The sequence below is a fragment of the Saccharothrix australiensis genome (assembly GCF_003634935.1).
Taxonomy (GTDB): Bacteria; Actinomycetota; Actinomycetes; order Mycobacteriales; family Pseudonocardiaceae; genus Actinosynnema; species Actinosynnema australiense.
The window spans coordinates 7,705,415-7,761,217 of sequence record NZ_RBXO01000001.1; the positions used below are offsets into that span (position 1 = coordinate 7,705,415).

Below are 55,803 nucleotides of genomic sequence, written 5' to 3' on the forward strand. Positions count from 1 at the left end.
CGTGGACCGGCTCGAACTACATAGGTAGGATAAGCCGCGTGGAACCGCTGGAACGCATCGGGAAGGCCACCGTCGACGTGCTCGCGGCGCTGCTCGACGGCGACCGGCCCCGCTGGGGCCTGGAGATCATCAAGCTGACCGGCCGCCCGTCCGGCAGCGTCTACCCGCTGCTCGACCGCCTGGAACGCGCCGGGTGGGTCACCTCGACCTGGGACGACGACGCCGACCGGCGCGGACCGCGCCGCCGGATGTACGTGCTCACCCCCGAGGGCGCTCGGGAAGCGGTCAAGGTGTGCTCGGCCAGGGCCGGCGGCCACCGGGCGGGCGACCGGAACCGCGGGACCGCCACCGCCCGGCGTGCGCAGGTGTCCCGATGAGCCGCCTCGCGCTGGTCCTCGTGACGGTCGCGGCGGCGTTCCTGCCGGTCGACCGACGCGCCCGCTACCTGGAGCAGTGGCGCGCCGACGTGCTCGGCGCGGCGGAACCGGGCCTGTCACCGCTGGGCGTCGCGTTCGGCGCGCTGCGCGTGGCACGGGCCCGACGAGGCGCCGCCACGCTCCCCGTCGGCGTCCTCGCGCTCGCCCTCAGGCTGCGCGAGAGCAGGCACGTCCTCGCCGTCCTCGCGGTGCTGCTCATCGCGAACCTGGGCGGCGGCATCCTGCTGGTCTTCTGACAGCGCCCCCCGAGGGCGGACAGCCGGTCCCACCGACCAGCGGCGGCCCGACCGCCACCTACCCGGCCTCGCCCCGCAACTGGGCGCGCAGCTTCTCCCGCTCGGCCCGGCGCGCGGCCTGGCGCTCGTCCAACCCGCGGGCGACCCGCACCCGCAGGCCCCGGAACACGAACATCGAGATCGGCAGCGCGACCACCACGCCGACCGCGACGGCGACCAGCAACGGCACGTTGGCCAGCACGAGCGCCGCGGTGACCACGGCGACCATGCCCAACCGCGCGCCGACGTACAGCGTCACATCACGACCAAGGTGCACGGTTACCCAGGTTACGCGCTGCCCTCGGGAGCACCCGCCGCGGTGTTGGGACGCCCCTCGAAGCGCGTCGACAGCACGACCGTCGTCCGGGTGCGGGCCACGCCGGCGATCCGCCGCAGCCGGCTCAGGGAGCGCTCCAGGTCGTCGACGGTCGCGACGCGCACCTTCACGATGAACGACTCGTCGCCCGCCACCCGGTAGCAGGACTCCACCTCGATCAGCTCGCCCAGCGACACGGCCAGCTCGTCGTCGTCCGCGGTGTCCGTGGGGTGGATGCTGACCAGCGCCGTCACCCCCAGGCCGACGGCGCTCGGGTCGACCACCGCGTGGTAGCCGACGATGACCCCGGTCGCCTCCAGCTTGCCCACCCGCTCGTGCACGGCGGAGGCGGACAGCCCCACCTTGCGGCCCAGGTCCGCGTAGGTGGCCCGGCCGTTCTCCCGGAGTGCGGCGATGATCTGTCGATCAAGTGCGTCCACCGGCCCAGCCTAGGGCCACGGGCGGCGATGTCCGAACCGCGAACTTCGTCCCTTACTACCTCTTTACCATCACCCAAGCGTTCGAGTACCCGAAGGTCGGGATGCCACGATGCGTCCGGTACGTCTGTTCGCCACCGGGGAGGAAGACCGTGACCGTGACGCAGGGACACCAGGGGGAACGGCTGCTCACACCGGGCGAGGTGGCCAGCCTGTTCCGCGTCGACCCGAAGACGGTGACCCGCTGGGCCACCGCGGGCCGGATCGGCTCCATCCGGACGCCCGGCGGGCACCGCCGCTTCCGGGAGTCCGAGGTCCAGGCCCTGCTCTCCCAGCTGACCACCGAGGCGACCGAACCGGTCCGCCAGTGACTCCGTCCGGCGCGACCCGGATGCCGCCGTCCGGCGCGACCGGCACGCCGTCGTTCGGCCCGGAAGCCCCCGTCGGCACCGCGCCGACGCCGTCCGCCACCGCGCCCGACCCGTCCGTCGGGGAACCGGTGCGACCGTGACCCCGTTTACCTCCCGGACACGAGTAATCTCGTGGCAAAGGAGGTGGCGGCCATGCTCTACGTGTTCGCGCTGATCGGCGCGCTCACCATCGCCGTGCTGCTGTGGCGCGCGTTCGGGCCGGACCGGATCGACACCGCCGCCGGTCGCCGCGTCATCGCGCCCGACGACGACCCGGAGTTCCTGCGCAAGCTGGGTGAGCAGAGCAAGAAGCGCCCGGAAGAGGAGTGACGCGAACGGGGCCTCGCCCGAGGCCCCGGCCGCCCCGGCGGGTCAGCCGACCTTGCTCGGGAAGTCGTCCGCCACCGTCGCGGCCAGCTCAAGCAGCGCCAGCCTGGTCTCCGGCCCGAGCTTGTCCAGCTCGATCTCCGCGCCCTCCTCCAGGTGCGCGTCGAACGGGATGCGCACCACCGCGCGGCACCGCTGGGCGAAGTGCGCGGCGAGCTTGTCCAGGTCGACCTTGCCCGAGCCGGGCCGCACCGAGTTGATCACGGCGACCGACTTGGCGACCAGGTCGCGGTAGCCGTGCGCCTCCAGCCAGTCCAGCGTCGCGGCCGACGTCTGCGCGCCGTCCACCGAGCCCGACGACACGAGCACCAGCGAGTCGGCCTGGTCGAGCACGCCCTTCATCGCCGAGTGCATCAGACCGGTGCCGCAGTCGGTGAGCACGATGTTGTAGAACAGCTCCAGCAGCGACACCGTGCGCAGGTAGTCCTGGTCGCTGAACGCCTCGGACACCGCCGGGTCCTGCTCGGAGGCCAGGATCTCCAGCCGGCTCGGCGACTGCGACGTGTACGCGCGCACGTCGCTGTACTTTGTGATCCGCGAGGCGTCGCGCAGCAGGTGCCGCACGGTCGCCGTGGTCTCGCGCGGCACCTTCAGCGCCAGCGTGCCGCGGTCGGGGTTGGCGTCCACCGCGATCACGCGGTCGCCGCGCAGCGAGGAGAACGTCGAGCCGAGCGTGGTCGTGGTCGTGGTCTTGCCGACGCCGCCCTTGAGGCTCAGCATCGCGATCTTGTAGCAGCCGCGCAGCGGCTGGTTGATGCGGCCGATCAGCTCCCGCCGCCGCACGTCCGCCGGGCTCTCGCCGAGGTTGACCAGGCCGCCGGTCACGGCGTGGAGGGTCTTCCGCCAGCCCGACTGCGGCGGGCGCTTGGCGCGCTTGATCAGCTGCTGCGACGAGACGTCGTGCGCGGTGGCCTGCTGGGGCTGGGGCGACTGCTGCGGCTGGACGCTCTGCGGGAAGTTGTTCGGGAACGGACCCTGGAACCGGTGGGGCCCGGACTGGCCCGCCACCTGGTAGGCGCCCGACTGGCCGCCCACCTGGTACGGACCCGACTGGTGCCCGCCGACCTGGTGCGGCCCGGACTGGTTGCCCACCTGGTACGCGCCGGACTGGTTGCCCACCTGGTACGGCCCCGACTGGTTGCCCACCTGGTAGGAGCCGGACTGCCCGGCCACGGGGTACGACCCGGACGGCGTGCCCTGCGCCGGGAAGCCGCCGCTGGACGGACCCGTCACCGGGTAGGAACCCGACGGCGTGCCCTGCGCCGGGAAGCCGCCGCTCGACGGACCCGTCACGGGGTACGAACCCGACTGCGTCCCCTGGACGGGGAACCCGCCGCTCGACGGACCCGTCGCGGGCCCGGCCGCGGACGGGTCGAGGTACACCGTCGCCGGGTCGACGTAGTGGGCGCCCGACCCCGGCTCCACCGGGTAACCGCCCGACTGGCTCGGGTTCGGCTGCCCCTCCGCGCCCGACGGCGGCTGCCACGACGACTCAGGACTCTCGTAGCGACCGGTCACCGCTGGGGACCTCCCTGAGCAAAGCGGATCGAGCCCTCCCCGACCACACGATTGCGACGGTAGTCGGCGGGCAGCGGTTCCACGACATTGGGTGGGTGTCTATTCGACGCCCGCGTAAGAGTGCAATCCCGTCGTGACCAGGTTGATGAAGAACAGGTTGAACACGGTGAGCGCGAAACCCAGCGTGTTCACCCAGGCGGCGGGACGCCCGCGCCACCCGGCGGTCGCCCGCGCGTGCAGGTACGCCGCGTACACGACCCACGCCACGAAGGACACCGTCTCCTTCGGGTCCCAGCCCCAGAACCGGCCCCACGCCGCCTCGGCCCAGATCGCGCCGCAGATGATCCCCAGCGTGAACAACGGGAACGCGAACACGGTGCCGCGGTAGGCCACGCGGTCCAGCACGTCGGTGTCCGGCAGCTTCGCGAACCGCGCCCGGCCCGAGGACTTCAGCAGGTACAGCACGCTGGCGACGCCGGGCAGCAGGAACAGCCCGCTGGACACCGAGATCACCGACACGTGCACCACGAGCCAGTACGACTGGAGGGCCGGCTGCACGGGCGCGGCCTCGGCGTACAGCACGGTGCCGCCGAGGAACATCAGGATGCCGATCGGCACCAGCACGAACCCGCCGAGCCTGCGCACGGGGAACAGGCGCGTCAGCACCAGCCACCCGACCACGGCGGCGAACGTCAGCAGCGCCGTGTACTCGTACATGTTGCCCCACGGCGCGCGTCCGGTCGCGACACCGCGCAGCACCAGGGAAGCGCCGTGCAGGACCACGCCGAGCAGCGTCATCGCCACGCCCATGCGGCCCAGCCGCTCGGCCCGCGACGGGCGCTCGCGCACCACCAGGCCGGGCCGCCACGTGCCGTCCTCCGCGGTGCCCGCGACCTGCGGACCCGACGCGACCAGCTCGCGCTCCCTGGCCTTGTGCTTGGTGAACGCCTGCTCGCACAGGTAGAGGACGGCGGCGATCACGTACACGGCGACGGCCGCGCCGTAGGTCCAGTCGCTGTACGTCGCCAGCGTCGTGTCGACCGGCATCAGCTCTCCTCCTTGAGCAGGTCGCGGGACAGTGCGGTGAACTCCTCGCCGTACCCGGCCTGGTCGGTGCGCGCGAGGCCGCCGACCTCGACAACCGTACGCCCGTCCTCCTGCGGCGTCGCCCGCACCCACACCCGCCGGCGCTTGACCGACAGCGACACGCCCAGGCCGAGCACCACCAGCACGGAGAACCCGAGCACCCACCCCTGGGTCGGGTCGTGCGACACCTGGAGCGACACCCAGTCGCGCACGCCGTCGAACCTGATGACGGTGCCGTCGTCGAGCGTGACGGACTCGTCCTTCCGCAGGTTCTTGCGGGCGACCTTGGCGAGCTTGCCCTCCTGCACCATCTTCCGGTCGATGGAGAAGATCGACTGGCCGCGCCCGGAGTCGGTGCCCAGGTCGCCGCGGTAGACGTCGATCGCCACCGCCGGGTCGCGGGCCTCGGGGAACGCCGAGTCGAGCAGCTCGCCCCGGAACACGGCGGTGGGCGCGAGCAGGCCGGTGATGGCGAGCTGGCTCGTGCGGCGCTGCTCGGGGTCGGTGACGCCCGGCGGGTCGAACTTGGTCGCGCCCTCGGAGGCCAGCGTCACCTCGTTCACCGGCCGCCACTGGATCGCGCCGGTGCGCGTGAGGCCGTTCGGGAAGGTCACGGTGAACAGCGGCGTGTAGCCGTGGCCGAGCAGGTAGACGCGGTCGCCGACGGTGCGCAGCGGGCTGTTGACCTCCAGCGGGTACGGCCGCCACGTGCCGCTCGCCAGGTCCGCGCCGGACTGGTGGCCGATGTCGGCCCGGAACGACTCCGCCTGGCCGTTGTGCAGGTAGGTGGCGTGGAAGTCGTCCACCTTCACGCAGAACTGGTTCAGGTCCGTGCCGTCGACGCGCAGGCCGGGGCGGAAGGAGTCGTAGTTGAACACCCCGGAGTTGCAGAACTGGCCGCCCTGCGACTGCACGATGACCTGGCCCTCGTAGCCGAACATCTTGCCCAGCGCGAACGCCACCAGCAGGCCGAGCAGCGAGAAGTGGAACACCAGGTTCCCGGTCTCGCGCAGGAAGCCGCGCTCGGCGCTGACCGTCCGCGCGCCGTCCGCCTCCGCGCGCTCGACCAGCCGCCAGCCCTTGAGGCGTCGACCGGCCCGCGCGACGACGGCCTCCGGCGTGAGCGCGAGTTCCGCCGCGGCGTGGTGCGGCATCCGGGCCAGGTTGCGCGGGGTGAGCACGGGCTTGGCCCGCATCTGCTTGAAGTACTCCCACGAGCGCGGCAGCAGGCAGCCCACCAGCGACACGAACAGCAGCACGTAGACCGCGGAGAACCAGTAGCTGGCGTAGACGTCGTAGAACTGGAGCCGGTCGAGGAAGCGACCCCACCAGCCGTTCTCGGCGATGAACTCGGTGACCTTCTGCGCGTTCAGCGACCGCTGCGGCAGCAGCGCGCCGGGCAGCGCGCCCAGGGCGAGCAGGAACAGCAGGGTCAACGCCGTGCGCATGGCCGTGAGGCCGCGCCACGTGTTGCGCAGGAACGCCAGGGCCGCGCGCACTAGAGCGGCAGTTCCACGTCGGTGACCACGGCGTCGCGCAGCCAGAACACGAACTCGCCCCACAGGCCGGTCACCAGCGCCACGCCGACCGCGATCAGCAGCACGCCGCCGAACACCTGCACCCGGCGGACGTGGGACCGCAGCCACCCGGTGACCCGCACCGCCCACCGCGCGCCCAGCGCCATCAGCACGAACGGCACGCCGAGGCCCAGGCAGTAGGCCAGCACCAGGACCGCGCCGCGCGCGGTGGCCGAACCGACCTCCGTGCTGCGCGCCAGGGCCAGCACGCCGCCGAGCGTCGGCCCGACGCACGGCGTCCAACCCAGCGCGAACACCCCGCCCAGCAGGGGCGCGCCGATCAGGCCGCCGCGCGGCGTGCGGTGCAGGCGGACGTCCTTCTGGAGCGCCGGGACGAGGCCGATGAACACGAGGCCGAGCGCGATGGTGATCACGCCGCCGATGCGCTGGAACACGTCGGCCTCGAAGTAGAGGGTCGTGGACAGGCCCAGGACGACGAACGACGTCAGGACGAACACGATCGTGAAGCCCAGCACGAACAGCAACGCCGCGCCGGCGACCCGCCACCGCCCGGCCCTGCGGTCCTCGCCCGCCTCGACGGCAGGCGCCTCCGCGCCGACGAGGCCCGCCAGGTAGGCGAGGTAGCCGGGCACCAGGGGCACCACGCACGGGGAGGCGAACGAGAGCGCACCGGCGAGCACGGCCACGCCGGCGGCCAGCACGAGCGGGCCGGACAAGGCAAGCTCGGTGGTCGCGTTCACGACGAACAGCGTAGGTACGGCGTCCTGAGAGCCGCCCACCGGACTCCCTTAGGGGCGACCTGCGTCACTGCCGCGGATCGCGGCGTGACGGGCGGTTCCGGCGTAACCCGGTCCGGCGGTCGGCGGAACCCGACCTTCCACCCTTGCGGGTGAGTGACGCACTTCATAGCGTCACACCATGCGCGCACGCCGTCTGACGCTGCCGGTCCTGGTCGCCGCCCTCGTCGCCGCCACCGCGCCCGCGCCCGGCGGCGCGGCCGAGCCGCCCGTCGAGTGGCGGGAGGTGTTCTCGCCCGACGGCACCATCACCCGCACCGCCGTCCCGGTCGCGGCGGGCACCGCGGCGGTGCCGTCCGAGGTGGTCGCCGACGTCGTCCCGATCCAGCGGACCGGCCCTTCGGACCAGCGCTTCGACCTGGTGTTCGTCGGCGACGGCTACACCGCGTCCGAACTGGGCGCGTACCACGAGCACGCGGTGGGCAAGTGGAACGAGCTGGCCGCCGTCGAGCCCTTCAAGTCCTACCGGCAGTACTTCAACGTGTGGCGGGTCGACGTCGTGTCGAGGGAGTCCGGTGTGGACCACGACCCGGTCCTGGGCACCGCCAAGGACACCGCCCTCGACATGGGCTTCTGGTGCCAGGGCCGCGACCCGAGCACCGAGCGGCTGCTGTGCGTGGACCAGACCAAGGCGGGTCGATTCGGCGCGCTCGCGCCGGGGGCGGACCAGGTCGTCGCCCTGGGCAACACCGCCAAGTACGGCGGGGCGGGCGGCGGGGTCGCCACGGCGTCCGGGGCCAACGAGCAGGCGGGCCAGATCGTCGTGCACGAGCTCGGCCACTCCATCGGCGGGCTGGCCGACGAGTACGACTACCCGTACGACCGGTACACCGGCGCCGAGCCGTCGGAACCGAACGCGACGGCCGACCCGACCGGCGGGAAGTGGTCGGCCTACCTGGGCCGGGTCTCACCGGACGGCGGCACGGTCGGCGCTTACGAGGGCAGCCGGTATTACAAGCGCGGCCTGTACCGGCCAACGGAGAACTCGATCATGCGCACCCTGGGCCGCGAGTTCAACCTCATCGGCCGGGACGCCATGATCGCCGCCTTCAAGGAGGAAATCCCCGAACTCCGCTAAAACGCCCCATCTTCGAAGCTCTTCCATCCCCGCGGCTCGGAAGCCCTTCAAGTCTTTCTACGCAACGCCACCACAGCAGGGTGAGCACGCACCCAACGCGCCCGGAAGCCCAGCAAGTCTTGGACGGTCGTCGGGAACACCACGCACAACGACCACCCCATCGATCGGGTACAAATCCGCCGAACCGACAGGGGGTCGCGGCCACGCACCGGGTCACAACGATGGGGTGGTCCTGCTGCTTGGCGTCCCCGACGACCATCGAAGACCTGCGTACCCTCCGGTCACCCCGCCGCCGTGCTCACCCTGCTGTGGTCCCGCTGCTCCAAAGCACAGAAGGCAAGTCCCACTTCAGGGAGATCAAGAACCTACGCCTCGGCCTCTGCCTCAGTGGTCAGGCTCAGGTCTCGGCCGCGAGTTCCTTGACCAGCGGTTCCAGGTCCGACGCGATCACGCCGACCAGGAACGCCGCCGCCACCCGGTGCTGCTTGTCCAGCACGAAGGTCGAAGGCACGGTGTTCGGCGGCAGGCCCTTGAACACCAGCAGCGAACGACCCGACTCGTCATAGATCGACGGGTAGCCCAGCTTCCGGTTGCTCATGAAGTCGCGCGGCGCGTCGGCCGACGACTCCTTCACGCTCACGCCCAGCACCTGCACGCCCAGCGGGCCTGCCTCGTCCTGCACCTTCTGGAGTTCCGGCGCCTCGGTGCGGCACGGCGGGCACCAGGAGCCCCACAGGTTGACCACCACGACCTTGCCCGCGTAGTCGTCCAAGCTGATGGTCCTGCCCTCGTCCATCACCGAGGGACCGGTGAGGCCCTTCACGACCTTGCGCTGGTCGCCGTCGTAGCGGATGCGGACCTGGCCGGCGGGCGCGACGAGCTGGAACTCCGAGCCGGCCACCACCGCGTCGCCCCCGGTCGAGCAGCCCGCGACCACCAGCAGCAGCACGAGCAGGAGCCGCTTCATGCGCCGGTCACCCGTGGGCTGGTCGCGCCCGCCGGCTCGGTGTAGACGAGGCGCACCAGCTCCTCGCCCTCGAACACCAGGCTCGTCAGCGAGGCCAGCGAGCACTCCCGGCGGCGCGGGTCGTGCCACATGCGCTTGCCCTCCAGGAAGCGGCGCAGCGTCCAGATCGGCAGCTGGTGCGACACGCACACCGCCTCGTGGCCCTCGGCCGCCGCGCGGGCCCGCTGCACCGCGCCCAGCATCCGGTGCGCGATCTCCAGGTACGGCTCGCCCCAGGACGGCTGGAACGGGTTGACCAGCTTCGGCCAGTGCCTGGGCGAGCGCAGCGCCCCGTCGCCGACCGCGACCTTCAGGCCCTCGAACCGGTTGTCCGCCTCGATCAGCCGGTGGTCGGTGGCCAGCTCCAGCCGGTGCGAGTCGGCGATCGGCGCGGCCGTCTGCTGCGCCCGGTCCAGCGGTGACGCGACGACGTGCGCGATGTCGTGGTCGTTCAGGTGCTCGGCGACGATCAGCGCCTGCTTCTGGCCGCGCTCGGAGAGCTTGAAGCCGGGCAGCCGGCCGTACAGGATGCCGGTCGGGTTGTGCACCTCGCCGTGGCGGAGCAGGTGCACCACGGTCCGGCTGCCGCCGCCACCAGCGGAGATCCTCGTCACCTCGTCGCCTCCGCGGCCGCGCGGGCGGCGTGGGGCAGGGCGTCCGCGAGCACCGCGAAGTCCTCCTCGGTCATGGCGGCGTTGACGAACCACGCCTCGAACGCGCTCGGCGGCGGGTAGACGCCGCGCTCCAGCAGCGCGTGGAAGAACGGCGGGAAGCGCCAGGTCTGCGCGGCCTGCGCGCCCGCGTAGTCGGTGACCTCGTCCTCGGCGAAGAAGACGCTGACCAGGTTGCCCGCGTACTGCACGCGGTGCGGCACGCCCGCGTCGGTCAGGGCCGTGGTGAACAGCGCGCCGAGCCGGGACGCGTTGGCGTCCAGGGCGAGGTAGACGTCGTCGGTGGCGGCGCGCAGCGTCGCCAGGCCGGCCGCGACGGCGACGGGGTTCCCGGACAGCGTGCCCGCCTGGTAGACGGGGCCGGCGGGGGCCAGCCTGGCCATCACGTCGGCGCGCCCGCCGAACGCGGCGGCGGGCAGGCCGCCGGACATGACCTTGCCGAACGTGTAGAGGTCGCCCGGCACGTTCTCCAGGCCGAACCAGCCCGACCGGGACACGCGGAACCCGGTCATCACCTCGTCCATGATCAGCAGCGCGCCGTGGGCGTGGCACAGCTCGCGCAGCTCGGCGTTGTGCTTCGGGGCGACCGCGCCCATGTTGCCCGCCGCCGCCTCGGTGATCACGCACGCGATCTCGTCGGGGTGCTCGGCGAACGCGGCCCGCACGGCGTCGAGGTCGTTGTAGGGCAGCACGAGGGTGTCGGCGGCCTGCGCGCCGGTGACACCGGGCGAGGTGGGCAGGCCGAGGGTGGCGACGCCGGAGCCCGCCTGGGCGAGCAGCGCGTCCACGTGGCCGTGGTAGCAGCCCGCGAACTTGACCACCCTGCGCCGGCCGGTGAACCCGCGGGCGAGGCGGATCGCGCTCATCGTGGCCTCGGTGCCGGAGTTGACCAGCCGCACCTGCTCGACCGGCGCGACGCGGCCGATGATCTCCTCGGCCAGCTCGACCTCGCCCTCGGTCGGCGTGCCGAACGACAGCCCGTGGACGGCGGCCCGGCGGACGGCCTCCACGACCTCCGGGTGGGCGTGGCCGAGGATCATCGGCCCCCACGAGGACACCAGGTCCACGTACCGGTTGCCGTCGGCGTCCCACAGGTGCGGGCCCTCGCCGCGCACCATGAACCGGGGCGTGCCGCCGACCGAGTGGAAGGCGCGCACGGGCGAGTTGACGCCACCGGGGATCACCGCCGCCGCGCGCTCGAACAGTGCCTGGGATCGCGTGGAAGTCACGAGGTCCAGTCTCACACGTCCGGTTCGGCGCCCTGCTCCCGACCACGGGTCCCGACCGCGAGCAGGGTCTGCCGGGCGGCGTCGAGCAGCAGCGCGCCGGCCGCCGTGCCCAGCCCCACGGCGCCGCCGATCCAGTTGCCGAGGTACCGGGTGGACTCCAGCGGGGCGCGGCCGTCGACGGGGTAGCTGTACCGCAGCACGCCCCGGTGCCAGCACCAGACCGCGAGGGCGACCAGCGCCGCGGCGGCCAGCACCTCGCCGACCGCGACGAGGGCGCGGGCGGGCTGGTGCAACCGGGGCGCCGGTGTGGCGGGGGTGTCGACGGCGGGTGCAGCGCTCACGTGGTCAGCCTCTCACGGTCGCGCCGGTCACGACGCCTCGGGCGCGAGCAGCCGGTCGAGGGCCGCGCGCAGGGCGTCGGCGTCCCGCGCCCAGCCGAGGACCACCGTGCCGTCCACCAGCCGGATCGGCACGGGGTCGGCGCCGCGCGGCAGCGCCCAGCCGCCGCCGAGCACCCGCGCGCCCGCGCGCGGCTCCACACCGGACACCTCGGCGATGTCGCGCAGCGGCAGCTCCTCGCGGCCCTGGTGCAGCGCGACCGGCGTCAGGCGCACCCCGTGGACCCGCCGCCTGCCCTGCACCCACAGGGCGCTCGGCACGAACAGCGCCACGGCCACGAGCAGCCACAACGTGGGCCACGCGGCGCCGGTCAGCGCCTCCACGCCGAACCCGAGCAGCGCGAACAGCGGTCCCCACAGCAGCGGCCACCAGGACGCGCCGGGTTCGGCGTACAGGACTGGTTGGTCCACTAGCCGGGGCTCCCCGCGAAGTGGTGCCGCGTGCCCGGCAGGAAGCTCAGCACGGCCGCCGCCGCGGGCAGCACCAGGCGCAGCACGATGACCGCCCAGGACGCGGGCTCGGCGGTGCCGTCCCGCGCCGCGAGGACCACCGCCGCCACCGCCAGGATGCCGACCACCAGGTGCCCGCCGCACAGCGCGATCCGCGCGGTGTGGTCGCCGCCCAGGAAGGCGATCGCGCCGCACACCCCGCCGACGGCCAGGCAGCCGGTGCCGAACAGCGTCATCACCCCGCCGAACGTGCCGAGCGAGCCGTCCTCCGCGAGCGCCCGCACCACGGTTCCGAGCGGCCACGCCAGGGCCGCGAGCAGCCAGCACACGAACGCCGCGAACACCGCGCCGGGCCGCTTGAACGCCGTCGTGCGCTGGTCGACGCCCCGCATCCCGCCCGGGTAGCCGACGGGTTGCCGCGCCCCCGGCCGCGGCAGGTCCACCGGCCGCAGGGGCTGCTCGAACGGGTCGAACGGCTGCTGGGTCACCGGGAGCGCACCGCCCTCACGTGGTGGTTCGACGCGGGGAGGAACATCGCCACGAAGCCCGCGACGACCGACACCAGGAACAGCGCGACCCAGGCGAGGCCGACCGGCGAGGGCACGTACGGCGCGACCCCCGACGTGAAGCTGATCAGCATGAACAGCCCGAACAGCAGCGCCGGGACGCCCAGCGCCGCGAGCAGCACGCGCGCCCAGTCGCGGCCGGAGCGCAGCTTCAGCGCCGCGAGCACGAACGGCACCGCGAGCACGGCGAACCCGAGCCCGAACAGCACCGGCGTGAACCGCGCGCCGAACTCGGCCTCGGTCCGCGTCAGCGGTTCCGGGTCGTCCCTCGACCCGTTGTACAGCTCGTCGGCGAACGCGTCGCCGCCGGCGAAGAACAGGGCGGGCAGCCCGAAGACCACCAGCACCGCGCCCGCGAGCCAGGACCAGGACGCGGTCGTCAGCGCGAGCGGCCGGGGCGGCGGCAGCGCGCGGGGATCCACCGCGGGCATCGGTAGGCCGGGGTGGCCGGCGTAGCCGGGCGGCGTCGGCGCGCTCGTCTGCCCCGGCAGTCGGACGTGGTGGAACGGCGAGGCGAACGGGTCCGGCTCGGACATGGCGGTTCTCCGGTGGGGGAAGCTAGTGCTGCTTCACCCACTGTGCCGTACCGCGCCGCCAGGTGAACACCAGTCCGATGGCGATGAGCACCACCACGACCAGGTTCGGCCCGGCGGAGCGGGTCAGCAGGAGCCACAGCACGTGCACCGCGGCGACCGCGGTGAGCGCGTGCCGCGCCCACCGCCCGCGCCGCCACAGGGTCCGGGCGAGCAGCGCGTAGGCGACCCCGAACACCGCGGCGACCACCGTCAGGCGCACCAGCAGCGCCGTCACGTCCGAGGCGGGCAACCCGTCGCGGACGGCGGCCTCGTCCAGCGCGGCCCGCCGCGCCCACGGGTAGGCCGCGGCGAGCACGCCGAACACCCCGAGCGCGCACCACAGCGCCACCGCCGCCCGGACGGACGGCGCGGGTCCGGTCACCCGGCCCGCTTCACCGCGTCGAAGTACGCCTTCGAGTTGGGCAGGTACAGCAGCACGACGGCGACGACGCTGATCAGGGACGTGAACAGGCCGGAGACCGAAGCGCCGAACAGGGTGGACAGCAGCCCGAGCGCGGTCAGCACGGTCAGCACGACCCGAGCCCAGTTCCGCCCGGCCCGCGCCTTGAACGCGAACAGCACGTAGAGCCCGGCGAACACGACGCCGAGGACGACCGCGAACAGCACCGACGTGGTGACGGCCGCGTCGAACTGCTCGGGCGACAGCTCGGAGGCGTTCGGCTGCCGGCGCAGCACGTCGGCGATCTCGTCGCGCTGCGTCAGCGCGTACAGCGAGCCCACCACCGACAGCACGGCGCCCGCGATCCAGATCCAGAAGGAGACGCGGACCTCCTTCGGCACCGGCAGCGCGTGGCCGCCGGGGTGCGCCGCGCCCTGGAGTTCGGACTCGCTCAGCGGAGGTGGCGGTGGGATGTGCGGCTGCTGCGGCTGCCGCGGGCCGTCGGGTTCCTGGGGGGTGGTCACATCGCGAAACGCTAGAACCACGCAAGGTCGCTGTCCACCGCGACAGGCGGCGACCGGCGACCTCGCGTGGCCGGTGTCACGCGCGCGTCAGCGGCGCGGCGTCACCGGTGGCGTCACCTGCGGCGACCGAGGTACCGGTCGACCGTCACCGCGGACGTGGCGAGCGCCGTCGCCGCGCCGACGGCGACCGCGAGGTCGACGCCGGAGGCGGCGGTGATGACGATCGCGATGACCGTGACGACGAGGACCACCACGCCGAGGCGTAACGGGACCGGCCAAGCGGCACAAGCGGACAGCGCGGAGCCGTCTGGGGAGCTGGACACGGGAGCAGCCACCTTTCGAGCGTCGACCCGGATGAGACTTCTGACGCGTCCCGGCGACGACCGGGCACGCCCACCGTTTGCAGGCGGTGGGGTTGCCGTGACCCGCGCGGCACCGGGGCACCTCATCTTGGCGCACTCCACGACCCCGTGGGAAGGGAAGTCGGGTCGAGCGGGTCCAGCCCGGCGGAAACGCGCAGGGCGTCCAGGTCGACCACGCACAGGTCGCGGTGCCTGTGGGCGACGACCCCCGCGGCGACGAGGTCGGCCAGCACCCTCTTCGCGGTGAGCCGGCTCGTACCCGCCAGGGAGGCCAGCTCGCCGGTGGTCAGCGGCACCCTGAGCACCCGGCGCCCGTCGACCTCCTCGCCGATCTGCGCCACCAGGGCGACCAGCACCCTGGCCAGCCGGCGTCCGGACGACAGGCTGACCTGGTCGCGACGCCCCTGCTCGGCGGTCCGCAGCCGGCCGGCGAGCTGCCGCGTCAGCTCCACCAGGACGTCGCCGCGCCGTTGCAGGAAGCCGTTCAGCTCCCCGCCGGGTATCAGCCTCGCGAGCACGTCGCCGCAGGTCACGACGGTCGCCGACCGGGGGCCTCCGTCCAGGGCGGACAGCTCGCCGACCAGGTCGCCGACGCCCTGGACCGCGACCAGCGCCCGGCGGCCCGCCTCGTCCGTGACGAGGACCTTGACGAAGCCCTCCAGCAGCAGCAGGGCGTGGGTGTCGACCGCGCCCTGCTGGATGACCTCGCGGTCCGGCGGGTAGCGCACGACCGAGCCGATGTTGAGCAGCTCCTGCCGCGGGCCGTCGGTCAGCCGGCCGAGCAGGCTGCCGACCGGCCACCCGGCGTCGTACCGGGGCAGCGACACCGTGTAGCCGAGCGCGGGCGCGGCGGCCGGTCGGGCCGGGCGCGGTCCGGGCGGGGCGACGGGGTTCTCCGTGTCCCGGCACCGCCGCCAGAGGGCGTGGAAGTGCTCGCGGTCGCCCTCCAGCGCCGTCACGAGGGCGTCCAGGGTGGCCCACCGGGGCGCGGTGGTCTCGGCCTGCCTGCGCAGCAGGCGGTGGACCGTGTCGTGGCTGATCCGCCCGCCGCTGCGGCGCGACACCACCCGCGTGCTCGGCTCGCCCGCCGTGCGGTGCAGGGAGCGCAGCTCGGTGTACAGCTCGTCCAAGGCGGCCGACGCGGAGCGCATCACGACCTCCGACCGTCAGATCGTGTCAGACCGAACGGTACACGGATGTGGGTGGACCGGAGCGATGTCCGTGCATAGTTACCAGTGCCGACCGAGTCTGTCGACCCGGATGAGCGTCGGTTCCGGCCCCCCGATTTGCAGCGGGGGGCCGACCCCTTCCACCGGGGCGGGCGACGCCGCCCCGACCTCCCGCCGCCCACCGCGGGCGGGTGGACGGCGGCCGGGCGGCCGGTCAGCTCGCCTTGAAGTAGTAGTTGGCGTCCGACTTGAACATGAAGACCAGCGCGCCGATGGTGATGACCAGCTGGACGACGCTGAGCAGCGCCTGGATCGCGCCGAGGAAGCCGATGCTGAACAGCAGGCCGATCGCGAACAGCCCGAAGAGGCCGCCCAGGATGCCCAGCGCGCCCAGCACGGTGAGGACGATGCGCGCCCAGTTCGCGCCGTTGCGCATCTGGAACACGACCACGATCCACAGCGCGAACAGCACCAGGCTGAAGATCGCGCTGCCGTAGGACGGCTCGGCCGACGCGACCAGCTGGGAGTCGACGTCGCGGCCCAGGATCTTCTCGGCCGTCGCCTTGGCGAGCGCCTCGGCGGTCAGGAAGCTGAAGATGGTCGACACGATGCCGACGCCCGCGCCGATCATCCACAGCAGGAACGCCGTGTCGACGGACTTGGGCCGCGCCGGGCGGTTCAGCTCACCCGGTGACAGCGGCGGCGCCTGGGGCGGGTAGCCCGGCTGCTGCGGGTAGCCCTGCTGGGGGTGACCCTGCTGCGGGTGCCCCTGCTGGGGATGGCCCGGCTGGAACTGGCCACCGGGCTGCTGCTGGTAGCCGCCCTGCTGGCCGTACGGGTCGTGAGGAGGAGTGGTCATGCGCGGACCGTATGAGCGCGAGCGGCCCGCGTCGACCGGAAATCACAATCCGTTAGCTACCTGTGGTGGTCCACCGCTGACAGCCCGCTGTGATCGGAAGTACCCGGAAACCGATGGCAGGTACATCAGCACCAGCGCCACCGAGTCGATGGCCATCGTGACGACGCCGAACACGACGTCCACCGGGCTGATGACCAGGTTGAACGCCGTCGCCAGGCCCGAGCCGACCGCGATCAGGCGCACCACGCCGAGGAAGATGCCGACCGAACCGAACACGGTCAGCACGATCCGCGCCCAGTTCCGCCCGCCCGCCATCCGGTTGGCCAGCAGCGCGTACACCAGGACCAGCAGCCCGCCCAGCAGCAGGCCGAACAGGACGCCGCCGGACACCGCCGCGTCCAGGTCGTCCTGGCTCAGCCCCGGCTGCTGCTCGCGCAGCTGGGTGATCAGCAGCTCCCGGTCGGCCAGCTGCACCAGGAACCGGCCGAGGCCGACCACCGCGCCGGCGATCCACAGCCGGCGCGACAGGTCGACCAGCCGCGGCGGGGTCACTCCCGGTCCAGCCACCGCGCCGCCTCCACCGCCCAGTAGGTGAGCACGATGTCCGCGCCCGCGCGCCGGATCGACGTCAGGGTCTCCAGCACGGTCCGCTCGCGCTCGATCCACCCGTTGCGGGCGGCGGCCTCGACCATCGCGTACTCGCCGGAGATCTGGTACGCCGCGACCGGCACGTCCGCGATCTCCCGCACGGCGCGGACCACGTCCAGGTACGGCAGGGCCGGCTTGACCATCACCACGTCCGCGCCCTCGGCGAGGTCCAGCTCGACCTCGCGCAGCGCCTCCCGCGCGTTGGCCGGGTCCTGCTGGTAGGTCTTGCGGTCGCCCTGGAGCTGCGACTCCACCGCTTCCCGGAACGGCCCGTACAGCGCGGACGAGTACTTCGCCGAGTAGGCCAGGATGCCGGTCCCGCTCAGCCCGGACTCGTCGAGCGCCTTGCGGATGAAGCCGATCTGGCCGTCCATCATGCCGCTCGGGCCGACCAGGTGCGCGCCCGCCTCGGCCTGCGCGACCGCCATCTCGCCGTAGACCTCCAGCGTGGCGTCGTTGTCCACCTCGCCGGTCGGGGTGAGCAGGCCGCAGTGGCCGTGGTCGGTGAACTCGTCCAGGCAGCAGTCCGACATCAGCACGGTGCTGTCGCCCAGCTCGGACCGCAGGTCGCGCAGGGCGGCGTTGAGGATGCCGTCCGGGTCGGTCGCGCCGGAGCCGACCGCGTCACGGGTGGCGGGCACGCCGAACAGCATGATGCCGCCGACACCGGCCTGCACGGCCTCCACGGCGGCCTTGCGCAGCGATTCACGGGTGTGCTGGACGACGCCGGGCATCGAGGCGATCCCGACCGGAGCCTCCGCGCCTTCCTTCACGAACATCGGCAGCACCAACTGCCGCGGGCGCACGGTGGTCTCGGCGACCAGGCGACGCATCGCGGGCGTGGTCCGCAACCGGCGAGGCCGATGGGCGGGGAACAAAGCGCCACTCCTCACTGTGTCCGATTGCCGCGACTCCGTCGCGGCGGGTGCGGTCGCCCGGAAGTCGGTCGTCCGCCGCGGGTTCCGCACTGTGTCCGATTGCCGCGACTCCGTCGCGGCGGGTGCGGTCGCCGGAAGTCGGTCGTCCGCCGCGGGTTCCGCGTCGATCGAAAAGCGTGATCGACGCGGAACCGGCACCGGACGACCGACGCGACCGCACCGGCGGGGGTGCCTGACCGCGGGCGGCCGACAATCCCCTCAGCTCCTGCGCAGGCGCTTGGTCTTGCGGGGCGGGGGCAGCGCGCCCTCCGCCCGCAGCCGGGCCGCGTGCTGGGCCAGCGCGTCCACCAGGGCGGGCACGTTGGCGTCCTCCGGCTGCACGTCGACCCGCAGGCCGAACTCGCGCGCCGTCTCGGCCGTCTGCGGCCCGATGCACGCGACGAGCGTGCGGGCGTGCGGCTTGCCCGCGATGCCGACCAGGTTCCGGACCGTGGACGACGAGGTGAAGCACACCGCGTCGAACCCGCCGGACTTGATCATCTCGCGGGTGTCGGCGGGCGGCGGCGCGGCGCGCACCGTGCGGTAGGCCGTCACGTCGTCGATCTCCCAGCCCCGGTCCCGCAGGCCCGCCGCCAGGGTCTCGGTGGCGATGTCGGCGCGCGGCAGCAGCACCCGGTCCACCGGGTCCAGGATGTCGTCGTACGGCGGGAAGTCGGCCAGCAGGCCCTCCGACGACTGCTCGCCGGACGGCACCAGCTCGGGGATGATCCCGAACGACCGCACCTTGGCCGCCGTCGACTCGCCGACGCAGGCGATCTTCACGCCGGAGAACGCCCGCGCGTCCAGCCCGAACTCGCGGAACTTCTCCCACACCGCGCGCACGGCGTTGGTCGAGGTGAACACCACCCACTGGTAGCGGCCGTCGACCAGGCCCTTGACCGAGCGCTCCATCTGCGCCGGGCTGCGCGGCGGCTCGACCGAGATGGTCGGCACCTCCACCGGGATCGCGCCGTGCGAGTGCAGCCGGTCGCTCATCGCGCCCGCCTGCTCCTTGGTGCGCGGCACGAGCACCCGCCACCCGTACAGGGCGCGCGACTCCCACCACGACAGCTTGGCGCGGCCGGCGACGGCGCTGCCGACCGTGACGACCAGCGGGCCGCCCAGGTCGCCCGCGTCGGCGGCCAGCGACGCCAGCGTGGTGTCCACGGTGCGCTGCCCGAACCCGGTGCCGTCGGCGGTCACCGCGACCGGGGTCTGCGGCGCGACGCCGTTCTCCACCAGCGAGGACGCGGCCTCGGCGAGGTGCCCGCCGGTGGCGTGCAGGACGAGCGTGCCGGGCGCGGAGGCCAGGCTCGCCCAGTCGGTGACGCCCCGGACGTCGGCCTCGGTGTGCACGGCGCCCAGCGCCACGCCCGCGTACGCGGGCACCGCGGTACCCGCCGGGACGCCCGGCACCACGTCGAACGCGATCGTCGTGCGGGAGACGGCGTGCGCCTCCTTCACCACGGAGTCCAGCGTCAGCGGGTCGCCCGCCACCAGCCGGACCACGGCGTGGCCGTTCTTCGCCTCGGCCACCAGGTCCTTCGCCACGTCGGCCGGGTCACCGACCGCGGGCCGCACCTCCACGCCGTCCGGGACGAGGGCGACCACCTCGGACGGCACGTCCGGGTCCGTCACCACCAGCTCCGCCTTGGCGAGCAGGTCACGGGCACGGCACGTGAGCAGGCCGGTGTCGCCGGGGCCGGAGCCCACGAAGGCGACGCGGCCGGGGGTCTTGCGTGCGCGGGTCATCAGGGCACTCCCCATCAACTACGCCCCTCCGACCGCGCTGCGGCGAGGCCGGAGAGGTCGAGCAACTCGACGGCCAGCGCGCGGCCGAGTTCCTCTGCTGCGGTCAAGTCACCGGTGGCGGACGCACGGAGGAGGTCGCCGTCCTCCGTCGCCATGACCCCGCGCAGGGACAGGCGGAGGACTGCCGCTCCCTGGTCGTCAAGGTCTTCCACCACATCGGCCAGTGCGCCGACCGGCGCGCTGCACCCCGCTTCGAGCCTGGCCAGCAAGGCCCGCTCGGCGGTGACAGCGGCCCTGCTGGCCGAATCGTCCAGAGTGGACTGGAGGAGGTGCTCGGTGTCGACGTCGTCGACCCGGCACTCCACAGCGAGCGCGCCCTGGGCGGGCGCGGGGAGCATCTGGATCGGCTCCAAGGTCTCGGTGATCTCACCCGCGCGGCCGAGCCGGGTGAGCCCGGCGCGGGCCAGCACGACGGCGTCCAGCTCGCCGTCGGTCACCTTGCGGATGCGGGTGTCGACGTTGCCGCGCAACGCGACGACCTCGATGCCCAGGCCCAGCGCCGCCAGCTGCGCCGCGCGGCGCGGCGAGCCGGTGCCGACCTTCGACCCGACGGGCAGCTCGCCCAGGGTCAGGCCGTCGCGGGCGACGAGCGCGTCGCGCGGGTCCTCGCGGGGCGGCACGGCGGCCGGCGCCAGGCGCGGGTCGCGCGCGGTGGGCAGGTCCTTGAACGAGTGGACGGCGACGTCGATCTCGCCGTTGGCCAGCGCGTCGCGCAGCGCCGAGGTGAACACCCCGATGCCGATCTCGGCGATCGGCGCGGACGACCGGTCACCGGGCGTGGAAATCGTCACGATTTCCACGTCGGCGCCGGCGGCGCGCAGCGCGTCGGCCACGTGACCGGTCTGCGCGAGTGCCAACGCACTGCCGCGCGTGCCGATCCTCAGGGTGCGGTTCACCGCTTCTCACCTTTGGTTCGCGTCGAATGGGGTGTGCTGACGGCGGCCGGCCCCTGCGGGTCGAGGCCGAACAGCTCGCGCAGCGCCTCGGCGTAGCCGTCGCCGCCCGGCGCGGCGGCCAGCTCCTTGACCCGCACCGTCGGCGTGTGCAGGAGCTTGTCGACCACGCGGCGCACGGTCTTGGCGAGCTCGTCGCGGACCGCGCCGTCGAGCGAGGGCAGCCGCGAGTCCAGCCGCAGCAGCTCCGCGTCCACGACCTCGGCGGCCCGCTTGCGCAGCGCCGTGACGGTGGGCGTGACCTCGGCCGAGCGCTGCCCGGCCAGGTAGGCGCGGACCTCCTCGGCCACGATCTCCGCCGCGCGCAGCGCGTCCTGGCCCGTGGGGGCGTCGGACAGCCTGCGCTGGAGGGTCTCCAGGTCGACCACGCGCACGCCGGACAGCAGCGCGGCGGCCGGGTCGACGTCCTTGGGCAGGCCCAGGTCGCACACGACCAGCGGGCGACCGGGCTCGCGGTCGCCGATCAGCTCCGCGCCCACCACGGTGTCCACCGAGCCGGTGCAGGCGAACAGCACGTCGGCCAGCGCGATCTCGGTCACCAGGTCCGCGAGGCCGGTGGACCGGGCGGTGACGCCGTCGGCCTCCAGGGCGGTCGCGAGCCGCGCGCCGTTGGCGGCGGTCCGGTTGGCGATCACGACCTCGCCGATGCCCGCGCGGCGCAGGTGCGCGGCGGCCAGGCCCCCCATCGAGCCCGCGCCCACGATCAGCGCCCGCCTGCCCGCGAGGCCGCCCAGCGCCTCGGCCGCGTCGGACAGCGCCTCGGACACCACGGACGCGCCCGCGTGGTCGATGCCGGTGTCGGTGTGCACCCGCTTCCCGACCCGCAGCGCCTGCTGGACCAGCTCGTGCAGGGTGCGGCCGACGACGCCCGCGCCGTCCGCGCGGTTGTACGCGGACCGCAGCTGACCCAGGATCTGGGCCTCGCCGACCACCATCGAGTCCAGGCCGCCCGCGACGGAGAACAGGTGTTCGACGGCGGCGGCCGAGTAGTGCACGTACAGGTGCTCGAACAGGTCGGAGGGCTCCGCGCCTGCCTGCCGGGCGAGCACCTCCACGACCTCGTTCATGCCGCCGTGGAACGTCTCGACGACCGCGTACACCTCGACCCGGTTGCAGGTCGAGAGCAGCACGGCCTCGGACACGCTCGGCGCCTTCAGCAGCTGGTCGAGCAGCTTGCCCGCGTCGGAGTCGGCGACGGCGACGCGCTCCAGCACGGGGACCGGTGTGGTGCGATGGGACAGCCCGACGACGAGGACGCTCATGCCCGCACCGCGCCCGTGGTCGGGCCGGCCGACGCGTCCAGCGGAGCCGTTCGGCTCACTACCCGCACGATCACGGGCGAATCACCACCCCGTCCACACCGACACCGTTGACGACGTCGCCGGCGGCCTCGTCAGCCCGTCGCGCGACGTGGAACGACAGGATCTGCATCTCGACCGCCAGGTCGACCTTCCGCACCTCGACGTAGTCCGGCACTTGGAGTACGACGGGTGCGAAGTTCAGGATGCACTGGACTCCGGCGGATACCAAACGGTCGCAGACGGCCTGGGCGGCCTGCGGCGGCGTCGCGATGACGCCGATCGAGACCTCGCGCTCGGCGCAGACGGACGTGATGTCGTCGATGTGGTTGACCGGTATGCCGCCTACCGGCACGCCGGTCAGGTCCGGGTCGATGTCGAACAGCGCGGCGACCGGGAAACCCCGGCTCGGGAACCCTCCGTAGTTCGCCAGCGCGTGACCAAGATTACCGATTCCGACGACCGCGACGGAGTGCTTCCGGGTGAGCCCGAGGATGCGCTCGATGTGGCTCACGAGCACCTCGACGTCGTACCCGACGCCCCGCGTGCCGTACGACCCGACGTAGGACAGGTCCTTGCGGAGCTTCGCCGAGTTGACCCCGGCCGCGCCCGCCAACTCCTCGCTGGAGATCGTCGTCACACCCTGCTCGACCATCCCGGACAGCACGCGCAGGTACACCGCGAGCCGGGCGACCGCCGCCTCGGGAATCGCCCGCGCCCGCTCCCGGACGTCGGCGGGCGACTCGGCGGACGGCTCGGCGGTCTTCCTCGGGGAGGCGGTCACGACCTCGTCACCCTCGCCCCGCCGACCCACCACGCTGGCTCTCCTCGACATCCGAAGCACTGACCCGCCGGGCACCGCCACCAGCGGAGTGACCCTCCCACCGTACCGCTTGTGAACGTATGCACAAAGTTGGACTGTGTTGGATTGGCGCGCCTCCGGCGCGCGGCTCGGCCGCCTGGGAGTCGGTGCGTCGCGGGTCGCTTTCGTCCGATCGAAGAGCGTGATCGGACGGAACCGAGCCGCGATGCACCGACGCGGCCTCGCGGCGCTGAGCGCGTGCGGTCCCACATCAAGTCCCCCCACGAGTGAAGAGGGGGCGACGGGGTGAGTGGATACCTCGGCTCGCCGCGCTCGCCATCGAGGGCGAGCGCGTCACACGGGGTCGATCTTGGATGGCTGACCGAAATCACTCGACTGTGGGACCGGGCCGGACCAGGAGGCGAGAGGCCCGGTCAGGGGGCCTCAGGCCAGGGCGGCGCGTAGGCGGTCTTCCTCTACCGACCAGTAGCCGTGTTCGTCGCCGTCGACCAGGATCACGGGCACGCGGTCGCCGTACTCCGCCCGCAACTCACGGTCGCCATCGACGTCGACGACCTCCCACGGCACGCCCAACTCCCCGCAGATCCGCTCCACGTCAGCCCGAGCCTGCTCACAGGCATGGCACTCGACCCGGCTCAACAACGTCACGCGATGGCTACTCACACCACGATTGTCCCGGCCGGGGGACAGACCCCGCACCGCACCACCTCGCCGAGCGCCGCGCACTCACCCCAGCGGCAACCGCAACCGCGCCCGCGCCAGCTTCCCCGTCGGCGAGTGCGGCAACGCGGAGGCGAACTCCACCACCGCCGGCACCTTGAACTTGGCCAACCGGTCGGCGCAGTGGTCCCGCACCGCGTCCTCCGTCAGCACCGCGCCCTCGTCGAGCACGATCACGACCTTCACCGACTCCCCGGCCCGCGGGTCCGGCACGCCGACCGCCGCCGCCTCCGCGACGCCGGCCAGCTCGCACACCACCTGCTCCACCTCGTGCGGGTACACGTTGAAGCCGTTGACGATGATCAGGTCGCCGGCCCGGTCCACCAGGTGGAGGTCGCCGTCCTCGTCGAGGTACCCGACGTCGCCGGTGCGGAACCAGCCGTCCGCGTCCGGCCCGTGCGCGCCGTCCGGCCAGTAGCCGCTGAACAGGTTGTCCCCGCGGGCGGCGACGAGCCCGGTGCCCGGCTCGTCCTCGTCCGGGTCGAGCGGACGGCCGTCGGTGTCGACCAGCCGCAGCTCGACGCCCGGCAGCGGCCAGCCGACCGAACCCGCCTTGGGCAGCCCGCCGACCAGGGTCGACGTCAGCACCGGCCCGGTCTCGGTCAGGCCGTAGCCCTCGTACACGGGCAGCCCGACGGCCTGCCGCATCGCGTCCAGCAGCCCGACCGCCAGCGGCGCGGCGCCCGAGGTGAACAGGCGCACGGTCGCGAGGTCCTCCCGCAGCCGCTGCACCGGCTGGGCGAGGATCGCCTGGTACATCGGCGGCACGCCGACCACCGCGGTCACGCGGTGCTCGCGGATGGCGGTCAGCGCGCCGTCGGGGTGGAACCGCTCCAGCAGCACGCCCGTCGCGCCCGCGCCGGCCACCTGGAGCAGCCCCGGCCCCAGCCCGTACACGTGGAACAGCGGCAGCGCGAGCAGCACCCGGTCGCCCGCCGTGACGGGCGCGGGCCGCAGCGCGCCGCACTGGTCGACGTTCGCCAGCAGCGCCCGGTGCGACAGCATCGCGCCGCGCGGCACCCCCGAGGTCCCGGACGTGTACCCGAGCACCGCCAGGTCCTCGCCCGCGCCGACCGCCTCGAACGGCTCGCCGGGCGCCAACACGGGCGGGCCCAGCACCTCGACGTCCGCACCCGCGCCCTCGCCGACCAGCAGCCGGGCGCCGCTGTCGGCGACCAGCCGCTGGAGTTCGCGGGCGGGCTGGCCGGGCCCGGCGGGCACCAGCACGCCGCCGGCGCGCAGCACGCCGAACACGGCCGCGCAGAACGCGACGCCGGTGGGCATCCGCACCACGACCCGGTCACCGGGTTCGACCCCCGCGTCCACCAACCGGTGCGCCTCGCGATCCACGAACGAGTCGAATTCGGCCCAGGTGTAACTATTCGCAGTCGTGACATCCACCAGTGCCACGTGCTTGGGTCCACGGTGCGCGGAGGCGCGAACCAGGTCGGCGACGTTGCGTGCGGAAGCGGTCAAGTCGACCTCCTGGGGAACGACAGCGGCCTCCGCGCAGTCTGTCACGCGTGGGCGGCGTCACGCAGTGCCTCCGAACGCGTCGCGGACTGGAGACCAGTTGCCGCTACCTACTACGGAGTAACAACACGTATGCTGCCCGGACGGCGACTCTGTGGAGGTGCCGCGAGCCGATGAGCGCCAGGGCACGCGAGAACACCGTCGGTACCAACCGGAGGCTCCGCGCGGTGTGGAGCACTGGAGGGCGGTCCAGCACGATCGAGAGCGTGGAGACCGACGCGGCGGGAGAGCCGTGGGACCTCGTGCGTGCCGCCCAGTCGGGCGACACGGACGCGTTCGGCGCGCTCTACGACCGGTACGTGGACGTGGTGTACCGGTACGTGCTGTTCCGGGTCGGTGACCGGACCCTCGCCGAGGACGTGACGAGCGAGACGTTCCTGCGCGCGCTGCGCAGCATCGGGTCCATCAGCTACCAGGGTCGGGACGTGGGCGCGTGGTTCGTCACGATCGCCCGCAACATCGTCTTCGACCACGTGAAGTCCAGCCGCTACCGGCTGGAGGTCACCACGGCCGAGCTGGCGGACAACCGCGAGGTCGCGAGCGGCCCGGAGCAGGAGGTGCTGACCGACGCGGCCAACGCCGAGCTGCTCCGCTGCGTGCGCCAACTGGGTGACGACCAGCGGGAGTGCATCACCCTCCGCTTCATCCAGGGCTTGTCCGTGGCGGAGACGGCCGCGAGGATGGGTCGCAACGAAGGCGCCATCAAGGCGCTGCAACACCGAGCGGTGCGCCGGCTCGCCCAACTGCTGCCCAACTGGCTACGGTGACCTCGACGCGCCGATCGCGCCCGCGTAACCCCGGCGCCTTCGGGTTCGTTACCCGGTTCAGGAGACCCTGACGAGTCGGTGCGGGATGGTGGGCAGAGGGATCACGCCGCTATGGCGTCACAGGCAGCGCGAGCAGTTCGCCCGCGCCGTCGACGCGCTGCCCGACGACACCGACCCGGAGTTCGCCGACGAGCTGGCCGTCGTCACCCTGCTGCGCGAGGCCGCGACGACGAGCGGCCCGGACGAGGCCGCCAGGGCGCGGATGCGGGAACGGGTGCTCGGCGCGAGCCCCCCGCCGCCCGCGGACCTCGACCGGAAGCGCCACCGCGGCGGGGCGCGCGGCCGGTTGGCGGTGGCCCTGGCCGCCGCGCTGTGCCTGGTGTTCTCGCTCGCCGGGATGAGCCTGCTGCTGTCCCGCGACGCCCTGCCCGGCGACGCGCTGTACGGCGTGAAGCGCTCCGCCGAGTCGGCCTCGCTCGGCCTGACCTTCGGCGAGGAGTCCAAGGGCTACAAGCGCCTGGAGTTCGCCTCGGCCCGCGTCTCGGAGATGGAGGTCCTGGCCGACCGGTACCGCGACTCCGGCGGCGGACCGCTGGGCGGCTACCTCACGGCGCTGGCCGACTTCGACGCCGACACCGCGGCCGGTTCCCGCGTGCTGGCCGCGCACGGTGCGGCGTCGGACCGGCGCGTGCTCGACGCGCTGCGGGACTGGGCGACGTCCCAGACCACCCGCCTGGGCGACCTGCGCGGCAGGCTGCCCGCCGACGCCGCCGGTCGCGCCGGCGGGTCGCTCGACCTGCTGGACCGCGTCGCGCGGCGGGCCGCCGACCTCGCGGCCCGCGCCGGCTGCGCCACCGCGACCGCGGGTGGGTTCGACCAGGTCGGCCCGCTGCCCGCGACCGGAGACTGCGCCGCGCCGCCGGTCGAGCCCGGCGCCTCCGCCACCGTCGTCCCGACCACACCGCCGCCCACGACCACCGCGGGCGGCGGCCCGCCGACCACGGCGCAGGCGACCACGTCCGCGACGGCGCCGCCCACCGGGGGCGGCACCACGCCCCGCACCTCGGACCCGGCCCTGCCGCCGCCGACGCCCGCGCCGTCGGTGACCGTCACACCGCCCCTCCCGCTGCCCACGCTGACGCTGCCGTCGCTGCCGCTGCCGCTGCCCGGTCTCGGCGGCTGATCGCTACCCTGTCCCCATCGGGACCGCGGGAGGCGCTGACGTGGTGAGAAGGCGTGTGGTGGAGGGCTCGGCCGAGCGGGAGAGGCTCGCCGAGCTGGCCGGTGCTGCCTCGGCCGAGGCCGCGCTGGCCACGCCCACCGTCGAGCCGTCGCCCGGTACGCCCACCGACCTGACCGCCGCCGCGTTCTTCGACGTGGACAACACGATGATGATGGGCGCGTCGATCTTCCACTTCGCGCGCGGCCTGGCGGCCCGGAAGTACTTCCGGAACTCCGACCTCGCGGGGTTCGCGTGGCAGCAGATCAAGTTCCGGGTCGGCGGCCGGGAGGACCCGCAGAGCGTCAAGGCGTCGCGCGAGCAGGCGCTGTCGTTCGTGGCGGGGCGCTCGGTGTCGGAGCTGATCAGCCTCGGCGAGGAGATCTACGACGAGCTGATGGCCGACAAGATCTGGACCGGGACGCAAGCGCTCGCGCAGATGCACCTCGACGCCGGCCAGCGCGTCTGGCTGGTCACCGCCACCCCGGTCGAGCTGGCGCAGATCATCGCCCGGCGGCTGGGGCTGACCGGCGCGCTGGGCACGGTGTCGGAGAGCGAGGAGGGCGTCTACACGGGCAAGCTCGTGGGCGACCTGCTGCACGGCCGGGCGAAGGCGCACGCGGTGCGGGCGCTGGCCGCCAAGGAGGGCCTGGACCTGCGGCGGTGCACGGCGTACTCCGACTCGGTGAACGACGTGCCGATGCTGTCGGTGGTGGGCACGGCGGTCGCCGTGAACCCCGACTCGGGGCTGCGCGACACGGCCCGCAAGCGGGGCTGGGAGATCCGCGACTTCCGCACGGGCCGCAAGGCGGCGCGGATCGGCGTCCCGTCGGTGCTGGGCGCGGGCGCGCTGGCGGGCGCGATCGCGGCCGGGATGGCGTACCGGAAGCGCGGCTGAGCGGCGCGCGGGAGCGCCCCCGGCGACGGGGCCGGTCCGGGGGCGTCGCCTGCGCTCAGCCCAGGAACACGTTCCGCCGCTGCGTCAGCAGCCGGTACAGGGTCTGCTGGATGGTCTCCCGCACCTGGTCGGTCAGGTTGAACACCAGCATCGGGTCGTCGGACGCGTGCTCGCCGTACCCGTCGGTCCGGATCGGCTCGCCGAACTCGATGTACCACTTCGACGGCAGCGGGATCACGCCCAGCGGTCCCAGCAGCGGGAAGAACGGCGTCACCGGGAAGTAGGGGAACCCGAACAGCCGTGCCAGCGCCTTCAGGTCGCCGATCTTCGGGTAGATCTCCTCCGCGCCCACGATCGAGCACGGGATGATCGGCACCCCCGTGTCCAGCGCCGCCGACACGAAGCCGCCTCGGCCGAAGCGCTGGAGCTTGTACCGGTCCTTGAAGGGCTTGCCGATGCCCTTGAAGCCCTCCGGCCACACGCCCACCAGCTCACCGGAGCGCAGCAGGCGTTCGGCGTCCGGGTTGCACGCCAGCGTCTGGCCGGACTTGCGGGCCAGCGCGCCCAGCACGGGCGTCCGGAACACCAGGTCCGCGCCGAGCATCCGCAGGTGCCGGTGGGCCGGGTGCTCCGCCCGCACGGCGTACGCGGTCATGGTGGCGTCCAGCGGCAGCGTGCCCGAGTGGTTCGCCACGATCAGCGCGCCGCCCTCGGCCGGCACGTTGTGCAGCCCGATCGCCTCCACGCGGAACCACTTCTCGTACAGCGGCTTCAGCGGCGGCATCAGGACGTGGTCGGTGAGGTCGGGGTCGAACCCGAACTCGTCGACCCGGTAGTCGCCCTGGAGCCGGCGGCGCGCGAAGGCCAGCAGCCCCGCCAGGCCCTCCTCCCGGCCCGAGCCGGCCGCCTCCCGACTTGGCCCGGCGTCGCCGGCGGCCTCCGACGCCACCGCCTCCCGACCCGTGACGCCGCGGTCCGCCGCGGTCGAGCCCGTCGTGTCCGGTCCTGCCGTGTCCCGGCCTGTCGCGCCCCGACCGGTCGCCTCCTGGCCGGTCGCGGCCTGCTCCCCCGCGACCTGCGCGGGAGCCGCGCGTCGCCGGGACGCGTCCCGGTCCGGTGCGCGCAGCGGGATCACCCGTGCCTCTGCCACGTCCACCTCCTCGGCCGGGTTCACCGGAGCCTGGCCGCCGCGTCGAGCACACCGCGCTCGACCGCCGCCACCACCTCCGGGTCGATCAGCGGGCGCATGCCGCGACCGCTCACGTAGTCGTCGAACGCCTGCTGGGTGGTCCACCTCGGGGTGAACCCGAACTCGCGCTTCAGCAGACCGGTGTCCACCACGCGGCCCCAGTTGAGGAACCTCATCTGATCCGGCGAGAAGTCCACCAGCCGCGCGCCGCGGAAGATCCGGCCCACGGCGGGCACCGCGGGGCTCGGCACCGGCAGCGGCAGCTTCCCCGCGCGGCGGATCGCCTGCGACAGCAGGAGTACCCCGTCGCCACCGACGTTGAACACGCCGGGCAGGTCGTGCAGCGCGGCGCGCTCCAGCACGGCCAGCGCGTCCGCCGAGTGCAGGAGCTGCACGCGCGCGTCGTAGCCCATGATCGTCGGCACCACGGGCAGGGCGAAGTACCTGGTCAGCACCGTGTCGATGCGCGGGCCGATGAAGTTCGTGAACCGCAGGGTCGTCACGTCGACGTCCGGGCGGCGGCGGGCGAACCCGCGCACGTAGCCCTCGACCTCGACGGCGTCCTTGGCGTACCCGCTGGAGGGCAGGTCCTTCGGGCCCATGTCCTCGGTGAACACCGCGGGGTCGCGCGACGACGACCCGTACACCGCGCTGGTCGACTTCACCACCAGCTTCCGCACGTGCGGCGACTTCTGGCACGCCGCCAGCAGCTGCATGGTGCCGATGACGTTCATCTCCTTCATCGCCGCGCGCCCGGCCGGACCGGCCGGGTTGGCCGTCACCGACGCGTGCACGACCGTGTCGACGTGCGCGGTGGCGATGACCTTGGCGATGAGCGGGTTGCGGATGTCGGCGCGGACGAACTCGGCACGGCCCATCCGGCGCAGCAGGTCCCGCGACGGCGGCTCGGTGTCCACGCCGAGCACCCGTTCGACATCGGGGTTCGCGGCCAGCCGCGCGGCGAGGTGGCCGCCGAGGAAGCGGCTGCAACCGGTGACGAGAACGACCTTGGGCGCCATGCGACTCCGTGCGGGGGTTCGGTGCGATGACGTGATGCTACCCAGGATTTCCGGGACCTGATCGTTCCGGACCGGTCGCCCCGACGCACGTCACCGCGTCGTTCACCCGGATGGCCGCACGCCCTCGGGGGGACCCGCGCGGGAGAGACAGCGCCGGCCCCCCGCCGGTGGGGCGAGGGGCCGGCGCCGGAACCCGCTGGGGTTACTTGCCGCGCTTGCGACGCTGGACGCGCGTCTTGCGCAGCAGCTTGCGGTGCTTCTTCTTCGACATGCGCTTGCGGCGCTTCTTGATGACCGAGCCCATGCGGGGTCCTCACTCACTAGACGTAGGTGATCTCCACGCGCCGGTGGAGTCACCCGTCAAGGAGGGCGCGCACGACACCAGGCACGAACGGCCTGTCAGTTTACCCGCCTGCCGGCGCCCGCCGTCACCCGGCGTCGAAGTAGGCGTTCCGCAGGTACTCGTGCACGGCCTTCTCCGGCACCCGGAACGACTTGCCCACCCGCACCGCCGTGAGCTCACCCGAGTGCACCAGCCGGTACACCGTCATCTTCGACACACGCATCACCAGCGCCACCTCGGCGACGGTCAGGAACTTGACCTGGACCAGTGGTGCTCGATCGTTCTCCTCCGGCATGGATCACCGTGTCCTTCGACACGCGTCGTGCCGTCGGCTTCCCCACCGACGGTTCGACACGCACGTGCTCCTCTGAGGGTAACGGGACTCCTGGGGCTGGTGCGACGGCCAATGGCGGGATCACTCCGCCTCGTGGGCCTGCCCCAGCTCGACGGACCGGTCCCGAGCAGCCTCGATGGCCGCGAGCAGCGCCGCGCGGACGCCGTGCTTCTCCAGCTCGCGGATCGCCATGATGGTCGTGCCTGCCGGCGAGGTGACCGCCTCGCGCAGGATCACCGGGTGCTGGTCGTTCCGGTCCAGCATCTGCGCCGCGCCGATGGCCGACTGGATGATCAGCGTGGTCGACAGGTCGCGCGGGATGCCGAGCAGGATGCCCGCGTCGATCATGGCCTCGACCAGGTAGAAGAAGTAGGCGGGCCCCGACCCGGACAACGCGGTGACGGCGTCCTGCTGGCCCTCCGGGACGCGGGCCACCTTGCCCACGGTCCGGAGCAGCTCCTCGACGAGGTCGAGGTGCTCGGCCGTCGCGTACCGGCCCGCCGAGATGGCGCTCATCGCCTCGCCGACCACCATCGGGGTGTTCGGCATGACCCGGACGACCGGGGTGCCCTCCGGCAGCCGGCGCTCGTACAGGGCGGTCGGCAGGCCCGCGCACAGCGACACGACCAGCGTGCCGGGCTTGATCACCGGCGCCAACTCGTCCAGCAGCGGCTCGATGTCCTGCGGCTTGACGGCGACGACGAGCACATCGGCCCGCTGCGCGGCACCCGGCACGTCGACCGCGCCGATGCCGTACCGCTCGGACAACTCGGCCGCCCGACCCGGGTGCCGTTCCGTGCACAACAACTCGTCCGCGGCCCGACCACCGCGGAGCAGCCCGGACAACAGCGCTTCCCCGATCTTGCCAGCCCCCAGCACAGCGATCGTCGTCATGCGGACAAGCCTCCCACCCTCCACCATTCGGCACCCAGCCCCTACCCCAGCCGGCCCACCCACCAACACCCCAGGGCGGACCCACGCCCTGATCACCCGGCACGGACCACGACCCCCGCTCACGCCCGCACAGACCTCTGGCCTCGTGTTCTCCCCGTATGGCCTGCCCGCAGGGCAACCACATTTGTCGAGGGGGTGCAAGCACGCTTCACCGCTTGCACCCCCTCGACAAATGTGGTGGTCTTTGACAGGCCATGCGGGGAGAACACGACGCCTTGGCTTTTGTTTTTCCTCCCCGGAGGTCTGCCCAGCGGCGAGCGCCTTCTTTTAAAGCTTGTGCGGGCGCCTTCCGCTCGGAAGTTCTTCGGTTTTAGCGGGTCAAAGCTTAAAGAAGGGCGCTCGCCGCTGGGCAGGCCACCGAGGATGGGGGCAAAGCTTCTTCGAAGCTTTGCAAGCTTTTCAAGCTTCTTCGAAGCTTGAAAAGCTTTGGCTGCGTGTCATCCCCGTACGACCTGTCAAAGACCACCACGCTTGTCAGGCCAGGTCAAGCGAAGGGCGTGCTTGACCTGGCCTGACAAGCGTGGTTGCCCTGCGGGCAGGCCGTACGGGGATGACACGCAGCCCGACCGAGGTGTGCCCGGGGGTGGGCGGTTCGGGGCGGGGTTCAGATGGCCGGGGTCAGTGCCAATTGCCTTGCCTGGCACACGAGGCGGCCCGAGGAGTCGATGACCACCGCGTCCTCGTCGAACCACTGGCCGTGCACCGCGCTGCACGTCACCTGCACCCGTAGCCAGCCGGGTGCCGGGTCGGACCGGAGGAGCGCGGTCAACTGCACGGTCGGCGACCAGCCGAGCCGGCCCAGGTTGAAGGTCACGGGCATGGAGATGTCGCCGGCCACCAGCGCGAAATAGGGGTCGGGGCGTTCACCGAGAGGTCTTACCCAAAGGCGCAGCACCAAAGGGTCGCCGGTGCGGCCGGTCAGGAAACCCGCCCCTTCCTTGTCCAGGCGCACGTCGCAGACCGTGCCGAGCTTGTACACGCCGTCCGCGCCCAGGCCGGCCAGGTCGATGGCGTCGGCGGGCGGCGCGGCGGGCACGTCCGGCAGGTCCACGTAGTCCGGTGGCCGGGTGGGCATCCGGCCGACGGTCACGGTCGACTCGACGCAGCTGCGGCCCCGCTGCTCCAGCGCGACCGACACGACGGTCGCCGTCCGGCCGGCCTTGCGGACGTCCGCCCGCAGCAGCACGGGGCCCACCTCGGGCGCGCGCAGGAACTGCGCGCTCACCGCGAGCGGTGCCAGGTCCTCCGCGCCGGGCACGGCGGAGGACGCCGCGTCGACCGCCGCCCGTGCCGCCAGGGCGAGCAGGAGGCCGCCGTGCGGTTTCGGGCCGACGGTCCACTGGGCGGGCAGGGACGCGGTGTACGTGCCGTCGCCCAGGGGGCGGACCGCGCTGGCTACCGAGAACGACACAGGGCTCCTCACGAACGGCTGACCAGCGAACGCAGGAAGAAGGCCGCGTTGGCCGGGCGCTCGGCCAGCCTGCGCGTCAGGTACCCGTACCACTGCTCGCCGAAGGGCACGTACACCCGCACGACGTGCCCTTCCGCCGCCAGGCGCGCCTGCTCGGCGGGCCGCACGCCGTACAGCATCTGGTACTCGAAGTCCTCCGGCGCCTTGCCGTGCCAGCGCGCGCGTTCGGCGACGATCTCGACCAGCCTCGGGTCGTGGGTGGCGAACATCGGGTAGCCACCGCCCGCCAGCAGGGCGTTCGCGCAGCGCACGTAGTTCAGGTCGACCTCGTGGGGGTCGGTGAAGGCGACGGACGCGGGTTCGGCGTACGCGCCCTTGCACAGCCGCACGCGGGAGCCGGCCAGCTCGTGGCAGTCGTCCAGCGTCCGGCGCAGGTACGCCTGGAGCACGGCTCCCGTCGACGGCCACGTCCGGCGCAGCTCGGCCAGCACGCGGAGGGTCGAGTCGGTGGTGGTGTGGTCCTCCATGTCGACCGTCACCGTCATCCCGCCCTGCTCGGCGGCGGCGCAGATGCGGGACGCGTTGGTCAGCGCCAGGCGTTCGCTCAGGGCCTGCCCGACGGCCGACAGCTTGACGCTCACCTCGGCGTCGACGGCCAGGCCGGTGTCGTGCAACTGGTCCAGCAGCGCGAGGTAGGTCTGCACGGTCCGCTCCGCGGCGCGGCGGTCGGCGGTGTCCTCGCCCAGGTGGTCGAGGGTGACCCGCAGGCCGTGCTCGACCAGGTGGGCGGTGGCGTCGATCGCCTCGGCGACCGTCTCGCCCGCCACGAACCGGCGCACCACCCGGCGGCTGACCGGCGCGGTCGCGACGGCGCGCCGCACCGCGTCGTGGTCGGCCGCGGCGAGGATCAGCGAGCGCACCGGGTTCACGATCAAGACCCTAGTCGGTCGCCGCCGGGAAAGCAGCCGGTCAGAGGTGCAGCCGCGCGAAGCGGAGGGATTCGGCCAGCAGGTCGCGGCGTTCGGCGGTGGTCCGCGCTTTGCGGGTGTTGACCTCCAGGACGACCTGCCCGGAGAAGCCCGAACGGCGCAGGCTGCGGCACAGCTCGGCGCACGGCTGGTTGCCCCGTCCGGGGATGAGGTGCTCGTCCTTCGGCAGGCCGGTCCCGTCGGCCAGGTGGACGTGCGCGAGCCCCGGGCCCATCCGCTTGGCCAGTTCCATCGCGTCCACGTGCGCGGCGGAGGCGTGCGAGAGGTCGAGCGTGTAGTTGCGGTGCCCGACGTCGGTCGGGTCGATGGACGGCCGGAACGCCGTCACCTGGACCGAGCGCCCGCGGCCGAGCGGGCGGCGCACCGGGAACATGTTCTCCACGGCGATCGCGACGTCGCCGGTGTCCTCCAGCTCGGCGACCAGGTCGGCGAACCCCTCGGCGTACCGGCGCTGCCACAGGAACGGCGGGTGCACCACGACGGTCCGCGCGCCGAGCTCGCGCGCGGCGCGCACGCTGCGGCGCAGGCGCTCCGCCGGGTCGGGCGACCAGACGCGCTGGCTGATCAGCAGGCACGGCGCGTGCACGGCCAGCACGGGCACGCCGGCGCGGTGCGCCAGCCGCCGGAGCGCGCCGACGTCCTGGCTGGTCGGGTCCGCCCAGACCATGACCTCGACGCCGTCGTAGCCCAGGTCGGCGGCGGCCTCGAAGGCCGCGGCGGCCGGCTGCGGCCAGACCGCCGCCGTGGACAGGCCGACCGGGATCAAGACTTCACCAGCAGCATCGCCGCCGGTGAGACCGTGACGATCAGGCCGACCAGCACGGCCAGGATGGTGGTCTGGAGGTCGTCGGCGCGGCGGATCTTGCGCACCAGCATGACGAGCCCGACGGTCACCGCGAGGGCGACCACCAGCGCGGCGGGCGCGAGCGTGCGCCACAGGAAGCTGAAGCCGAGCCACAGCGCCGCGCCGCCGAGCACGCCGATCGCGAGCTGGCCGATCATGGCCAGCCACTCCTTGCCGGGCGAGCGGTCGCCCGGCTCGTCGGGTTCGACGTCGGCGAGCCCGGCGGGCTCCTCGTCGTCGTCGGGGTCCCGGCGCGGGAGGCCGTCCTCCTCGTCGTCGTCGTCCAGGTCGACGTAGGGGTGGAACTGGGTGCTCTCCGGCTCGGGCGCGCGCTCGCCCTCCTCGTCGTCGCCGAACCAGTCCTCGGCGGTCTGGTCGGGCAGCGGCTCCGGCAGCGCGGGCGGCGCGGGCGGGACGATCAGCACCGACTCGGTGGGCAGCGATTCCAGCGGCACGTTCGGCGTGAGCTTGTCGCTGATGCGCGGCAGCTGCTCGGTCACCGGCTCGCGGACCGGCGGGGCGCCGGGCGGCGCCGGGCGGACCAGGTTGGCGCGGCTCGCGTCGGCGGGCGGCGGCGGCGCGGGCGGGCCCGGCTTCACCACGCCCGGCGGCGGCGCGAGGGTCTGCGTCAGGTCGGGCTCGGGGTGGTTCGGCCGGGACGGCTCACCCGCGTAGTCGTAGTCGTCGTACCCGTCGGCCGCGTAGTCGTCGACGATCGGCGGTACCTGGCGGGTCTCCTCGGCCGGGCTCGGCGCGGGCGGCGCGCCGCGGCGGCGGGCGTCCGGCACGGGCGGGTCGAGGCGGGACAGCGGGTCGGCGCGCGTCCCGAGCGCCGGGTCCAGGCGGGCGGTGGGCGGCGAGTGCGGTGGTTCGCCGCGCACCGGCTCGGGCCGGGCGGGTGGCGCGTCCGGGCGGGGTCCGGGCGGGTCGACCCGCGGCTCCGCGCGGCCCAGCGGGACGTCCGGGCGGACGGCGGGCGGCTCGGGCCGCACCGGTTGCTGGTAGACGGTGCGCTCGGGCTCCGGCGGCAGCGGGCGCGGCGGCGCGGACTGCGGCAGCGGCGGCGTCGGCGGCTCCTCGTCGCGGATCGGCAGCAGCCGGCCGCTGTCGGAGTTGACCCGGTCGATGATCGCCTGGGGAGCGGTGTCCGAGGCGTCCTCGGCACGTCGGCGTCGCCGACGCGGCGTCACCTCGCCGGCGCCCGCGCCGTACTGGGCGAGCAACTCCGCGACGGTGCGCTGGCTCTGCTCCGACTCGCTCTCTCGACTCATCAACTCCACCGTGCCCCGTGGCGGCCAGTCCGTCCAGTGTCACCCGGCCGCCGGGTGCGGGCCGTGGGGGTGTCCGGCTCCGCGCCGTTGTCCGGTCCATCAGTGTGATCCAGCCGACGCAGGATGACACCTTCCCGCAGCGCCCAGGGGCAGATTTCGAGCTCTCCGAGTGACAGGGCTCGCATGGTGGCCTCCGCCACGAGGGCGCCCGCCACCAGCTGGTGGGCCCGGCTCGCGCTCACGCCCTCCAGCTCGGCGAGGTCGTGCGCGGACATCCGGGAGATGAACCCGGTGAGCTGCCGCAGCCCGTCGTGGGTGAGGAGGCGGCGGGCGCGGGGACCGGCCGAGGACGGCGCGGCGCCGGTCAGCCGGGCCAGCGTGCGGAACGTCTTCGAGGTCGCGACCACCCGATCAGGCGAGCCCGCGCGGCGGAGCTTCTTCACCACCGGCGCGAGCTGCTCGTCCAGCCACTCGACGGTCGCCTTGACCTCGGACCGGCTCGGCGGGTCGTGCCGGAACCGCGTGCGGGTCACGCGACCCGCGCCCAGCGGCACCGAGCACGCCTCCTCGGGCTCCTCGTCCACGCCGACCGCCAGCTCCAGCGAGCCGCCGCCGATGTCCAGGCACAGCAGCCTGCCCGCGGACCAGCCGTACCAGCGGCGCACCGCCAGGAACGTGTACCGGGCCTCGTCCTCGCCGGAGAGCACCTTCAGGTCGACGCCCGTCTCGGTGCGCACCCGGTCGAGCACCTCGGCCGAGTTGCCCGCCTCGCGCACCGCCGACGTGGCGAACGCCATCAGGTCGTCGCAGCCCAGCCGGGCCGCCGACGCCTTGGTCGCCGCGACGGTCCGCACCAGCTGGTCCGCGCCCGACTTGGTGAGCAGCCCGTCGCCGTCGAGCTGCTCGGCGAGCCGCAGCACGGACTTCTCGGAACTCATCGGCGTCGGGTGGGCACCCCGATGAGCGTCCACCACCAAGAGGTGGACGGTGTTCGACCCGACATCAAGCACCCCTAGGCGCACGGCGTGCACCGTACCCGGTCGGGTGGATCAGGACTCGAACTTGTAGCCCAGTCCGCGCACCGTCACCAGGTGGCGCGGGGCCGACGGATCGGGCTCGATCTTCGACCGCAGGCGTTTGACGTGCACGTCCAGCGTCTTCGTGTCGCCGACGTAGTCCGCGCCCCACACCCGGTCGATGAGCTGCCCGCGCGTGAGCACGCGACCGACGTTGCGCAGCAGGTACTCCAGCAGGTCGAACTCCTTCAGCGGCAGGCTGACCTCGCCGCCGTCGACCGTCACGACGTGCCGCTCGACGTCCATCCGGACCGGCCCCGCCTCCAGGACCTGCGGCAACAGCTCCTCGGACTCGCCACCGCGGCGCAGCACCGCGCGGATGCGGGCGATCAGCTCGCGGGCCGAGTACGGCTTGGTGACGTAGTCGTCCGCGCCCAGTTCCAGGCCGACGACCTTGTCGATCTCGCTGTCCCGCGCAGTGACCATGATCACTGGGACGGCGGAGCGCTGGCGGAGCTGCTTGCACACGTCCGTGCCGCTCATGCCGGGCAGCATGAGGTCGAGCAGCACGATGTCCGCGCCGTTGCGGTCGAACTCCTCCAGCGCCTCCTGGCCGGTGGCCGCGAGCGCCGCGGTGAAGCCCTCCTTGCGCAGCAGGAAGGCGAGCGGATCGGCGAAGGACTCCTCGTCCTCCACGATGAGCACCCTGGTCACAGCTCTCCTCCGGGTTTGCCCGCGCTGGTCGGCACAGGGATCGTGAGTTCCGGCTTGGGTAGGTCGACGGTGCGCTCTTCCCGGTCGGGGTGCTCCGGGATGCGCAGGGTGAACGTGGAGCCCGTGCCGGGCAGGCTCCACAGCTTCACCTCGCCGCCGTGGTTGGCGGCGACGTGCTTGACGATCGCGAGGCCGAGGCCGGTGCCGCCGGTGGCGCGCGAGCGGGCCCGGTCCACGCGGTAGAAGCGCTCGAACACGCGGGTCTGCTGGTCCTCGGCGATGCCGATGCCGCGGTCGGTGACCGCGATCTCGACGAACCCCGCGACGCGGCGGCGGCTGACCGACACGGGGCTGCCGGGCGGCGAGTAGGCGACCGCGTTGTCCAGCAGGTTGCTCAGCGCGGTGACCAGCAGCGTCCGGTCGCCCTCGACCTCCAGGCCGCTGGGCTCGTCGGTGGCGATCTCGATGCCGGCGGACTCGGCGGCGAGCTTGGAGCGGCTCATCGCCTCGCTGATCACGACGTCCACCTCGACCCGGCTCAGCTCGGGCAGCTTCTCCGCGCCCTGGAGGCGGGACAGCGCGATCAGCTCGGTGACCAGGGTGCCCAGGCGGGTGGCCTCCTGCATGATCTTGGCGCTGAACCGGCGCACCTCCTCCTGGTCGTCGGCGGCGTCCAGGACGGCCTCGGCGAGCAGCGCGAGCGCGCCCACCGGGGTCTTCAGCTCGTGGCTGACGTTGGCGACGAAGTCGCGGCGGGTGGCCTCCAGGCGGACCGCCTCGGACTCGTCCGAGGCGTCGACCACCACGAAGCCGTCGGTGATCACCTTGACCTGGGCGTGCACCGCCTCCGGCTGGCGGCCCTTGACCTCCAGCGAGGACAGGTCCACGTTGACCACCTCGCCGGTCTGCCTGGCCAGCTCGGCGGCGCGGCGCGCCCGGTCGTCGACGCGGTTGTTGCGCACGACGCCGAGCTCCTCGGCGCGCGGGTTGTGCAGGACGACGTCCCCGAAGACGTTGAGGACGACGATCCCGTCGTGGGAGGACTGGACGACGAGGGCCATGAGGTCGGCGACGGTGAGGCCGGCGGGGCGATCCGAGCGGGTGCGCGCGGTCACCCGGCCGACCAGGAACGCCGCGCCGCCGATCAGCAGAGCGCCGATCGACAGGACGAGGTAACCCGTTGCGGTCACGGGGGCATCGTAAGCAGCTCAGGCGGGGTGCGGCCTAGCCCGCACGCCTGGTTCGTGACACCGGCGACACCGTCGGGCACCGATGTTTTCCCGGCGGACGGGTTCAGTTCACCCAATCGTGTCCAACGAGGACGGGTTGTGTTCGGACAGGTGCCGCCGGGACCTCTTCCAGGTGTCGGACGGGCGACGTGCCGGCGATCGGCGCACGGTCGGCCGGCGGTCGCGCGGGTGCTGGGCCGGCGGTCGCGCGCACGGCCCGCCGGCGGTCGCGCGGGTGGTCGGCGGGCGGGCGGTCGGCGGGCGGGCGGCAGGCGGCCTCCCGCGCGGACGGCGGGGCGGGTGGTGCGGGCGGTGGCCGGGTGGCGGCGCGGGCGGGACGGCGACCACGTGCCGCCGTCCCGCCGCGCTCGGGCCGCTACCTGCCCTGGTTCGCCACGGCCTTGATCGCGTCCGCCGCCGCGTCCGGGTCGAGGTACGTGCCGCCGGGTTCGAGCGGCTTCAGCGACTCGTCCAGGTCGTAGCGGAGGGGGATGCCGGTGGGGATGTTCAGGCCGGCGATGGCCTCGTCCGAGATGCCGTCGAGGTGCTTCACCAGCGCCCGGAGCGAGTTGCCGTGCGCCGCCACCAGCACCGTCCGGCCCGCGCGCAGGTCGGGCACGATCGCCGACTCCCAGTACGGGACCATCCGCTTCACCACGTCCAGCAGGCACTCGGTGAGCGGCAGCTCCGGGCCGAGGTCCGCGTAGCGCGGGTCGGCGTCCTGGCTGTGCTCCGCGCCCGGCTCGATGGGCGGCGGCGGGGTGTCGTAGGAGCGCCGCCAGAGCATGAACTGCTCCTCGCCGAACTCCTCCAGCGTCTGCTTCTTGTTCTTGCCCTGCAACGCGCCGTAGTGCCGCTCGTTGAGCCGCCAGTCGCGGCGGACCGGGATCCAGTGGCGGTCGGCCGCGTCCAGCGCGAGGTTGGCGGTGGTGATCGCGCGGCGCAGCAACGAGGTGTGCACCACCTCGGGGAGGATGCCCGCCTCGCGCAGCAGCACGCCGCCGCGCCGCGCCTCCCGCACGCCCTTCTCCGACAGGGGTACGTCCACCCAGCCGGTGAACAGGTTCTCCGCGTTCCAGACGCTCTCGCCGTGGCGGAGCAGCACCAGGGTTCCGACAGCCATGCCCGCAAGCCTGCCAGACGGTGGTGCGCCGGGCGCAGCCGCGGCACCGGGCCGACCTGCACGTCACCGGTGGTCCCGGCGGTCGGGCCCCGGACGGCGGAGGGCCCCCGGCACCCCGCCGGGGGCCCTCCGGGGCGTCGACTACTTGCCGCCGAGCAACCCGCCCAGGCCCAGCCCGTTGGTCAGGGGCTTCACGACGTTCAGCACCTTGCCCAGCCCCTCGACCGGGCTGCCGGCGCCCACGTTCCCGAGGTTGCCGGGCGGAGCGGCGAGGGCGGTCGGTGCGGTGAGGACCAGGGCGGTGGTCGTGAGCAGGACGAGCTTGCCGAGGGTGCGCATGTGATCTCCGAACGTGGATGTGCAGGAACAACGGACGATGCTGGCGGCACCCGCCGAACCCCGCGATCCGAAACCCGGAGATCCACACTTCCAGGTGACAGGCGGCGCTCGACGACCGGATCGGGCGCCCGACCGGCGCCCCGCCACCGCCCGCGTCAGCAAGTCACCGCCCGCGTCAGCCCGTCACCGCCCGCGTCAGCCCGTCACCGCGCCTCCCGCGCCCGCAGGTCCTTCCGGAGGATCTTGCCAGCCGCCGACTTCGGGATCGCGTCGATGAACTCCACCACGCGCACCTTCTTGTGCGGCGCCACGCGTTCCGCCACGAACGCCATCACCGCCTCGGCGTCGAGCGACCCGCCCGGCTGCCCGACCACGAACGCCTTGGGCACCTCCTCGCCCTCCTCGTCGCGCACGCCCACCACCGCCGCGTCGGCGATGCCCGGATGGGTCAGCAGCAGCGCCTCCAGCTCGGCGGGCGGCACCTGGTAGCCCTTGTACTTGATCAGCTCCTTGACCCGGTCCACGATGGTCACCAGCCCGCGGTCGTCGATCACGGCCACGTCGCCGGTGCGCAGCCAGCCCTCGGCGTCGAGCGTCGCCGCGGTCGCGTCCGGGTTGTTCAGGTAGCCCTTCATGACGTTCGGGCCGCGGCACCACAGCTCGCCCCGCTCGCCCACGCCCACGTCCTCGCCGGTCGCCGGGTCCACGAACCGGCACTCCACGTTCGGCGCGATCACGCCGACGGTGCCGACCGGGATGTCGTCGCGGCCGTCCGGGATCGCGTGGCTGACCGGGCTCATCTCGGTCATGCCGTAGCCCTGCGAGACGCGGCAGCCGAGGCGGCGCGCCACGGCCGCCGCCAGGTCGACGTCCAGCGGCGCGGCGCCGGAGAAGACGGTCCGCACGCCGGACAGGTCGTACTGGTCCACCAAGGGGTGCTTGGCCAGCGCCACGGCCAGCGGCGGCGCGATGTAGACCCGGTCGGTGCGGTGGTCCTGCATGACGCGCAGGAACTCGGGCAGGTCGAACCGGGGCATGGTCACCACCGTCGCGCCCACGCGCAGGCCGTTGTTCATCAGCACCTGCATCCCGTAGATGTGGAAGAACGGCAGCACGGCCAGGATGCGGGTGTCCGGGCCGATCTCCAGCAGCGGCGCGCACTGCACGATGTTCGCGACCAGGTTGCGGTGGGTGAGCATGACGCCCTTGGCCCGCCCGGTGGTGCCCGACGAGTACGGCAGCACCGCCACGTCCTCGGCCGGGTCGATCGCCACCTCGGGCACGGGCCCGGTCGAGCCGAGCAGCCCGGCGAGGTCCGGGTAGCCGTCGGCCCGGTCGAGCACCACGACGTCGGTGACACCGGCCCCGGCCGCGCCCGGCGCGGCGGTGGGCAGCAGCGCGGACACGGTGAACAGCATCTTCGCGCCCGCGTCCGAGAGCTGGTCGGCGATCTCGTCGGCCGTGTAGAGGGCGTTGACCGTGGTCGCGGTCGCGCCGGCGCGGAGGATGCCGTGGAAGGCGACCGCGTAGTACGGGGTGTTGGGGCTGAGGATGCCCACCACGTCGCCCTTGCCGACGCCGCGCTCGGCGAGCGCGGCGGCGAGGCGGTCCACGGCACCGGCGAGCCGGCCGTAGGTGAGGGAGGCGCCCGTGCGGCCGTCGACCAGCGCCACCCGGTCGGCGCGCTCGCCGAGGTCGGAGAACAGCAGTTCGTGCAGCGGGACGTCCGGCAACTCGACATCGGGGTACGGACTGCGGAAGACCATGCGGCCACCTCGCCTACTCGGTGGTAGCGACGATCCCGCCATCGTGAGCCACGACACAATCGCGGTCAAGGACGTCCGATGATCACGGAGGCGTTACTTAACCGAGCTAATAACACTCGAATGGAGTAGCGCCGGCTCTTGTGGTGATCGCCGGCGATCTGCCAAGTTGACAGGGTTCGACCGGGTCGGCTCCCACGCACTCCGACGACCCGCTCGGCACCACCGCGGTTCGCCATCCCCCCGTCGAACCGCGGCCCGCTGGGATTCACGGGCTCCCCCCGCCCGGATCCACCAGTAGCGGGGACTGACGTGGGGCGGCTTGAGCTCGTGACTCCCCCTCTCTCCCAAGCCGCCCCGCGCTCCCGCACGAAGCCCACTCACAGTAGGTTTCCCGTCAGGAAAGCATCACCCGTTCAGGCGTCAGAGCGTAACCGCACTTTTGCGGCGACGACGCCACGCGAGGTATCCGACCAGCGGCGTTCCCAGCACGACGACGAACGGCAGCGCGCCTCCGATGACGACGAGCGACCACGCGCCGGCGTCGACCACCGCGTCCCAGCCGCCCCGCAACGCGGTCAGGAAGTTCTCCTCCTCGGGCGCGACGGGCGCGGTCCGCGTACCCACCGCCACGGTCAACGTCGACAGGGCGACCTGTCCCTTGAGCGAGTCGTGACGCCGCTGGAGCGACTCCAGCTCGCCCTGCCGCTTGGTCAGCTCCGCCTCGACCTGGGTGATCTCGGACGTGCTCGCGGCGCGCTCCAGCAGCCCGCGCACCCGTTCCACGCTCGCCCGCTGGTTCGCCAGCCGCGCCTCGACGTCGACGACCTGGTCGGTGACGTCCTCGGTGCGCACCTCGCGCCGCGTCACCTCCACGCCCGGCAGCCCGGACAGCGACGTGAGCACCGCGTCCAGCCGGTCGGCGGGCACCCGCAGGGTCACCGTGCCGCGGTCCCGCGTGGTGTTCTCCTGCGCCGGGAAGCCGCCCTCGGCGAGGGCCAGCTCCTTGGCCTTCGCGAGCACGGCCCCGACCTCCGACGCGCGCAGGTCCACCGACGCGGTGCGCACCAGGTGGCGGTTCGCCGCGACCACACCGGCGGCCTGCCCCTGCTGCTCGGGACCGGCCTTCTCCGTGTTCGGCTGCTCGGTGCCGGCCTTCCCGGTGTTCGGCTTCTCCGGGCCGGCCTTCTCCGGCGCGACGCCCGGCGCCTGCCGACCCGCGCCGTCCGGCCTGCCCTCCGCAGGCGCGACGGCGACCGACCCGCCGCTGCCGCCCGCCGAGCACCCGGCCAACACCAGCGCCGCCAGCACCGCCAGCGCTCCCACCCGTCCGCCCATGATCCCCTCCCGTGCTCCGTCACCGCCGGGACGGAACGGGGCGCACGGGCAGTTGCGCGGAGTCGATCACGATTCGGACACCGGCGCGGGCGTCGGCCCGCGCCCGGTCCACCCCGTCGTCAGTCCACGAGGTGCTGGAACGCCCGGAGGTTCGCCAACGACTCGCCGCGCGACACGCGCCAGTCCCACTCGCGCCGGATCGCGCCCTTGAACCCGATCTCCAGCAGCGTGTTGAAGTCGCCGTCGGCGGCTTCCACGACCTGCCCGAGCACCCGGTCCAGCTCGTCGGGCGTCACGGCGTGCAAGGCCACCCGCCCCACCAGGTAGATGTCGCCGCGCGCGTCGACCGTGTAGTGCACGCCGTAGAGCTTGGCGTTGCGCCGCAACAGGAACCGGTAGACGTCCTCGTGCGCCTCATCCGGCTTGCGGCACACGAACGCCTCCACGACCAAGGCGTGCCTGCCGATGACCAGCCAGCAGTTGGTCTGGAGCTTCTTCGTGCCCGGCAACGTCACGAAGAACCGGCCCGGCTCGTCGTGCCGGTAGGTCAGCTCCCGGTCGTCCAGGGCGGACCCGATGACCTCGTCCAGGCTCAAGCGAAAACCTCCTCGCGGAACACGTCCCGCGCTTGGGCGTACCCCGCGAGCAGTGAATCAGTCGTGCGGTCCCACGAGAACCGGCGGGCGTGCCCCACCGCGTTGGCCGCCAGCCCCTCCCGGTACGCGGGGTTGGTCGCGACGTCGCCCAGCGCCCTCGCCCACGCGCCGGCCTCGTGGCCGGCCACCAGCAGGCCCGACACGCCGTCCCGCACGGCCACCGGCAGCCCGCCGACCGCCGCCGCCACGACCGGCGTGCCGCACGCCTGCGCCTCCAGCGCCACCAGGCCGAACGACTCGTTGTGGCTCGGCACCGCGACCACGTCGGCCGCCCGGTACACCCGCGCCAGCGCCGCGCCGCCCTGCGGCGGCAGGAACCGCACCACGTCGGCCACGCCCAGCTCGCCGGCCAGCCGCTTCAGCTCCTCGGGCGTCCTCACCCCGCTGCCCGACGGACCGCCGACGACCAGCACCACCAGCCGCTCCCGCAACCCCGGCGCGCGCGCCAGCAGCTCGGCGGCGGCCCGGACCAGCACGTCCGGCGCCTTCAACGGCTGGATGCGGCCCACGAACGCGAGCACCACGTCGTCCGGCCGCAGCCCGAGCGCGGCGCGGGCCGCCGGCCGGTCGCCCGGCGTGAACCGGTCGAGGTCCACCCCCGGCGGCACGACCAGCACCTTCGCCGGGTCCGCCGCGTACAGGTCGACCAGCTCGCTCGCCTCGACCTCGGTGTTGGCGACCAGCCGGTCCGACTCGGCCACGACCTGCTCCTCGCCGATCACCCGCAGCCGGGGCTCGGGCGTGTCGCTGGCGGCCAGGTTGGCGTTCTTGACCTTCGCCAGGGTGTGCGCGGTGTGCACGAGCGGCACCGCCCAGCGGTCCCGCGCCAGCCAGCCCACCTGCCCGGACAGCCAGTAGTGCGAGTGGATGACGTCGTAGTGCCCCGGCTCGTGGTGCGCCTCGGCGCGCAGCACGCCCGCGGTGAACGCGCACAGCTGACCGGGCAGCTCCTCCTTGCCCAGGCCCTCGAACGGGCCGGCCACCACGTGCCGCACCGTGACGCCCGGCGCCAGCTCGGCCACCGGCGGCAGCTCGGAGGACGTGGCGCGGGTGAAGACCTCCACCTCGACGCCCCGCCGCGCCATGCGCGTCGCCGTCTGCACGATGTAGACGTTCATGCCGCCCGCGTCGCCCGTGCCGGGTTGCTCCAGCGGCGACGTGTGCACGGACAGCACCGCGACGCGCCTCACCGGCAGACCTCCGTCACGAAGGCGGCCAGCTCGGCGGCGAACCGCTCGGGCCGCTCCAGGAACGGCATGTGGCCGACGTCCTCGTAGCGGCGCAGCTCGGCGCCGGGGATGGTGGCCGCCGCGTACTCGCCGGCGGACGGGTCGACCACCTCGTCGCGCGTGCCGTGCACCACCAGCGCCGGCCGGTCGAACGCCCGCAGCACGTCGGCGTTGTCCAGGTCGCGCCGGAACAGCTCCTCGCGCACCCTCGGCGACACCCTCAGCGCCGTGCCGAGCAGGCGCTGGTTCAGGCCGCCGGGCAGGCCGGGCGCGAGCTGGGTGAAGAACCGGTGCATCGCGGGCACCGCGACACCCGGGTCCTCGGACAGCGCGTCGGGCAGCGCCTCGCGCGTCAGCCGCCCCGTCGCGCCACCCGGTCGGTCGCGGCCCAGTTCGGTGATGGCGTCCACCAGCACCAGGCCGCGCACCCGCGACGTGCCGTGGAAGCGCAGGTAGTCGGCGATCACCAGGCCGCCGTAGGACCAGCCGACCAGCACCGCCGGTCCGGTGTGGTCCAGCACGGTCCGCAGGTCGCCCGCCCAGGTCGCCGAGTCGCGGTAGCCGTCGTCCGGGGTGTCGGACTCGCCGTGACCGCGCAGGTCGAGGGCGTGCAGGCGCAGCGCCGGGTCCTGGGGTGCGTACGTCCACGCCTCCCCGGACTGCGCCCAGCCGTGCACCAGCACCGCGGCCGGGCCGCCCGCCGGCCCCGACTCCCGGACGATCAGCCGCACGCCCCCGTCGGTGAGGAGAGAAGTCAGCACGTCCCGTTCCAACGCGGGGACGGACCGATCGCTTCCCGCCGGACGGGTGGTCGCGGCGCGCGACCGGTCAGAGCGCGGACATCGTCTGCCACTGCGACCACGGGATCTGCCAGTCGTACCAGTCGTACTGGGCGGGCAGGGTGGTGATCGAACCGGTGACCTCCACCGGGTCGCCGACCAGGGCGCTGTCGTAGTACGCCTTGGCGTCGGCCTCCAGCAGGTTCGCGCAGCCGTGCGAGGTGTTGTTCCGGCCGATGTTGCCCGCGTTGTCGTTGTTCTCGTGGATGAACTCGCCGTGGTTGGAGAACCGGACGGCCCACTTCTTCAGCACGTTGGTGTAGCCGTAGCGCGGGTTGTCGAAGCTGAACTGCGGGTCCTTCTGCATGACCACGAACGTGCCGTTCGGGGTGGTCAGCTCCGGGTCCGCGTCCTTGCCGAACGACGCCGGGTAGGACGCCACGGTCGCGCCGTCGCGCTGCACCACGAGCTGGTGCGACGGGGTGTCGATCTTCACGACCTGGTTGCGCCCGATGGTGAAGTCGCTGGTCACGTCCGCCCTGCCGTACGCGCCGCCGCCGTAGTGCACGCCGTAGAGCTTGGCCTCCACGTGCACCTTGGTGTTCGCGGGCCAGTACGCCTCCGGCCGGTAGTGCACCTCGCGGGAGTTCAGCCAGGCCCAGGCGCCCTTGACGCCGGCCGAGTTGGTCACCGTCAGCGCCTTCTCGGCGGCGGCGCGGTCGGTCACGTCGGCCTCGAACCTGACCATGATCGGGATCGCGACGCCGACCGTCTGGTCGTCGGAGGGGAACAGCGTCGCGCGCACCTGCGAGGCGGGCTCGACGGTGGTGAACGCGCCCTTGAGGTCGACCTTCTTGCCGTCGGTGCCGGTCGCGCGGCCCGCGTAGGCGTAGCTCTTGCCGAACCCGAGCGGCTCGCTGCTGGCCCAGGACTTCTTGTCGGGCGCGAGCGCGCCCTGGACGGGCTTGCCCTCGGGGTTGGTCACGGCGACCTCGTCGATCGTGCCCTCCGCCACGGTGACCTGGACCGGCACGTTCACCGGCACCCCGGTCGCGCCGTCGGCGGGCGCGGTCGTGAACTTCGCCACCGGCGGCCGGTCGTCCGCCGCCGGCTGGGCCGCGCCGGGCTTCACCTCCGCGGAGCAACCGGCGAGGAACGCCACACCGAGCAGCAGGGCCGTGACTTTCATGCGCACTGTTCGACCTCCCGAACGCAGGACGTGCACTGGGGGCTTTCGGTGCTGGTGACCCGCATCACACACCTAGGATCACCGCTGTGACCCGTCCTATCGCAGTCGTCACCGGGGCCAGCGCGGGCATCGGTGAGGCCACCGCCCGCCGGCTCGCCGCCGAGGGCTTCCACGTCGTGCTGGGCGCCCGGCGGCTCGACCGCCTCCACACTATCGCGGATGACATCGGGGGCACGGCGCTGGAACTCGACGTCACGTCGCCGGAGTCGGTCGCGGCGCTCGTCGCCGCCGTCCCCGAGGCGCGCGTGCTGGTCAACAACGCGGGCGGGGCGCGGGGCCTGGACCCGGTCGCGACGGCCGACGAGGACGACTGGCGGTGGATGTGGGAGGCCAACGTCCTGGGCACGCTGCGCGTCACCAAGGGCCTGCTGCCCGCGCTCCTCGCGTCCGGCGACGGTCACATCGTCACGGTCACCTCGGTGGCGGCCTACGAGGCGTACGACAACGGCGCGGGCTACACCTCGGCGAAGCACGCCCAGTCCGCGCTGCACCGCACGCTGCGGGGCGAGCTGCTGGGGCGGCCGGTCCGCGTCACCGAGGTCCTGCCGGGGATGGTGGAGACCGACTTCTCGGTCAACCGGTTCGGCGGCGACGCGGACCGGGCGGCGGCCGTCTACGCCGGCATGACCCCGCTCACGGCCGACGACGTGGCCGACGTCATCGCGTTCGCCGTGACGAGGCCGTCGCACGTGAACCTGGACCAGATCGTGCTCAAGCCGCGGGCGCAGGCGTCGGCGACGCGGGTGCACCGGGACTGATCGCCGCGCGGGATGCCGGCCGCCGGGGCGCGGTGCGTGGACCGGACCCTCCGACGGACGTCCTCACCCCGGGCGTTGCCCGGTCATGCCTCCACTGCCAGCAGATCCACGTCGAGCTGGTCGAGGACGTTCGCGATGGGGTTGGCGAACCCGCGCCGCGCGCTCCCGCCGCAGTACAGGCCGACCACGCGGTTGTCGTCGTCCAGCAGCACCGCGCCGGAGTCGCCGTGGTCGGCGAACGCGCCCTCCACCCGGATCTGGTCGCGCAGCGTCCGCACGCCCAGCCCCACGCCGAAGTCGAGCGTGATCGCGGCGTCCGTGGACGCCACCACGCCCTCCGTGAGCGCCGTCGTCCGGCCCCGCTTGCGCACCCGCTGCCCGACGCGGGCCTCGCCCCGGCCGGTGATCGCGCCCACCCCGACCACCTCGGGCCGCGACCGCGGCGTGGTGAGCAGGATCGCCGCCGCGTCGACCGTGCCCGACAGCGCGGCCCGCGCCAGCACGCCGATCCGGTCGCGGTACGGGTGCCCACCGTCCACCCGGGACGGGTGCACCATCGGGTCGCCGACCGCCCAGGCGTCGTCCACGCACGCGATGTGGAACGCCGTCAGCGCCATCGTGCGCCGCTTGGCTCGCGGTGTCACCAACGCGCCCAGCGTGCCGGCCACCAGGTAGTCGTCGGCGCGCGCGACGTCCGGCGGCACGAGGCGCACCGCCCGGCTCGGACCCATCCCGATGCCGCCGAGCAGCAGGTCGTGCCGCTCGGCCCCGCTCACCCCACCCGACGAGGCCAGCGTGTGGTGCGGGTGGAACACGTCCTCGACCACGTCCGTGGGCACGCCGAGCACGTCCGGCGGGATGGTGAACTGCGCCGAGGTCCGCTTGTGCCGCACGTAGACGACGATCCCGAGCACCCCCGCGCCGCGCCCGCCGACGACCTTCTCCCCGACGTCCACCCCGACGACGCCCGGCCGGCACAGGAAGTCGTCCTCGACCAGCCGCTTGATGGACCTGACCAGAGCCCGCCCGTCGCCCGCCATGACGACCTCCAACCACCTCTACCCACCATGAAACGCGAGGGGTGAGATTTCGTCACACGCAGTCACCCGTTCGGCTGGTCGGCGGGCGCGCGCACCGTCCCGAACGGACCAGCGGGCCGGCCTCAGCCCAGGTCGCAGCCCACCAGCACGGGTTCCGGGCGCAGCTCCACCCCGAACGCCGAGCGCACCCCGTCCCGCACCTCGCGGGCCAGGTCCAGCAGGTCCTCGGTGGACGCGCCGCCGCGGTTGGTCAGCGCGAGCGTGTGCTTGCCGGACAGCGCGACCCGCCCGCCGGGACCGCGGTGACCCCGCGTGAACCCGGCCCGTTCGATCAGCCAGGCCGCGGAGAGCTTGTGGTGGCCCGGACCCGCCGGGTAGGTCGGCACCTCGGTGTGGCGGCCCAACCGCTCGGCGATGCGGATCAGCACGCCGGTCAGCGTCGAGTCGTCCAGCAGCGGGTTGGTGAAGAACGAGCCCGCGCTCCACGTGTCGTGGTCGGCCGCGTCGAGCACCATCCCCTTGCCCCGCCGCAACTCCAGCACGGCCTTCCGCGCGGCGTCGGCGGGCACGCGGGCGCCCTGCGGCACGCCCAGCACCCGCGCCAGCTCGGCGTAGCGGATGGGCGCGGACTGGCCGCCCGAGGTCAGCGCGAACCTGGCCCGCAGCACCACCGCCTGGTCGGTGCCCTTCAGCACGCTGGTCCGGTAGGCGAGCCCCAGCGCGTCGGCGGGCTGCTGGTGGACCCGGCCCGTGCGGCGGTCGAGCAGGTCGACCGACGTCAGCACCTGCGAGACCTCCACGCCGTACGCGCCGACGTTCTGCACCGGCGTCGCGCCGACCAGGCCGGGGATGCCGGACAGGCACTCCAGGCCGCCCAGCCCCTGCGACACGGCCTCCGCGACCACGGAGTCCCAATCCTCGCCCGCTTCCACGGTGAGCTGCACGAGCCCGTCGCCCAGCGGGTCGAGCCGGCGGCCCTGCGTCGCGACCTGCACGGCGGTCCCGGCGAACCCCGCGTCGGAGATCACGAGGTTCGAGCCGCCGCCGAGCAGCAGCACGGGTTCGCCGGACGCGTCGAGCGCGCGCACGGCGTCGACCAGCTCGGCGGCGGTGGCCGCGCGCACGAACCGCGCCGCCGGGCCACCGAGCCGTAGCGTGGTGCGCTCGGCTAGCGGCACGCGGGCGCGCACCTGGGCACTGGACAGCGGGGTGGTCACGGGCGTCAACGGTAGCCTCCGCGACATGGCACGCCGCATCGAGCACCTGACGACGTCCCGCCGGCCCGCGTCGGACGTCTACTCCGCCCTGGTGGACGACGCCTACCTCCGCGACCGACTGGCCGCCCTCGGCGGCGTGGGCGCGGAGCTGGTGGCGTTCAACCGGACGGACACCACCACGTCGTACCAGCTCAGGCAGGGCATCCCGGCCGAGAAGCTGCCGTCGGTGGCGCGCGGCGTCCTGGGCGGCGACCTGCTGATCGACCGCGCCGAGTCGTGGACCGAGGCCGGCTACGCCGGGACCGTCGAAGTGACGCTGGGCGGCGTGCCCGGCCGGCTCGACGGGACCATCACGCTGGCCGACGCGGCGGGCGGTGGGAGCGAACTCACCCTCGTGGGTCAGGTCAAGGTCGGCATCCCGCTCGTGGGCGGCAAGCTGGAGTCGCTGATCGTCGAGCAGGTCGCCGTGCTGCTGGACAAGGAAGCCGAGTTCACCACCGAATGGCTCGCGCGCCGCGCCTAGCGGCGGGCCGGGCCCGCGCGCTCGGCCTGCCCACGAGGGGCACGACCAACCCGAACCGCCTCCGCCGGGTCGACCGGTGGGTGGCGCACGCCTGCCGCGCGCTCGTCGAGGGCTCGGACGACCCGTTGGTCGTCGACCTCGGCTACGGCTCCTCGCCGATCACGACGGTCGAGATGGCGGCCCGGCTGCGCCCGCTCAACCCGCGCCTGAGGGTCCTCGGGCTGGAGTTGGACGCCGAGCGGGTCGCGGCGGGAGAGGCGGCGGCCGACCCGCCGCGCCTGGAGTTCCGCCGAGGCGGTTTCGAGCTGGCCGGACGCCGCCCGGTGCTGCTGCGGGCGTTCAACGTGCTCCGCCAGTACACCGAGGAGCAGGCGGCGGACGCGTGGACGACCATGCTCGGCCGCCTGGCGCCGGGCGGCGTCCTGGTCGAGGGCACGTGCGACGAGATCGGCCGCCGCTGCTCGTGGGTCGCGCTGACGGCGGACGGGCCGCGAACGTTCACCCTGTCGTGCCTGCCCGCCGACCTGGACACGCCGAGCGACCTGGCCGAACGCCTGCCGAAGGCGCTCATCCACCGCAACGTGCCCGGCGAACGCGTCCACGCCCTGCTGACCGACCTCGACACGTGCTGGGCCACGGCCGCGACCTTCGCGCCGTTCGGCCCGAGGGCACGCTGGGTGGAGACCATCACCCTGCTGGCGCGCCGGGGCTGGCCGGTGCTCGACGACCGCAAGCGCTGGCGGCTCGGCGAGCTGACCGTCCCGTGGGACTCCGTCCGCCCCCTCTGACCACCCCCGCCCAAGCCCGGAGGCCGGCCTCACCCCGCCGCCGTGCTCACCCTGCTGTGGTCCTGCTGCTCCAGAAGCGCACAGAAGGCGAGCCCCGCCCCGGTAAGTGACAAGAGCCGAACCCACCGGAGCGGCAGTGTGAGGTACTCGCCGGGGGAAAAGACTTGGCAGAGGATCACCCGAGGGGGAGGCTCGACGGGGTGGAACACCAGGATCTCCTTGCCGAAGCTCGCATCCAGTACCGGGCGATGCGGGCGGCCGTCATCGCCGCCGGTCCCGAGGCGCCCGTGCCCACCTGTCCCGAGTGGAACGTCCAGCAGCTCACCCACCACCTCGCGGGCGTCGCCTCCTGGGCCCGGACGGCCCTCGACACGCCCGTCGACGGGGACCGACCCGCTCCCGGCACGCCGCCGGACACCTGGCAGGAGCTGCTGACCTGGTGGGACGACCGGTTCACCGAGCTGAACGACGCGCTGGCCGAGGCGTCGCCGGACACTCCCGCGTGGACGTTCGCCGGGCCGAAGTCGGTCGGCTTCTGGGTGCGCAGGCAGGCGCACGAGATCGCCATCCACCGGTTGGACGCCGAGCACGCGCTGCACGGACCGGAGGTGCCGACCCTGCTGTTCGGCACGGACTTCGCGGCCGACGGCGTGGACGAGTTCCTGTCCCGGCTGCTGCCGCGCGTCGCGCAGCGGTGGCCGATCGAGCGCGAGGGCAGGCTGCTGTTCCACGCCGCCGACGCGGGTCGCGCGTGGGAGGTGCGCCTCACGCCCGGCCGGCCGCCGGAGACCGCGCCGCTCACCGACGCGGCGACCGACGCGGACGCCACGGTCGCGGGCACCGCCGACGCCCTCTACCGGCTGGTGTGGAACCGGCCGAGCGGCGCCATCGTGACGGGTGACAGGTCGCTGGTGGATTCGGTGCCGCGACCGTAGATACTTCTGGACGTGCCCCAGCCCGAACGACGCTACGTGATCACCTTCGGCTGTCCGGACCGCACCGGCATCGTGGCCAGGATCTCCTCGTTCCTGGCCGAGCACGGCGGTTGGATCGTCGAGGCGGCCTACCACACCGATCCGACGACGAACTGGTTCTTCACGCGCCAGGAGGTGCGCGCGGACTCGTTGCCGTTCGGCGTGGACGAGTTGCGGGAGCGGTTCGGGCTGGTCGCCCGCGAGTTGGGCGCGAACGCCAACTGGCGGGTCACCGACACGGGCGAGCGCCGGCGGGTCGTGCTGCTGGTGTCCAAGGAGGGGCACTGCCTGTACGACCTGCTGGGCCGCGTCGCGTCGCACGAGCTGGACGTCGAGGTGTCGGCGGTGATCGGCAACCACGCCGACCTGGCGGGCATCACGCGGGCGCACGGCATCCCGTTCCACCACGTGCCGTTCCCGGTCAACGACCCGGAGGGCAAGCAGGCGGCGTTCGCGCAGCTGCGGCAGCTCGTGGACGGGCACCGGCCGCACGCGGTGGTCCTGGCGCGGTTCATGCAGATCCTGCCGCCGGAGCTGTGCGCGGACTGGGCGGGCCGGGCGCTGAACATCCACCACAGCTTCCTGCCGTCGTTCGTCGGGGCCCGGCCCTACCACCAGGCGCACGGCCGGGGCGTGAAGCTGGTCGGCGCGACGTGCCACTACGTGACGGCCGACCTGGACCAGGGCCCGATCATCGAGCAGGACGTGATCCGGGTGGACCACACCGACTCGATCCCGGACATGGTGCGCAAGGGGCGCGACATCGAGAAGGTGGTGCTCGCGCGCGGTCTGCGCTGGCACCTGGAGGACCGCGTGCTGGTGCACGGCAACCAGACCGTCATCTTCTGACGCCCCGGACTGCTCCGAACCCCCTGCTCCGAACCCCCTGATCCGGACCCGCTGCCCTGAAGCCGACGCTCCGGGCCGGTCGGGCCGCACGACCGACGTCTACGCGGCCGCCTCGCGCCGAAGCCCGAACACGGCCCCGAGGCCCCGCGTAGGCTGCGCCGGTGCGCACCGAGATCAGCGACCCGGAGCAGGTCCGCCACGCCCGCGACCTGCGCGGCGCGGTCCTCGTCGGGATGGACCTGAGCGGCGAGGACCTGCGCGCCCCGTTGGACGGGGCCCTGTTCCTGGGGTGCGTGCTGTCCCCCTCGGCGCAGCGGCGCGCCGACGCGGCGGGCGCGCTGGTGTTCCCCAACATCCCCGACGTGCCGTACTCGGTGTACCGGTCGACCCTCTACACGACCGCCGAGCTGTTCGACGGGTTCGACCCGGCCCGGCCCGAGTCGTACGCCGACACCCTCGACGCCCGCGTCTACCGGCACAGCAGGCGTCAGGGCCACCACCCCGACCCGCTGCACGCCCTCGCCGAGCGCCTGCACGACCACGCCGTCACGGAGGCCCTCGACGAGGTGCTGCACGGCTCGCCGGTGGCCGTGGTGGGCGGTCACGCGCTGCGCCGGGACACGGCGGGCTACCGGCGTGCCGTGGCGCTGGGCGCGGCGCTCGGCGAAGCCGGGTTCACGGTCCTGACCGGCGGCGGGCCGGGCGCGATGGAGGCCGTGCCGCTGGGCGTGCGGGTCGGCGTGGACGAGGGCGTGCTCGCCGACCTGGCCAGGGCGCCGGAGTTCGGCGGCGACGCCGGGTCCATCGGCCGGTGGATCGCCGCGTGCCCCACCGACCTGCCCGCGTTCGACAAGCCGCGCACGATCGGCATCCCCACCTGGTTCTACGGGCACGAGCCGCCCAACCCGGCGTGCGAGCTGCACGCCAAGTACTTCGCGAACTCGGTCCGCGAGGAGGGCCTGCTGACCGTCGCGACCGGCGGCGTCGTGTACACGCCGGGCAGCGCGGGCACCGTCCAGGAGGTGTTCCAGGACTACACCCAGAACCACTACGGCTCGGTCGGCCCGCCCGCGCCGATGGTGTTCCTGGGCGAGCGGTTCTGGGTGGAGGAGGTGCCCGCCGCCCCGCTCGTGCGGAAGCTCGCGCGCGGTCGGGAGGCGGAGCGCTGGGTGCTCGTCACGGACGACGTGGCCGAAGCGGTCGCCTTCCTGCGGGCGTACTCAGCCGCCTGACGCGCCGACCGGCGCGAGCACGCCGAACCGCTCCTCCACGGCGGACGCCGCGTCGAGGCACACGTCCTCCCGGTAGGCGCGGCCGACCAGCTGCACCCCGGTGGGCAGCCCGTCGGCCAGGCCGGTGGGCACCGCCACGGCGGGCAGGCCGGCGAAGCTGGTCGCGGTGCACAGCCGCATGGCGGTGGTCACCAGGTGGTGCCCGGCCGCGTCCCGCGACTCGACGCCGGGCTCGACCGGCGGTTCGGTGAACACCGGCCCGAGCAGCAGCGGGTACCGGTCGAGGAAGCCCGCCCACGCCCGCTTCACGGCGAGCACGACGCCGGTCAGCCGCAGGTACTCCGCCACGTCCACCGGCGCGGCCTTCGCCATCGAGTGCTCGATGTACCGGTGGCCGCCTTCGCCGAGCAGGGTGCGCACGACCGGCCAGGCCGGGGCGAACTCGGTCATCAGCAGGTGCCCGTACGCCGACAGCGCCTCGTCCAGCAGCGGGACGTCCGGGACGTCCACCACGTCGTACCCGGCGTCGGACAGCGCGTCGGCGGCCCGGACCACCG

The 55,803-nt window shown here is 73.4% G+C and carries 63 protein-coding genes (1 of these 63 running past the window's edge); 14 read left to right on the plus strand and 49 right to left on the minus strand.

Features of this window, described 5'->3' with window-relative positions; genetic code table 11:
• The first annotated feature begins 38 nt into the window (after nt 1-38).
• The gene (locus C8E97_RS32990) at nt 39-377 is read left to right on the plus strand and encodes a PadR family transcriptional regulator (RefSeq protein ID WP_121010172.1); all 339 of its coding nucleotides are present in this window, start codon (nt 39-41) and stop codon (nt 375-377) included.
• Nucleotides 374-673: a hypothetical protein gene (locus C8E97_RS32995; protein WP_121010175.1), complete on the plus strand. Its 300-nt coding sequence runs from the start codon at nt 374-376 to the stop codon at nt 671-673. The genes C8E97_RS32990 and C8E97_RS32995 overlap by 4 nt, the downstream gene beginning before the upstream one ends.
• A 58-nt stretch (nt 674-731) precedes the next feature.
• On the opposite strand, the gene C8E97_RS33000 is transcribed toward C8E97_RS32995, so the two are convergent.
• Nucleotides 732-989 carry a DUF4229 domain-containing protein gene (locus C8E97_RS33000; protein ID WP_281275488.1) on the minus strand — a complete coding sequence of 86 codons (258 nt, stop codon included), beginning with the start codon at nt 987-989 and terminating at the stop codon, nt 732-734.
• A gap of 11 nt (nt 990-1,000) precedes the next feature.
• Nucleotides 1,001-1,468 (minus strand): Lrp/AsnC family transcriptional regulator, encoded by a 468-nt coding sequence (locus tag C8E97_RS33005; RefSeq protein ID WP_121010181.1) that lies wholly within the window; start codon nt 1,466-1,468, stop codon nt 1,001-1,003.
• A 149-nt stretch (nt 1,469-1,617) separates the two neighbouring features.
• Here C8E97_RS33005 and C8E97_RS33010 point away from each other — a divergent pair, with 149 nt between their 5' ends.
• Both C8E97_RS33010 and C8E97_RS33015 read left to right on the plus strand, forming a co-directional pair.
• A complete protein-coding gene (locus C8E97_RS33010; protein ID WP_425470643.1) occupies nt 1,618-1,836 on the plus strand; it encodes a BldC family transcriptional regulator in 219 nt (72 codons plus the stop codon).
• Nucleotides 1,837-2,007: 171 nt separating this feature from the next.
• Nucleotides 2,008-2,205 carry a hypothetical protein gene (locus C8E97_RS33015; protein WP_147455296.1) on the plus strand — a complete coding sequence of 66 codons (198 nt, stop codon included), beginning with the start codon at nt 2,008-2,010 and terminating at the stop codon, nt 2,203-2,205.
• 42 nt (nt 2,206-2,247) lie between these two features.
• Here the strand turns inward: C8E97_RS33015 and C8E97_RS33020 are convergent, their stop codons facing one another.
• The 4 genes from C8E97_RS33020 to C8E97_RS33035 all read right to left on the minus strand — a co-directional run bounded on the left by C8E97_RS33020 (nt 2,248) and on the right by C8E97_RS33035 (nt 7,144).
• On the minus strand, nt 2,248-3,780 hold the full coding sequence (locus C8E97_RS33020; RefSeq protein WP_121010187.1) for a nucleotide-binding protein: 1,533 nt from the start codon (nt 3,778-3,780) through the stop codon (nt 2,248-2,250).
• Between the two features lie 99 nt (nt 3,781-3,879).
• Nucleotides 3,880-4,827 carry a c-type cytochrome biogenesis protein CcsB gene (gene ccsB / locus C8E97_RS33025; protein WP_121010190.1) on the minus strand — a complete coding sequence of 316 codons (948 nt, stop codon included), beginning with the start codon at nt 4,825-4,827 and terminating at the stop codon, nt 3,880-3,882.
• The gene (resB, locus tag C8E97_RS33030) at nt 4,827-6,314 is read right to left on the minus strand and encodes a cytochrome c biogenesis protein ResB (protein ID WP_121012873.1); all 1,488 of its coding nucleotides are present in this window, start codon (nt 6,312-6,314) and stop codon (nt 4,827-4,829) included. Before resB ends, ccsB begins: the two co-directional genes overlap by 1 nt.
• Nucleotides 6,315-6,364: 50 nt before the next feature.
• Nucleotides 6,365-7,144: a cytochrome c biogenesis CcdA family protein gene (locus C8E97_RS33035; RefSeq protein WP_121010193.1), complete on the minus strand. Its 780-nt coding sequence runs from the start codon at nt 7,142-7,144 to the stop codon at nt 6,365-6,367.
• A 178-nt stretch (nt 7,145-7,322) separates the two neighbouring features.
• Between C8E97_RS33035 and C8E97_RS33040 the strand changes: the two genes are divergently transcribed.
• Complete coding sequence (locus C8E97_RS33040) at nt 7,323-8,279, plus strand: M64 family metallopeptidase (protein WP_121010196.1); 957 nt, start codon at nt 7,323-7,325, stop codon at nt 8,277-8,279.
• Between the two features lie 397 nt (nt 8,280-8,676).
• On the opposite strand, the gene C8E97_RS33045 is transcribed toward C8E97_RS33040, so the two are convergent.
• The 20 genes from C8E97_RS33045 to C8E97_RS33135 all read right to left on the minus strand — a co-directional run bounded on the left by C8E97_RS33045 (nt 8,677) and on the right by C8E97_RS33135 (nt 25,135).
• On the minus strand, nt 8,677-9,246 hold the full coding sequence (locus C8E97_RS33045; protein ID WP_121010199.1) for a TlpA disulfide reductase family protein: 570 nt from the start codon (nt 9,244-9,246) through the stop codon (nt 8,677-8,679).
• Nucleotides 9,243-9,890: a histidine phosphatase family protein gene (locus C8E97_RS33050; protein ID WP_121012875.1), complete on the minus strand. Its 648-nt coding sequence runs from the start codon at nt 9,888-9,890 to the stop codon at nt 9,243-9,245. Before C8E97_RS33050 ends, C8E97_RS33045 begins: the two co-directional genes overlap by 4 nt.
• A 5-nt stretch (nt 9,891-9,895) precedes the next feature.
• Nucleotides 9,896-11,185 carry a glutamate-1-semialdehyde 2,1-aminomutase gene (gene hemL / locus C8E97_RS33055; protein ID WP_211347179.1) on the minus strand — a complete coding sequence of 430 codons (1,290 nt, stop codon included), beginning with the start codon at nt 11,183-11,185 and terminating at the stop codon, nt 9,896-9,898.
• 11 nt (nt 11,186-11,196) lie between these two features.
• Nucleotides 11,197-11,526 carry a hypothetical protein gene (locus C8E97_RS33060; protein WP_147455297.1) on the minus strand — a complete coding sequence of 110 codons (330 nt, stop codon included), beginning with the start codon at nt 11,524-11,526 and terminating at the stop codon, nt 11,197-11,199.
• Nucleotides 11,527-11,553: 27 nt separating this feature from the next.
• Nucleotides 11,554-11,994 carry a hypothetical protein gene (locus C8E97_RS33065; protein WP_121010205.1) on the minus strand — a complete coding sequence of 147 codons (441 nt, stop codon included), beginning with the start codon at nt 11,992-11,994 and terminating at the stop codon, nt 11,554-11,556.
• Nucleotides 11,994-12,521, minus strand: coding sequence for a hypothetical protein (locus tag C8E97_RS33070; RefSeq protein WP_121010208.1), 528 nt, complete (start codon nt 12,519-12,521; stop codon nt 11,994-11,996). The genes C8E97_RS33065 and C8E97_RS33070 overlap by 1 nt, the downstream gene beginning before the upstream one ends.
• On the minus strand, nt 12,518-13,135 hold the full coding sequence (locus C8E97_RS33075) for an LptF/LptG permease family protein (RefSeq protein ID WP_121010211.1): 618 nt from the start codon (nt 13,133-13,135) through the stop codon (nt 12,518-12,520). The genes C8E97_RS33070 and C8E97_RS33075 overlap by 4 nt, the downstream gene beginning before the upstream one ends.
• A 22-nt stretch (nt 13,136-13,157) precedes the next feature.
• The gene (locus tag C8E97_RS33080; protein ID WP_121010214.1) at nt 13,158-13,556 is read right to left on the minus strand and encodes a hypothetical protein; all 399 of its coding nucleotides are present in this window, start codon (nt 13,554-13,556) and stop codon (nt 13,158-13,160) included.
• Nucleotides 13,553-14,098: a hypothetical protein gene (locus tag C8E97_RS33085; RefSeq protein WP_121010217.1), complete on the minus strand. Its 546-nt coding sequence runs from the start codon at nt 14,096-14,098 to the stop codon at nt 13,553-13,555. Before C8E97_RS33085 ends, C8E97_RS33080 begins: the two co-directional genes overlap by 4 nt.
• 113 nt (nt 14,099-14,211) lie before the next feature.
• Nucleotides 14,212-14,421, minus strand: a complete 210-nt coding sequence (locus C8E97_RS34190; protein ID WP_147455298.1) for a hypothetical protein — start codon at nt 14,419-14,421, stop codon at nt 14,212-14,214.
• Between the two features lie 122 nt (nt 14,422-14,543).
• Nucleotides 14,544-15,611: a Crp/Fnr family transcriptional regulator gene (locus tag C8E97_RS33090; protein ID WP_121010220.1), complete on the minus strand. Its 1,068-nt coding sequence runs from the start codon at nt 15,609-15,611 to the stop codon at nt 14,544-14,546.
• Between the two features lie 232 nt (nt 15,612-15,843).
• A complete protein-coding gene (locus C8E97_RS33095; protein WP_121010223.1) occupies nt 15,844-16,488 on the minus strand; it encodes a proline-rich domain-containing protein in 645 nt (214 codons plus the stop codon).
• A gap of 42 nt (nt 16,489-16,530) precedes the next feature.
• Nucleotides 16,531-17,055, minus strand: a complete 525-nt coding sequence (locus C8E97_RS33100; RefSeq protein ID WP_147455299.1) for a hypothetical protein — start codon at nt 17,053-17,055, stop codon at nt 16,531-16,533.
• Nucleotides 17,037-18,014, minus strand: coding sequence for a porphobilinogen synthase (gene hemB, locus C8E97_RS33105; RefSeq protein WP_121010229.1), 978 nt, complete (start codon nt 18,012-18,014; stop codon nt 17,037-17,039). Before hemB ends, C8E97_RS33100 begins: the two co-directional genes overlap by 19 nt.
• Nucleotides 18,015-18,272: 258 nt before the next feature.
• Nucleotides 18,273-19,805 carry a bifunctional uroporphyrinogen-III C-methyltransferase/uroporphyrinogen-III synthase gene (locus C8E97_RS33110; protein ID WP_121010232.1) on the minus strand — a complete coding sequence of 511 codons (1,533 nt, stop codon included), beginning with the start codon at nt 19,803-19,805 and terminating at the stop codon, nt 18,273-18,275.
• Between the two features lie 14 nt (nt 19,806-19,819).
• Nucleotides 19,820-20,761: a hydroxymethylbilane synthase gene (hemC, locus tag C8E97_RS33115; RefSeq protein WP_121010235.1), complete on the minus strand. Its 942-nt coding sequence runs from the start codon at nt 20,759-20,761 to the stop codon at nt 19,820-19,822.
• Nucleotides 20,758-22,080, minus strand: a complete 1,323-nt coding sequence (locus C8E97_RS33120) for a glutamyl-tRNA reductase (protein WP_121010239.1) — start codon at nt 22,078-22,080, stop codon at nt 20,758-20,760. The genes hemC and C8E97_RS33120 overlap by 4 nt, the downstream gene beginning before the upstream one ends.
• 70 nt (nt 22,081-22,150) lie before the next feature.
• Nucleotides 22,151-22,933, minus strand: a complete 783-nt coding sequence (locus C8E97_RS33125; protein WP_246019306.1) for a redox-sensing transcriptional repressor Rex — start codon at nt 22,931-22,933, stop codon at nt 22,151-22,153.
• A 429-nt stretch (nt 22,934-23,362) separates the two neighbouring features.
• Nucleotides 23,363-23,602 carry a glutaredoxin family protein gene (locus C8E97_RS33130; RefSeq protein WP_121010242.1) on the minus strand — a complete coding sequence of 80 codons (240 nt, stop codon included), beginning with the start codon at nt 23,600-23,602 and terminating at the stop codon, nt 23,363-23,365.
• 63 nt (nt 23,603-23,665) lie between these two features.
• Complete coding sequence (locus C8E97_RS33135) at nt 23,666-25,135, minus strand: AMP-binding protein (protein ID WP_121010245.1); 1,470 nt, start codon at nt 25,133-25,135, stop codon at nt 23,666-23,668.
• Between the two features lie 170 nt (nt 25,136-25,305).
• On the opposite strand from C8E97_RS33135, the gene C8E97_RS33140 reads away from it, so the two are divergent.
• From C8E97_RS33140 to C8E97_RS33150, 3 genes are all read left to right on the plus strand, one after another.
• Nucleotides 25,306-25,959, plus strand: coding sequence for a sigma-70 family RNA polymerase sigma factor (locus tag C8E97_RS33140; protein ID WP_121010248.1), 654 nt, complete (start codon nt 25,306-25,308; stop codon nt 25,957-25,959).
• A gap of 88 nt (nt 25,960-26,047) precedes the next feature.
• Nucleotides 26,048-27,142, plus strand: a complete 1,095-nt coding sequence (locus C8E97_RS33145) for a DUF5667 domain-containing protein (RefSeq protein WP_147455300.1) — start codon at nt 26,048-26,050, stop codon at nt 27,140-27,142.
• A gap of 40 nt (nt 27,143-27,182) precedes the next feature.
• Nucleotides 27,183-28,076, plus strand: coding sequence for an HAD family hydrolase (locus C8E97_RS33150; protein ID WP_121010254.1), 894 nt, complete (start codon nt 27,183-27,185; stop codon nt 28,074-28,076).
• 55 nt (nt 28,077-28,131) lie between these two features.
• Here the strand turns inward: C8E97_RS33150 and C8E97_RS33155 are convergent, their stop codons facing one another.
• From C8E97_RS33155 to C8E97_RS33250, 20 genes are all read right to left on the minus strand, one after another.
• Nucleotides 28,132-29,226, minus strand: a complete 1,095-nt coding sequence (locus C8E97_RS33155; protein ID WP_121012881.1) for a lysophospholipid acyltransferase family protein — start codon at nt 29,224-29,226, stop codon at nt 28,132-28,134.
• 20 nt (nt 29,227-29,246) lie between these two features.
• Nucleotides 29,247-30,284, minus strand: a complete 1,038-nt coding sequence (locus tag C8E97_RS33160; protein ID WP_121010257.1) for an NAD-dependent epimerase/dehydratase family protein — start codon at nt 30,282-30,284, stop codon at nt 29,247-29,249.
• Nucleotides 30,285-30,486: 202 nt separating this feature from the next.
• Nucleotides 30,487-30,588 carry a 30S ribosomal protein bS22 gene (locus C8E97_RS33165; RefSeq protein WP_015105422.1) on the minus strand — a complete coding sequence of 34 codons (102 nt, stop codon included), beginning with the start codon at nt 30,586-30,588 and terminating at the stop codon, nt 30,487-30,489.
• A gap of 124 nt (nt 30,589-30,712) precedes the next feature.
• A complete protein-coding gene (locus C8E97_RS33170) occupies nt 30,713-30,922 on the minus strand; it encodes a helix-turn-helix domain-containing protein (RefSeq protein ID WP_121010260.1) in 210 nt (69 codons plus the stop codon).
• 120 nt (nt 30,923-31,042) lie between these two features.
• A complete protein-coding gene (gene proC, locus C8E97_RS33175) occupies nt 31,043-31,855 on the minus strand; it encodes a pyrroline-5-carboxylate reductase (protein ID WP_121010263.1) in 813 nt (270 codons plus the stop codon).
• Nucleotides 31,856-32,519: 664 nt separating this feature from the next.
• Nucleotides 32,520-33,326: a thioesterase family protein gene (locus C8E97_RS33180; protein ID WP_211347180.1), complete on the minus strand. Its 807-nt coding sequence runs from the start codon at nt 33,324-33,326 to the stop codon at nt 32,520-32,522.
• 8 nt (nt 33,327-33,334) lie between these two features.
• The gene (locus tag C8E97_RS33185; protein ID WP_121012883.1) at nt 33,335-34,255 is read right to left on the minus strand and encodes a proline dehydrogenase family protein; all 921 of its coding nucleotides are present in this window, start codon (nt 34,253-34,255) and stop codon (nt 33,335-33,337) included.
• Nucleotides 34,256-34,295: 40 nt separating this feature from the next.
• Nucleotides 34,296-35,081, minus strand: coding sequence for a sugar phosphate isomerase/epimerase family protein (locus C8E97_RS33190; RefSeq protein ID WP_121010269.1), 786 nt, complete (start codon nt 35,079-35,081; stop codon nt 34,296-34,298).
• Nucleotides 35,078-36,430, minus strand: a complete 1,353-nt coding sequence (locus C8E97_RS33195; RefSeq protein WP_121010272.1) for a hypothetical protein — start codon at nt 36,428-36,430, stop codon at nt 35,078-35,080. The genes C8E97_RS33190 and C8E97_RS33195 overlap by 4 nt, the downstream gene beginning before the upstream one ends.
• Complete coding sequence (locus tag C8E97_RS33200) at nt 36,430-37,452, minus strand: Ppx/GppA family phosphatase (protein ID WP_121012886.1); 1,023 nt, start codon at nt 37,450-37,452, stop codon at nt 36,430-36,432. The genes C8E97_RS33195 and C8E97_RS33200 overlap by 1 nt, the downstream gene beginning before the upstream one ends.
• A gap of 27 nt (nt 37,453-37,479) precedes the next feature.
• Nucleotides 37,480-38,160, minus strand: coding sequence for a response regulator transcription factor (locus tag C8E97_RS33205; RefSeq protein ID WP_121010275.1), 681 nt, complete (start codon nt 38,158-38,160; stop codon nt 37,480-37,482).
• Nucleotides 38,157-39,350 (minus strand): sensor histidine kinase, encoded by a 1,194-nt coding sequence (locus tag C8E97_RS33210; RefSeq protein WP_121010278.1) that lies wholly within the window; start codon nt 39,348-39,350, stop codon nt 38,157-38,159. The genes C8E97_RS33205 and C8E97_RS33210 overlap by 4 nt, the downstream gene beginning before the upstream one ends.
• Nucleotides 39,351-39,765: 415 nt before the next feature.
• A complete protein-coding gene (locus tag C8E97_RS33215; RefSeq protein WP_121010281.1) occupies nt 39,766-40,512 on the minus strand; it encodes a phosphoglyceromutase in 747 nt (248 codons plus the stop codon).
• 141 nt (nt 40,513-40,653) lie between these two features.
• Complete coding sequence (locus C8E97_RS33220) at nt 40,654-40,851, minus strand: hypothetical protein (protein WP_121010284.1); 198 nt, start codon at nt 40,849-40,851, stop codon at nt 40,654-40,656.
• 203 nt (nt 40,852-41,054) lie between these two features.
• Entirely contained in the window at nt 41,055-42,617 is a 1,563-nt protein-coding gene (locus C8E97_RS33225) for a 4-coumarate--CoA ligase family protein (RefSeq protein ID WP_121010287.1), read from the minus strand.
• Between the two features lie 420 nt (nt 42,618-43,037).
• Nucleotides 43,038-43,952, minus strand: coding sequence for a DUF4349 domain-containing protein (locus C8E97_RS33230; protein ID WP_121010290.1), 915 nt, complete (start codon nt 43,950-43,952; stop codon nt 43,038-43,040).
• Nucleotides 43,953-44,071: 119 nt separating this feature from the next.
• The gene (locus tag C8E97_RS33235; RefSeq protein WP_121010293.1) at nt 44,072-44,548 is read right to left on the minus strand and encodes a type III secretion system chaperone family protein; all 477 of its coding nucleotides are present in this window, start codon (nt 44,546-44,548) and stop codon (nt 44,072-44,074) included.
• Nucleotides 44,545-45,798, minus strand: a complete 1,254-nt coding sequence (mshA, locus tag C8E97_RS33240; protein WP_425470645.1) for a D-inositol-3-phosphate glycosyltransferase — start codon at nt 45,796-45,798, stop codon at nt 44,545-44,547. The genes C8E97_RS33235 and mshA overlap by 4 nt, the downstream gene beginning before the upstream one ends.
• Entirely contained in the window at nt 45,795-46,598 is an 804-nt protein-coding gene (locus C8E97_RS33245) for an alpha/beta fold hydrolase (RefSeq protein WP_121012890.1), read from the minus strand. The genes mshA and C8E97_RS33245 overlap by 4 nt, the downstream gene beginning before the upstream one ends.
• A gap of 67 nt (nt 46,599-46,665) precedes the next feature.
• Nucleotides 46,666-47,805 carry a L,D-transpeptidase gene (locus C8E97_RS33250; RefSeq protein ID WP_170212184.1) on the minus strand — a complete coding sequence of 380 codons (1,140 nt, stop codon included), beginning with the start codon at nt 47,803-47,805 and terminating at the stop codon, nt 46,666-46,668.
• A gap of 86 nt (nt 47,806-47,891) precedes the next feature.
• Here C8E97_RS33250 and C8E97_RS33255 point away from each other — a divergent pair, with 86 nt between their 5' ends.
• On the plus strand, nt 47,892-48,623 hold the full coding sequence (locus C8E97_RS33255; RefSeq protein WP_121010312.1) for an SDR family NAD(P)-dependent oxidoreductase: 732 nt from the start codon (nt 47,892-47,894) through the stop codon (nt 48,621-48,623).
• Nucleotides 48,624-48,706: 83 nt separating this feature from the next.
• Here C8E97_RS33255 and C8E97_RS33260 read toward each other — a convergent pair whose 3' ends face one another.
• Nucleotides 48,707-49,675 carry a S1 family peptidase gene (locus C8E97_RS33260; RefSeq protein WP_246019307.1) on the minus strand — a complete coding sequence of 323 codons (969 nt, stop codon included), beginning with the start codon at nt 49,673-49,675 and terminating at the stop codon, nt 48,707-48,709.
• 110 nt (nt 49,676-49,785) lie between these two features.
• A complete protein-coding gene (locus C8E97_RS33265) occupies nt 49,786-50,919 on the minus strand; it encodes a UDP-N-acetylmuramate dehydrogenase (RefSeq protein WP_121010315.1) in 1,134 nt (377 codons plus the stop codon).
• Between C8E97_RS33265 and C8E97_RS33270 the strand changes: the two genes are divergently transcribed.
• The 5 genes from C8E97_RS33270 to C8E97_RS33295 all read left to right on the plus strand — a co-directional run bounded on the left by C8E97_RS33270 (nt 50,906) and on the right by C8E97_RS33295 (nt 55,246).
• Nucleotides 50,906-51,403 carry a DUF2505 domain-containing protein gene (locus tag C8E97_RS33270; RefSeq protein ID WP_170212065.1) on the plus strand — a complete coding sequence of 166 codons (498 nt, stop codon included), beginning with the start codon at nt 50,906-50,908 and terminating at the stop codon, nt 51,401-51,403. The genes C8E97_RS33265 and C8E97_RS33270 overlap by 14 nt on opposite strands.
• Nucleotides 51,382-52,191 carry a class I SAM-dependent methyltransferase gene (locus C8E97_RS33275; RefSeq protein ID WP_121010321.1) on the plus strand — a complete coding sequence of 270 codons (810 nt, stop codon included), beginning with the start codon at nt 51,382-51,384 and terminating at the stop codon, nt 52,189-52,191. The genes C8E97_RS33270 and C8E97_RS33275 overlap by 22 nt, the downstream gene beginning before the upstream one ends.
• A gap of 200 nt (nt 52,192-52,391) precedes the next feature.
• On the plus strand, nt 52,392-53,126 hold the full coding sequence (locus tag C8E97_RS33285; RefSeq protein ID WP_246019308.1) for a maleylpyruvate isomerase family mycothiol-dependent enzyme: 735 nt from the start codon (nt 52,392-52,394) through the stop codon (nt 53,124-53,126).
• Between the two features lie 12 nt (nt 53,127-53,138).
• The gene (gene purU, locus C8E97_RS33290) at nt 53,139-54,014 is read left to right on the plus strand and encodes a formyltetrahydrofolate deformylase (protein ID WP_121010330.1); all 876 of its coding nucleotides are present in this window, start codon (nt 53,139-53,141) and stop codon (nt 54,012-54,014) included.
• Between the two features lie 161 nt (nt 54,015-54,175).
• Nucleotides 54,176-55,246 carry an LOG family protein gene (locus C8E97_RS33295; protein ID WP_121010333.1) on the plus strand — a complete coding sequence of 357 codons (1,071 nt, stop codon included), beginning with the start codon at nt 54,176-54,178 and terminating at the stop codon, nt 55,244-55,246.
• On the opposite strand, the gene C8E97_RS33300 is transcribed toward C8E97_RS33295, so the two are convergent.
• A protein-coding gene (locus tag C8E97_RS33300) for an amidase (protein WP_121010336.1) crosses the window boundary here: on the minus strand, nt 55,235-55,803 show its final stretch. It continues 832 nt past the right edge of the window; the window shows 569 of its 1,401 coding nt (coding positions 833-1,401); its start codon lies beyond the right edge, outside the window — the gene reads right to left on this strand; the stop codon is at nt 55,235-55,237. The genes C8E97_RS33295 and C8E97_RS33300 overlap by 12 nt on opposite strands.

Coding starts and splice junctions, on each gene's coding strand:
- C8E97_RS33160 (WP_121010257.1), bottom strand. CDS start 30,284: ATGGCGCCCAAGGTCGTTCTCGTCACCGGTTGCAGCCGCTTCCTCGGC.
- C8E97_RS33220 (WP_121010284.1), bottom strand. CDS start 40,851: ATGCGCACCCTCGGCAAGCTCGTCCTGCTCACGACCACCGCCCTGGTC.
- C8E97_RS33110 (WP_121010232.1), bottom strand. CDS start 19,805: ATGACCCGCGCACGCAAGACCCCCGGCCGCGTCGCCTTCGTGGGCTCC.
- resB (WP_121012873.1), bottom strand. CDS start 6,314: ATGCGCACGGCGTTGACCCTGCTGTTCCTGCTCGCCCTGGGCGCGCTG.
- C8E97_RS33170 (WP_121010260.1), bottom strand. CDS start 30,922: ATGCCGGAGGAGAACGATCGAGCACCACTGGTCCAGGTCAAGTTCCTG.
- C8E97_RS33120 (WP_121010239.1), bottom strand. CDS start 22,080: ATGAGCGTCCTCGTCGTCGGGCTGTCCCATCGCACCACACCGGTCCCC.
- C8E97_RS33275 (WP_121010321.1), top strand. CDS start 51,382: ATGGCTCGCGCGCCGCGCCTAGCGGCGGGCCGGGCCCGCGCGCTCGGC.
- C8E97_RS33215 (WP_121010281.1), bottom strand. CDS start 40,512: ATGGCTGTCGGAACCCTGGTGCTGCTCCGCCACGGCGAGAGCGTCTGG.
- C8E97_RS33195 (WP_121010272.1), bottom strand. CDS start 36,430: ATGAGTCGAGAGAGCGAGTCGGAGCAGAGCCAGCGCACCGTCGCGGAG.
- C8E97_RS33140 (WP_121010248.1), top strand. CDS start 25,306: ATGAGCGCCAGGGCACGCGAGAACACCGTCGGTACCAACCGGAGGCTC.
- C8E97_RS33250 (WP_170212184.1), bottom strand. CDS start 47,805: ATGAAAGTCACGGCCCTGCTGCTCGGTGTGGCGTTCCTCGCCGGTTGC.
- C8E97_RS33075 (WP_121010211.1), bottom strand. CDS start 13,135: ATGTCCGAGCCGGACCCGTTCGCCTCGCCGTTCCACCACGTCCGACTG.
- C8E97_RS33265 (WP_121010315.1), bottom strand. CDS start 50,919: ATGCGGCGTGCCATGTCGCGGAGGCTACCGTTGACGCCCGTGACCACC.
- C8E97_RS33225 (WP_121010287.1), bottom strand. CDS start 42,617: ATGGTCTTCCGCAGTCCGTACCCCGATGTCGAGTTGCCGGACGTCCCG.
- C8E97_RS33230 (WP_121010290.1), bottom strand. CDS start 43,952: ATGGGCGGACGGGTGGGAGCGCTGGCGGTGCTGGCGGCGCTGGTGTTG.
- C8E97_RS33095 (WP_121010223.1), bottom strand. CDS start 16,488: ATGACCACTCCTCCTCACGACCCGTACGGCCAGCAGGGCGGCTACCAG.
- C8E97_RS33040 (WP_121010196.1), top strand. CDS start 7,323: ATGCGCGCACGCCGTCTGACGCTGCCGGTCCTGGTCGCCGCCCTCGTC.
- C8E97_RS33165 (WP_015105422.1), bottom strand. CDS start 30,588: ATGGGCTCGGTCATCAAGAAGCGCCGCAAGCGCATGTCGAAGAAGAAG.
- proC (WP_121010263.1), bottom strand. CDS start 31,855: ATGACGACGATCGCTGTGCTGGGGGCTGGCAAGATCGGGGAAGCGCTG.
- C8E97_RS33090 (WP_121010220.1), bottom strand. CDS start 15,611: ATGCGCTCCGCGTCGGCCGCCTTGGACGAGCTGTACACCGAGCTGCGC.
- C8E97_RS32995 (WP_121010175.1), top strand. CDS start 374: ATGAGCCGCCTCGCGCTGGTCCTCGTGACGGTCGCGGCGGCGTTCCTG.
- C8E97_RS33045 (WP_121010199.1), bottom strand. CDS start 9,246: ATGAAGCGGCTCCTGCTCGTGCTGCTGCTGGTGGTCGCGGGCTGCTCG.
- ccsB (WP_121010190.1), bottom strand. CDS start 4,827: ATGCCGGTCGACACGACGCTGGCGACGTACAGCGACTGGACCTACGGC.
- C8E97_RS33270 (WP_170212065.1), top strand. CDS start 50,906: ATGGCACGCCGCATCGAGCACCTGACGACGTCCCGCCGGCCCGCGTCG.